We start from the raw sequence: 54949 nt of genomic DNA, 5'->3' as shown, positions 1-54949 counted from the left end.
CCACCGGCGCCGCTCAACCTTATTCGCCCGGCGCGGGCATCGATCTCGGCGGCCAGACGGTGGCGGTGTCGGGCAAGCCCGCACCCGGCGACACGTTCACCGTCACGCCCGCGCCGCAGGCGGGCACCGACGTGTTCGCGACGCTCGACACGGCGATCGCCGTGCTGAAGGCGCCCGTCGGCAGCGATCCGGTCGCGTCGACCGCGCTGACGAACGCGCTCGCGACCGCGTCGACAAAGCTGACGAATACGATGACGAACGTGCTGACCGTGCAGGCGTCGGTGGGCGGCCGCGTGCAGGAGGTAAAAGCGATGCAGGCGGTGACGTCGACGAACTCGCTGCAAACCGCGAACAACCTGTCGAATCTGACCGATACGAATTTGCCGGCCGCGATCAGCCAGTTCCTGCAAGTGCAGAACGCGCTGTCTGCCGCGCAGAAGACGTTTGTGCAGATGCAGAATTTATCGCTGTTCCAGTATTTGAATCCGTAAGCGGCACACGCGGCGGCGTGCCGCGCCGTCTCGTATCGCTTCTTTGGGGCCGGTCGGCTGGCGTTGCGGTATTTTTTCGCGGCGCAGGCGTTTGCGCTATCGTCCGCGCTTGCCACACGGCGGATTCGCCGCTTGCCGCACGGCAGCCGTCCCACCGTCCGGGCGGCCGTGCGCTTTATCGTCCGCGCCGCGCTCTCTTGTCATCGCGTTTGCCGCTCCGTACACTCCCGCGTGATTTTTCGCGCGGCGAGCCGTTCCCCGCGCGCCGTACCCGGACCAGAGGAGAGCCCCGCGATGCCCGATTCCTATTTTCCGCGCTGGCGGTTGCAGCCGCGCGCCGATGCGACCCAGGTCGTCGCGCCCGATGAGCGGCTGCCCTGGCCGCAAATGGCCGCGATGGGCGTGCAGCACGTCGTCGCGATGTTCGGCTCGACCGTGCTCGCTCCGCTGCTGATGGGCTTCGACCCGAACCTCTGCATCCTGATGTCCGGCGTCGGCACACTGCTGTTCTTCGTGCTCGTCGGCGGCCGCGTGCCGAGCTATCTCGGCTCGAGCTTCGCGTTCATCGGCGTTGTGATCGCGGCGACCGGCTACGGCGGCGCGGGGCCGAACGCCAACGTGCCGGTGGCGCTCGGCGGCATCATCGCGTGCGGCGTCGTCTACGCGCTGATCGGTGCGATCGTCGCGGCGATCGGCACGCGTTGGATCGAGGCGCTGATGCCGCCTGTCGTCACCGGCGCGATCGTCGCGGTGATCGGGCTGAATCTCGCGCCGGTCGCGGTAAAGAGCGTCAGCGCGTCGGCGTTCGATTCGACGCTCGCGCTCGTGACGGTGCTGTGCGTGGGTGGCGTGGCGGTGTTCGCGCGCGGGATGCTGCAGCGGCTCTTGATTCTCGTCGGCGTGCTGATTGCCTATGCGATCTACGCGGTGGCGGCCAACGGGCTCGGGCTCGGCAAGCCGATCGATTTCGCGAGCGTCGCGCATGCCGCGTGGTTCGGCGTCCCGACGTTTCGCCAGCCGGCATTCGATCCGCGCGCGCTTGCGCTGATCGCGCCCGTCGCGGTCATCCTCGTCGCGGAAAATCTTGGCCATATCAAGGCAGTGAGCGCGATGACGGGGCGCAATCTGGACCGCTACGTCGGCCGCGCGTTCATCGGCGACGCACTCGCAACGATCGTGTCGGGCAGCGCGGGCGGCACGGGTGTGACGACCTACGCGGAGAATATCGGCGTGATGGCGGTTACCCGGATCTACTCGACGCTCGTGTTCGTTGCCGCCGCGCTGATCGCGGTCGCGCTCGGCTTTTCGCCGAAATTCGGCGCGCTGATCCAGACGATTCCGCCGGCGGTGCTGGGCGGCGTGTCGATCGTCGTGTTCGGGCTGATCGCGGTGACGGGCGCGCGGATCTGGGTGGTCAACCGCGTCGACTTCTCGGACAACCGCAATCTGATTGTCGCCGCAGTCACGCTCGTGCTGGGCGCGGGCGATTTTTCGGTCAAATTCGGCGGCTTCGCGCTCGGTGGAATCGGCACCGCGACCTTTGGCGCGATCGTTCTTTACGCGCTGTTGCGCAAGGAGAAGGAGCCGGGGCCGGTGGTTTGAGCGTCCGCGCGCTGGCGTGCACGCATGCTTCACGCTGCGGCGGCGCATCAAGCAATGCGTCTTCCGCTCGTCGCTTCGCGCCGCCGGCCGCCGACGCAATCCGGCCTGCGGCGCTTGGCCGGGCGCCAGATCGCCGTCGCGCCCGGCGTTCAGCCGGCATCGGCCTGCGCTTCGAGCCATGCGCAAAACCGGTTGACGAGCGCTTCACCGGCCGTCTCGCGCGGCGCGATCCACCAGTAGCTGCGCGCCGCGATCCTCGGGCCCGGCAGCGGCGTCACCAGCCGGCCGTTCGCGAGTTCGTCGGCCATCAGCGGCAGCGGCCCGAGCGCGACGCCGAGGCCGTCCACGGCTGCTTGCAGCGCCAGATAGAAATGGTCGAACGACTGTTTCTTGCGGTTTTTCATCGGTACGCCCGCCGCGGCGAACCATTCGCGCCATGCGCCGGGGCGCGTGTCCGAATGCAGCAGCACGTGGCGCGCGAGATCGTCCGCGCTTGCGATCGGCGCACGCTTGAGCAGCGCCGGGCTGCAGACGGGAATCAAGCTTTCGTCGAGAAACCGGCCGCTTGCGCAATTCGGCCAGCGGCCGGGCCCGCGGCGGATTGCGACGTCAAAACCGTCTAGCGCGCCAAGTGGCGTATTCGATGTCGATAATTTGAGTTCGACGTTCGGTGTGTCGCGCTGGAACCGCGACAGACGCGGCAGCAACCATTTCATCGCGAAAGTAGGCAGCGCATCGATGCGCAGCACGCGCGCCGCACCGGTGTGGCGCAGTTGCTCGGTCGCAAGCGCGATGCTGTCGAATGCCGCCTCGACTGTCACGAGATAGCGGCGCCCTTCGTCGGTGAGCTTCACGCGTTTGCCGTGCCGGTGAAATACCGGCTTGCCAAGCCACGCTTCGAATGCGGCGATTTGGCGGCTGATGGCACCGTGAGTCACATGCAGTTCTTCGCCGGCGGCGCTGAAACTTTCATGTCTTGCAGCGGCTTCGAAGGCTTTCAATGCAGGAAACGGGGGGAGATCGCGTGCCATGCTTGTGATTTTAGATCACAAGAGAATGTCGGCAAAATCGTTTTGCGCCTGCGATGAACGGGCGTAATCTCGGCACATCGAAATCGCGAGGATCCCTATGCAATCTCCGCTCGAACCTGTTTCCGGCGCGCGGGCGATCAGTGTTGCCGATTTGTTCATCGGGTTTCTCGGCCTCGGGCTGATATCGTTCGGCGGCGCGCTGCCGTTTGCGCGGCGCGCGCTTGTCGAGGAGCGCCGCTGGCTTAGCGCCGACGAGTTCACCGATTTGCTCGGCTTGTGCCAATTTCTGCCGGGCGGCAACGTGATCAACCTGTCGGTGGCCGTCGGGATGCGGTTTCGCGGCGTGCCGGGCGCGCTCGCGGGCCTGATGGGCCTCGTTGCCGGGCCGACGCTCGTGGTTGTCGCGCTGGGTGTGTTGTATGCGAGGACGCAGCAGTATCCGCAGATACAGCATTTATTCGGCGGCCTGGCGGCCGCGGCGGCGGGCCTTTTGATCGCGATGGCGGGAAAGGTCGCGAAGCCGCTGCGTCATGCGCGTCAGGCGGCCTGTATTGCGGCGCTTGCGGTCGTCGCGATTGCCGGGCTGCGCATCGCGCTGCTGCCGACGATGCTGGTACTGACGCCGGTGAGCATTTGGCTTGCGTCGCGCGCGCAGCGCGGTGCGCGCGGGAGCGAAGGCGGTGCCGCCGCGAACGCAGCGAACGCCACGAACGCCACGAACGCAGCGAACGCCACGAACGCCACGAACGCCACGAACGCCACAAACGCCACAAACGCCACAAACGCCACAAACGCCACAAACGCCACCCCCCCGCGCTCGGCCGCCGACGTTGACCCCAACCCGCCGGGAGCACGCCAATGAGCACCACGCTTGCCGCACTCGCGGCGATTTTCGCCCAGCTTTCGCTGCTCGCATTCGGCGGCGGCAACACGATCCTGCCGGAGATGCAGCGCCAAGTCGTCGACGTGCATCATTGGATGAGCGCCCAGGCGTTCACCGCGCTGTTCGCACTCGCACAGGCCGCGCCGGGCCCGAACATGATGATCGTGCCGCTTGTCGGCTGGCATGTCGCGGGATGGCCGGGGCTCGCCGTGTCGTCGATCGCGAAATTCGGGCCGTCGTCGGTCGTGACCATGCTGGTGCTGCACGCATGGGAGCGCTTCAAGGACAAGCCGTGGCGCCGCTATGTTCAGCAAGGGATGATGCCGGTGACGGCCGGCCTCGTCATCGCGAGCGCGGTGTTGATTACCGAAGCCTCGAATCATTCGGCGCTGCAATGGGGGATCACCGCGGCAAGCGCGGCGCTCGCGTACCGCACGCGTGTACATCCGCTTTGGCTGCTGGCGGGCGGCGCGCTGCTGGGCGTGGCGAGCGGTTTCGTCGCTTGAGCCGCGGCGTTGCCACGATGCTGAGGTATTCAGGGCACGCTGCGCACGCTCAGCGCGCCGTATCGCGCGCATCGCGCACCCCGCCCTTCACGAGGCCGAGCAGCCGGGCGCGCTCGGCCGCGAGGCCGGCGCCGGGCGCGGACCAGTCGAGCACGTAGCCGTGGTTCAGCGAGTCGCGCACGATCGACGCATAGTCGGATTTCGTCAGCTTGCCGTCGCGCATCGCCTGTCCGACTTCATCGCGCAGATCCGGCGTGAAGCCGGGATAGGCGGCGGCGAGCGCCGCGTACTGGCGCGCATCGATCTCATCGGCTTCGCGATTGAGCGCCCACACGACGACGAGCACGATGGCGATGAACGGCACGGCGGTATAGCGCAGAAAGAATTGAACGGCAGTCATGACAAGGCAAAGCGTTGAGACGTGATGGGAGGGGCCGGGGCGGCGGGTATACTGGCGCGCATTCGACCAATCGGAAACCAGGCTGCGCCTATGAAGCCGACGCCTTTCGCGTGCCCGCCATGCGCGATGGACAACATCTGCACCGACGACGGCCATTATATTTGCGCGCACTGCGCACATGATTGGCCGGCTGCCGGCGCGTCGACTGCCGCCGATGCGGATGCGGCAACGGCAATCGTCAGGGATGCGAATGGCAACACGTTCGCCGGCGGCCGCACGGCCGCGGGGGGCGAGGCGCCGACGCTCGACGGTTTGTCCATGGCGTTCAACATGAGCCGGGCGGTGAAGCCTGTCCGGCTCGCGGGCGGTGGCCATGCAGCCATCGGCAAGATGGAGGCATGCGGGTGGTTTCGCGCGCAACGCGTGCTGCCTGAAGCAACTATGAACGGCATGCGGTCATGAACCTCGATGCCGCCAGCCGCAACCTGGGCGTTGCAGCGCTGCTCACGCTGTCGGGCGGTTTTCTCGACGCGTACACGTATGTCGGTCATGGCCGTGTGTTCGCGAATACGATGACGGGCAATGTCGCGCTGCTCGGCATCAACGTATCGGCGGGCGACTGGGCGCAGGCGCTGCATCATGTGCCGCCGCTCGGCGGATTCGTGCTCGCGGTGTTCGTCTCGCATCTGCTGGGGCTCGCCGCGCAAAAGGGCTGGGTCCGGCACACGGCATTCGTTGCGCTGTGCGTGGAGATCGTGTTTCTTGCACTCGCGTCGTGCGGCTGGCCTGAATGGTCGAGCGCATGGCTGATTCCGGGCATCTCGTTCGTCGCGACGCTGCAAACGTTGTCGTTTACTCAGTTGGAGAGCCTGTCCTATACCTCGGTGATGACGACGGGCAATCTGCGCCGCGCCGCACAATTGCTGTTCGCCGGCCTGATTCCCCGCTACGACGCACGGGTGCTGCACGACTCAGGGCTGCTTGCGATCATCAGTTTCTGTTTCCTGTTCGGCGCGGTGCTGGGCGGCCTGCTGACGCGCTTGACCGGCGGCAATGCGCTATGGGGCGCGGTGCTGCTGCTGATCGCGGCATTCGCGGAGATCATCCGGCGTGCGCGCCGCGGCACGCGCGCGCCCGCGCAGGACGGCTAACGACGCACCGTGCATGACGCCCGCGCACGGCGGCCCGCGTATCGGCTGCCGCATCTATGCATACCTGATACGCTCGGGCGTCAGCGAATCCCGACAGAGAGGGCGCCCCGATGCAATTTTCATCTGCGATTCCTGTGCTGCGAATCTTCTCCGAGCCGAAGGCGAAGGAGTTTTACGTCGATTTCCTCGGTTTCGTGCTCGAATGGGAGCATCGCTTCGCGCCCGGCTTGCCGCTTTACGCGCAGGTGCGGCGCGGCGATCTGATCCTTCATCTGAGCGAACACCACGGCGACGCGACGCCGGGCTCAACGGTCTTCGCGCCGCTCGAAGGCATCGATACGCTGCGCGACGAGCTTCACGCCAAGCACTACGCCTATGCGCGCCCGTCGGTCGAGCGCTACGACTGGGGGCGAGTGATGGAGATTGCCGATCCGTTCGGCAACCGCCTGCGCTTTTGCGAGCGCGACGCCCAGCGCGGCTGACTACCTGCGCGCCCGAGCGCCGGCCGAACGCCGCGGCGAAGCGCCGGCAACCGCCCACCGTTGCGCAATGACGACAACGCCGCCCATGCGGCATGGTCTTTTTTTGGCCGGAGCCGACATCGTCATATGATTTGCGGCTCGTCGCGCGTGACGGCGAAGCCTGCTGCGGCCATGGCCGAGTGCGGGAGACGGAGACAATTCATACAGGACAATCAATGAAACCAATGACTAAAATCGCGGGGGTTGCAGCAGGAACGATGCTGGCGATCGCGAGCCAGCAAGCCATCGCGCAAAGCTCGGTGACGCTTTGGGGCGTGGCGGATGTCAGCGTGCGTTATCTGACCAATTCGAACGCCAATAACGACGGCCGCGTGTTCATGACGAACGGCGCGATCACGAACAGCCGCATCGGCCTGCGCGGCAACGAGGATCTCGGCGGCGGCCTGAAGGCGATCTTCAATCTCGAAAGCGGCATGAACTTGCAGGACGGATCGTTCTCGGACCGCCATCGGATGTTCAACCGCGCCGCCTATGTCGGCCTGTCGAGCCAGTACGGCACGCTCACGCTCGGGCGCCAGAAAACGGTGTTGTTCGATCTGCTGAGCGATACATACGATCCGTTGACGGTCGGCAACTATCTCGAGAACGCGTGGCTGCCGGTCGCGCTCGGCGCGGGGCTCTATGCGGATAATTCGATCAAGTATCGCGGCACGTTCGGCGGCCTGACGCTCGGCGCGATCTACTCGTTCGGCACCGATTCGACGTCGACGGGCACGGGCGGCTTCTCCGGACAGATTCCGGGCCACCTGGGCGCGGGCAATATGTACGGCTTCTCGCTGTCGTATGTGGCGGGGCCGATCAGCATCGCGGCGGGCGTTCAGCAGAACAGCGACAATTCGAGCCGCAAGCAGACGATCTATCACGCGAACGTCGTCTACGCGTTCAGCACCGTGAAGCTTTACGCGGGCTATTTGCGCTCGAAGGACGATACGGGTTTTGTCGACGGCTTGCTCGTGCAGCAGCAGGGGCTGTTCGCAAACGGCGCGCCGAAGGGCACGGGCCGGATCGACGACGGCCCGTTCGCCGGCGTGAGCTGGCAGGCCACGCCTGCGCTTACGCTGACGGGCGCGTTCTACTATGACCACATGCGCAATGCGACGAACGCGAGCGGCCAGCTCGCGAGCGGCAACCGCTATACGGGCGTTGCGCTGGCCGAATATGCGTTGTCGAAGCGCACCGAAATTTACGGCACGGTCGATTTCAGCAAGGTGACCGGCGCGGCGACGGTCGAGCTGCCGGGACGCAACAACCAGACCGGCGTGTCGATCGGACTGCGCAACATCTTCTGATGGCGGCGCGGCATCTCGTTTGATTCGAGCGGCAAAAAAACGGCCCGCGCAAGTGAACTGCACCCAACGGTTGGATTTGCCTCCAATTTGGGGAGGGCAGTTCAAAGCGGGCCGTTTGGCTTCGCGTCTTTTCGTTTCAGCTTTGCTTCAGTTTCGCTTCAGCGCGCGGCGAGCGCCGAGCTGTTCGCTTGTTGCGATACCTGCGTGAGAATCTGCTTGGCTGCCGCGAACGACTGGTTCATATAGATTTTCACGAACGAGTGGCCGAGCGGGTCAGTGAACAGATGCGGGCCCAGCGAGAAATTCGCGGGCATGACCGTCTGCACGATGCCGAGGCTGCCGATCACCGTATCGGAGGTGGAGGTCAGATAGCTCGAACCCGGCAGCAGATAGCGCGCCGCATTGCCGACGTTGACCGTCGTGATCTTGCCCTGCGCCTGTTCCGGCCCGGTGATCAGGAGGTTCGTCTCGAAGTTCGCATACAGCGAACCCTGCGAATGGCCAACCAGCACGACCTTGCGGTTTTGCTGCAAGTACGTGCGATATTGATTCAGATGATCCGGCAATTCGGGGATTTCGTTTTGCGTCAGGATCGAGACGTATTTCTGCTCGAGCGCGGCGTCCATGCCGCTCGACGGGATGCTGCCGCCGTCGATCGCCCGCCAGAAGTCCGCCGGGCTGGACCCTTCGACCGACTTTTGTTTGAACACCTGATAAAGATCGCTGAAGGTGCCTTGCGTTGCGTTGTAGGCGTTGCCATACACGTAGGTGTTGCCCGCATCGCGCGTGTTCAGTTCATTTTTCAATACTTGCAGGCTCGCGAGCGCATCGTCGAATGTGTTGTTGATGCCGTTGACGAACACGATTGCCGAACCGGGCGCGGCCGTGGCGGCCCGCGCCGCGTTCAGCAGCGGCACATACGGCAGCGCGAGCAGCGAGCCGGCGATCATCAGCGTTGCTAACTTTTTCATCGGAAAGCGCCTCCTGGGTAGGGGAAAACATCAGGGCGGTAAATTCAATTCGGCAGCGACGCCGGATTGAAACTGCATGACGCGGGGCCTGGATCGTTGAAATACTGGCCGCCCGCGAGCGATTGGAAGCGAATATAGGCAAGCGTGTCGGCTTCGGTGTCGAGCATGATCGCGCGCGTGCTCTTGATCCGATCGAGCATCGTTTGCGGATCGACACCCGCCTTCGTCAGCACGCCCGGGCTGAGCGCGCACGCGATGCCCTGGGCGATCGCGTCGCCCGCGACCTTGGCGTCGGCGGGACTGTGGACGTTGTTGACTGCCTGGCTCCAGCCACGGGCGATTTGCGTGAGTGCCTCGCGCGTGCTGACGGAGTTCGCGTATTCGCGTGCGATGTATTCGGTCACGCGCGGGGGAAGCGGTGGCGGCGGTGCGCCGCGCGACGCGGCCGCCGAGGCGGCGGAGAATGCATTGGCCACTTGCGCGGGGGAGGCCGGCTGCGGATGCGCGGCGGGTCCGGTGGAAGACGCCGCGTCGGTCGACGCGATGCGCACGCCCGTCCATATGAGCGCGGCGATCGCGAGCGCGGCGGCGGGATATTGCCAACGCATGCCCTCTCTCCTGGTTATCTCGAATTTTCTTGTTCGTCTGCCGGTAGTAAGCCGTGGCCGGCCGTGACCGCTGCATCGGCTGCCGCGCCGGGCAGCGGCTTGGCAACCTTACTTGAATTCGGTGCGAACGGAAAGGGGGCGACGCGCAGCGCGTATGTCAGGCCAGCCATGCGGCTGCGCGAGTTTCGCGGCTCGGCGCGCATGCCGGTCTTAAGCCGCCTGTCGCAAAACAGTACGCATTGCCGATCAAATATGGCCAAGCCCGATCATGCGCGCCTAAATTGAAGATCGCGTGACGCGCGTGCATTTGCTTGGCCACACGCGGGGATGACACTCAGGATTGGCGTGCCGTGACCGCCGCCTCGGCGAATTGCCATGCGAAGAGCCCGGGTACGAAGATCAGCAGGTCGCGGATGCGCCGCGCCCCCGCGAGCCCGAGACAGGTTGCCGGATCGAGCCCGAGCGCGCCGCCGATCAGCACGAAGCCGCCTTCCTGCACGCCGAGTCCGCCCGGCACGAAGAACGCGGCGCTGCTGACCGCCTGGATCAATGCCTCGATCGCAAGCGCATCGACGAGCGACGGATGGGCGCCGAGAAAATGCAGCGCGAGCCAGATTTCGAGCGACGTCGCCAAATGCTGTAGCGGTTGCCAGACGAACAGATAGCGCAGTACCACGCCGCGCTGTCGCCAAATCGCCTTGAGCGCGTCGTCGACCTGAGCGGAGCGTTCGACGAGCGACGTGAGTTGGCCGCCCGCGACGCGATTGAGCGCCTGCATCGCGCGCTCGAATGGCTTCGCATGCTGGACGAGCGCGAACAGAATCACGAGCGGCGCGAGCGCGGCGAGCCCCCACGCGAACATACCGGCGACGTGCAGCGTGCTCGACGCCGTGCGCGTCAGCAGATAGCCGACGCCCGCGAGCGCGAACAGCGCCTGGCTGATCAGCGTGAGCTGGATATCGGCGACCAGGCTTGCCGCCGATGCCGGCGCGCTGATGCCGCGCGCGCGCAGCAGGCGGAACGACACGAGTTCGCCGCCGATCCGCGCAACAGGCAGCAGCCCGTTGATCGATTCGCGAATCCACACGAGCCGCAGCATCGCGGCGAGCCCCGGCCGGCTGGCCGGGGCGAACAGCGTTTGCCAATCCTTGGCATTGGCGAGCATCGGCAGCAGATGCGCAGCGGCGGCGATGACGAGCCCGGCGCCCGCGGCGCGCATCAACGCAAGCACGGCAGCGGGGTTGTCGCGCGCGACGAGCCAGAGCGAGAGCGCGAGGCCGGCGAGCGCCGCGATACGCCCGGCGTGCTTGAGCGCACGCCGGCGCGGCGCGTGCGGCTGTATCGGTTTTTGTTGCGGAATCGATTCGTTTGGCATGACGAAGTAATGCGACGGGCCGGCGGCGCTATGCGTTCGAACGTTTTTCGGGGGCGGGGCACAAGCGGCCGTCGCGATCGACATCGAAACTCAAGCCGCGCCAGATCACGCGTGACGACGAGAAACTCGTGACGAAGACGCCGAATGCGACCAGATCGGCAAGCGGCAGCAGCCACAGGTCGCGCACCGGCTGCCGCACGGCGCGATCGGTTGCGTATTTGGCAGCCAGGCGTGCGGCAAGCGCGATCGGCACGAGCGGCCAGGACCACCACGCACCGTCGGACAGCACGGCGCTCAACAGGGCGAGCGCGAACGGATGCGTGACGATCAGGCCGAGATGGCCGCGCGGATCGACGGCGCGAATCGTGCGGCTCCAGCGCAGTTCGTGCGTGGCGAGCCGTCTCGCGCTCGTTTCGACGCAGCCGTGCTCGATGACGAACGGCGGCACCGATACGCGCTCGCCGTGCGCGCGCACCGCTTCACCGATCGCATGATCCTCCGCGAGATGGTGTGCGAATTGCGTGAGACCGCCAATTGCATCGAGCGTGGCGCGGCGCATCGCGATGGTCTGCCCAAAGCACGGGCGCGCGAGCTTGAGCGCGAGGCCCGTGACGACGCCGGGCAGGAAATGATGATTGGTCACGAGCGACTCGATGCGCGGCCAGAAGCCCGGATCGGGCCGTCCACGGTACGCGCAGGTCACGAGCCCGACGCCGGGCTGTTCGAGTTCACCGACGACGTGGCGCACGTAATCGGGGCCGACGCTCACGTCGCTGTCCGCGAAGATCAGCAGATCGTGCATGGCGGCGGGCAGCATGTTGACGAGGTTGGCGATCTTGCGGTTCGGGCCGTATAGGCGCGCGTCGGCGATCGTCGTCACGCGCGCGTGCGGAAAGGCGCGGCATAGCGCTTCGACGGTGCGCAGCGCGGGGTCGTTGCGGTCGTGCACGCCGAACAGGAACTGGATCGGACCGTCATAGCGCTGCTCGCAGAAGCTCGCGAGATTCGCGAACAGCGCTTGCTCGGTGCCATGCAGCGGCTTGACGATCGTCACCGGTGGACAATGCCGTGGCTCGTGTGGCGCGCGCGCAAAGAAGCGCCGCGTGAGCGCACTCGCCAGCAACGTGTAGACGCAGCCGAGCAGCGCGCAGAGCGCCGCGAGCGTCGCCGCGAGCTGCGAGGCGATGCTCGTGGCGGTGTGCCGGATATCGCCGAACGAGAACAACTCAACCGCAAGCAGCGCGGCAATTGCAACGGTGAGCCAAGCGCGCGTCTTCATCGTGCAATCCCCCGTGCGAATGGGCGCGCGTGGGCAGTGGCATGCGTGTCTGGGCGGCTGGAACGGCGAACGGCGAGGGCGACGAGGACCAAGCTGATAGCTCCGCGTGAATGCGACTCTCATCGGCAGGGGCCGGGCAGAACGGCCGAGCGTATCGAGCGTTCGTCCCAGCATGCCGTATCCGGCCATGCGAGGCAAGGGCGACGTCTCGCTGCGATGGCGCGCTTCGTTTGCACGAGGCCGAAGGGGCCACGATAAAGCGCGAAACCGACTTTCCGATGACGCGTGAATGACAAATTGCTTCGGATTGCCTGACAAATCGTCGATGGCGTGCTGCGTTGGCCGCGCTTGTTCATGCTGCGGCGTGGCGAGTTTGCCGGCATGCCGAGGGGCAGTTCGGCGGATTGGCGCGCATAGGAGAGGGTCAGCCGGGGACCAGCGTCAGGCCGCATGTCTCATCTTCCGATCGCGACAAACGGTGGCCTGCCGTGACATACGCGACGCGCGCGGACCCACGTGGCTGCCGCAGTCGAACAGTTTGCCGTTTTACTTCGCTTGCAAAGTTCTTTTTCGGAACCTACGATATCTACCATGTCATTGAAGAATGATTCGTTTTTCGATGGTTTTGTCGATTTAACCGGAGAATCGCAACATGTCAGATCCCGACCCGAATATGAGCGCGGTCCTGTCACAGCCGCTCACGTTGCCCAACGGCACGGTGTTGAAAAATCGTCTCGCGAAATCGGCGCTCACCGAGACGCTCGCCAATGCCGACGGCTGCGTGACGCCGGAGTTGATCACGCTGTATCGGCGCTGGTCGTCTTCGGGAGCGGGGATGTTGCTGACCGGCAACGTGATGATCGACCGCCGTGCGCTCGGCGAGCCGGGCAACGTCGTGATCGAGGACGAGCGTGATCTGCCGCGCCTGCGCGAGTGGGCGGCGGCCGGCACCGCGCATGGCAGCGAATTGTGGATGCAGCTCAATCACCCCGGCAAGCAGGCGATGCGCGGGCTCAACCGCGAAACTGTCGCGCCTTCGGCGATCGGTTTCGGACCGAAGCTCGCGCCGTACTTCCCGGTGCCGCGCGCGCTGACGGCCGCGCAGATCGACGACATCATCACGCGCTTCGGCACGACCGCCGCGATCGCCAAGCAGGCGGGCTTTACCGGCGTGCAACTGCACGGCGCGCATGGCTATCTGGTCAGCCAGTTTTTGTCGCCGCATCACAATCAGCGCGATGACGATTGGGGCGGCAACGCCGAGAAGCGCCGCCGCTTCGTGCTTGCCGTGTATCACGAAGTGCGCCGCCGCGTCGGCCCGGATTTTCCGGTCTCGATCAAGCTGAATTCGGCCGATTTCCAGCGCGGCGGGTTCACCGAGGAAGAGTCGCTCGACGTGATCCGCGCGCTCGCGCAGGCCGGTATCGATCTCGTGGAAATCTCCGGCGGCACTTATGAGGAACCGGTGATGCAGGTCGGCCAACGCAAGGCGTCGACGCTCGCGCGCGAAGCGTATTTTTTGGAGTTCGCGGAGAAGGTGCGCGCCGAGGTTCGCGTGCCGCTGATGGTCACGGGTGGATTTCGCAGCCTTGCCGGGATGACGGCGCCATTGCGCGCCGGCGCGCTCGATTTGATCGGCCTCGGCCGTATTTTCACGATCGAGCCCGACGCGCCGGCGCGGCTGCTGCGCGGCGAGGAAACGCTTCATCGCATCAAGCCGCTCACCACGGGCATCAAATATTTCGACAGTCTCGGCTCGCTCGAAGTCACGTGGTATTCGCGACAGATGCATCGGATTGCCAAAGGCCGCCGTCCGATTCCGGACGAAAGCGGATTGAAGTCGTTTCTGATCGAGCTTGCGGCGAGGGGGTTCCAGATCTGGAAGACGCAGCGGTTGCGCGCGTCGTCGGAGGGGGGCGGCGTAAAAGGGCTGTGTAAAGGAGCGGCGTAAAAGGGCGACGTAAAAGGGCGCGGGCACGGTGGCCGTGCCCAGCGTGTGCGGTGCGCTGATTGTCGAGGCAGGCTCAAGCGCACGCCGCTCGAGTGCAAGGTGCGCGGCCATTCGGGCAAATGACCGGCCGCGCGGTTTGACCTACGCCCGGCTTGACGCGTCGAGGTGAAGGGCGGCCCGGCGCGGCTTGTGCGTCCGCTGCGCGCGTTGGCCGAGGCCAGGTTTGCGCGGGGTTGGCGGCGGTGCTACCCGCTTACGCTGTTGATCCGGCGTCGGTGCGGAGTTTCGCCCTCGGTCAAGCCATCGTCGTCAACCGGAACCGGCGCTGCGTCCCCGCTGTGCATACCCAACCGCTCCACGGCGAGCGTCCCGCCGTCGGATCAGAACACAATCGTCGTGCGCAGCCCGACGATTGCCTCGTTGCCGATCCGCGCGCCCGGCTCGTTCGGATTCGGGATGCCGCCGCCCGGCCGGAATACATACTGAAAGTCCGCCTGCAATTGCCACCACGGCGTTACCTGATATTGGTAAGTCGCTTCGAGCAGGGTCTCGGCGCGGCGCACGGGATAGCCGGGCGTCGTGTAGACGCCGGTATCGCCGTCGAATCCGCGTGCGCGCGAGCCGAGCTTCGCGTAGCCGATCGCAACGCCGGCCGTGTCGTTGTCGCGGCCCGCGAACGGCGCCTTCAGCGTGACGCCGGCATTGAACGCGAAATCGACCTGATTGCGATCGCCCGGCGCGCCCATGACGCGCGCGAACACGTTCAGCGAGCGTGGGCTGTCCGCGCTCGGCCGCCACACCATCTGATCGGCGAGTGCATAGAAACCGTAATTGCCGCGATGCGTCGCGGGCGCGCCGTTGCTTGCCGGACTCGCGAGCGGCACGCCGTTCGTGTCGTAGCGCGGATCGTCGAAACGCTCGGTGTTGTACCAGAAGCCGAGCTTGTACATGCCGGGCAGACCGGCGGGCGGCGGCGCTTTCGAGTCGGCGGGCGGCGCGTTGAGCGCGTACTGCAATTCGCCGATGAAGAGCGCGCCATTGCCCAGATTGAAGTTCGTGCCGTGGCGGTTGAGTTGCTGGGGATCGCCCGGACCGCCTGCCGGATTGCCGTCGAACACGCCCGCCATCACCGTCCATGCATCAGACGGCCTCACGCGCAGCCGCACGCCGAGCGACGACAGCGGATAGGCGGGGCCGCCCGCCGGCATGTCGGTGGACGGCAGCACCGGCCAGCCGAAGGTCGCGTTGATGAAGGTGCTGGCGTACTGGCTCACCATGAATTCCTGGTCGAGACTCTGCTGGCCGATCTTCACGTCCGCGCGGCCGCCCGCGAACGCTTGCTGATACCACAGCTCCCAGAGGCGCGTCGTCGATTCCGCCTCGATGCCGGTTGCTGTCTGCAGCAATTGCAAGTTGCGCTGCGTCAGGTTTGTGCCATGGATCTGCAGCGCGGAGACGTTGAACGTGCCGCCCGGCAGGCCGAATGCCTTGTCGGTATCGACGCTGAAACCGAATTGCGTAAGGCCGTCGTAGGCGCCGCCGCGTTTGGTGCCGCCCGACAGGTTGTTCAGATATTCGCTGGTTTCCTGCAAGTTGAGCGTGATGCCGTGATCGCCGAGCTTACTGCGCAGGCCGCCCATATCGCCGAGTAGATTCGAGCGTTCCCAGAAGCCGGTTGGCGCAGGCGCTTCGGCGGGCGGATCGCCCGGCGCGGGGGCGGGGTGCGCATCGGGCGCGGCTTGCGCGCTTTGCGCGGCGGATGAGCCGTCAGCGGCCCCGGCCGTTGCAGCCTGAGCCTGGTCCGCTGCGGCCGGCGCAGGCGCGGCGTGGCCGGCTGATGCCGGCGCGGCGTTGTCGGGCGTTGCCGGCGTGGCGTTTGCTGTTTGCGCGAGCGCCGGTTGCGCGACGCCGAGCGATAGCAGCAACGGCAGGCCGGTGACGACGCCGGATTTTGCGAGCAGGTGATGAATGGTTTTCTTCATGACGAATCGTTGCTTGTTGAACTGAAGCGCCCGGGCATGGCGGCCGCCTGCCGCTCGGAGAAGCCCGCCGGCCGCGGCAAACCGGCGGCTGGCTGGCGGCCTAGGAGAACCACCAGCTTATGCGAATCGATTGATGCAGGCCGATGCGAAAGCTTGCTTGAATCAACAGCGCCGCGAACGCGATTGCGAATGCGGCGGCCGCGACGATTGCCCACGCCGCGGGCCACGCGCGATGATCGGCGCGTTGCGGCAAGTCGTGGTCTGCGGGTTGCGCAAGCGGCGGGATGGCCGAAATGCCGCGCCGGCGGATAGGCGGATCGGCATATCGCCTGAGTTTGGCGATAACGAATGGAACAAGCATGACTGCGCTCCCGTGCGCAGCGGCGCACGTTGGACGATACGCGACGTCGCCCGCCCGCCTGGCGGGACGGCTGACGACGACGAAACAGAGCAAGCGTGCTGCGTGCGGCCGGACAGGCGAAAGCCGTCGGCGATGAGCGCGCTAACCCGACTGGTGCGAGTTAGCGGCGAAGGAAACCCAAGCGGCTATCTCGCGATGACGCGGCCGGCATGAGCCGGCTTCAGATTTTCACTACTAGGGCACGTGTCCACGTGGGACGCTCCTTCGGTAAAGAATTGCGGCGGATTGTATGCGGCCTATCGATACGCATGCAAGTAAAAAAACGAATAAAAATGCCGAGCCGGCCGGCATACGTTCGCGGTGCCGGCGTTTTTGGCCGGGTTTGCATGCGACACGGCGCGCGCGGCATTGAAAGCATCGGGCTCGATTTCATTGCCTCAAAACTTACAGCCGGCGCGCGGCGCGAAATTTTTTTTGCGATACCAATCATTGGCGATTGACTTTCGATCTGCCGCCTACCTAGAATCCGGCCATCTCCACAGATGGGGCCGATGCCTTGGACACTTGCAGTAGTCGACCTTCGAGCAATTTCTCCGCCTGAACGGCAAGACGTCCGCGCCTTCTTTCCGCCGCCGTCCTGCCGATCACGCAGACGGTGCGCGCCGTAGTACTCCAGTTTCCCTCGTCCGTGCACCCTTGATTCGCGCCGCATGAGCGCTGCGCTTTCGCACGCGCGCATTCGGCAACGCCGCGAGCCGCTGGCTGGCGGCGCGCGTTCGCTCGACGCCGCTCACGCCGCGTCGGGCGTCGTGCATGCGCGCGGCTGGCGTATTCGCATCGCGCGTATGCGCTCGACGATGACCTTTTGAATACAAGGAGCCGATATGCCGGACAGTGACAGCTATCCCATACGCCCCATCCTGAATCGTTTCGATTTCGATCATTAAGGGAAGCGCGTGGGGCTCGACCGATCGCGCATCGCGCATGCGCCGGGCGCCTGGCTTCCCTCGACGCGAGAACACTCGCCCGGAGCCTCGTCATGCAATTCGGTCTGCTTCTGTCGCCACTGCCGCACGTTGAAGAATCGCGCCTTCACTACGACGCGATGCTGTCGCTCGATGCCGCGGGCAAGCCGGCACACGCCACATTCTGGCAGCGCCTGAAAACATTGATTTTCTGAACCCGCTGCGCGTTTCGACATAGGCAAGCGATGCCGTCCGGCGGCGCGCGTTTGCCTATGCCGGCTCAATGCGCCGCTTAACGACTACACGCTTATCGGAGTAACAGCATGTCCACGCCAACCGATCTCTCTCCACCGATTGCGCGGGAGCGCAGCGCCGTTCTCGATCACGCGCATCTGGGCGACATCAAGGGCGCGCTCGGCACGATCGCGCACCACGACACCGCGCCGCGCAACGGCTGGTGGGCGCGTTTTCGCACGCTGCTCGCCATTCTCGGGCCGGGTCTCATCGTGATGGTTGGCGATAACGACGCCGGCGCGTTCGGCACTTATACGCAGGCGGGCCAGAACTACGGCACGTCGCTGCTCTGGACGCTGCTGCTGCTCGTGCCCGTGCTGTTCGTCAATCAGGAAATGGTGCTGCGTCTTGGCGCAGTCACGGGCGTCGGCCACGCGCGGTTGATTTTCGAGCGCTTCGGCAAGTTCTGGGGCGCGTTCAGCGTGATCGACCTGTTCATCCTGAACGCGCTGACGATCGTTACCGAATTCATCGGCATTACGTTCGTGCTCGATTTCTTCGGCGTATCGAAGATCGCAGGCGTGTGCATCGCGGCGGCGCTTACGATGGCGGCCGTCAGCACCGGCGATTTCCGCCGGTTCGAGCGCTTCGCGATCGGGCTGTGCGTGGCGAGCCTGCTGCTCGTGCCCGTGCTCGTCACGATCCATCCGCCCGTGCATCAAATCGCGCGCGATCTGGCCGTGCCGAGCTGGCCCGCGCACGCGAAACTTTCCGACGTAATGTTGCTGGTGATCGGCATCGTCGGCACGACGATCGCGCCGTGGCAGCTCTTCTTTCAGCAGAGCTACGTGATCGACAAGCGGATCACGCCGCGCTTCATGAAATACGAGAAGGCGGACTTGTGGATCGGCATCGTATTCGTGATGATCGGCGCGATCGCGATGATCTCGTTTTGCGCGGCGCTTTACGCGGGCAAGCCGGAATACGGTAACTTCAGCGATGCAGGCGGCGTGATCGCGGGCCTGGCGAAGTACGCCGGCCACACGAGCGCGACGTTGTTCGCGATCGCGCTGCTCGACGCGTCGATCATCGGCGCCGCGGCAGTCTCGCTCGCCACGGCCTATGCGATCGGTGACGTGTTCAAGATTCGTCATTCGTTGCATCGCAGCGTGTCGGATGCGAAGGGGTTCTATTTCGTCTATTTCGGCATCGTTGCCGCGGCGGCCGCGCTCGTGCTGATTCCAGGCAGCCCGCTCGGCCTGCTGACCGAGGCGGTGCAGACGCTCGCGGGCGTGCTGCTGCCGAGCGCGACCGTGTTCCTGCTGCTGTTGTGCAACGATCGCGCGGTGCTCGGGCCGTGGGTCAACTCGACGAGGTTGAACCTGTTCACCGGCGCGGTGATCTGGGTGCTCGTGATGCTGTCGATCATTTTGACGGCATCGGTGCTGTATCCGGACATCAGCGGCGAGACGATGCTCGAAGTGCTCGCGCTCGGCACGCTGCTCGCGGTGCTCGGCTATGGCGCGACGCTCGCGCTGCGCAAGCGCGGCGGCGCGCAGCAGGCCGTACCCATGGAGCGCAGCCTGCGCGACACGTGGCGAATGCCGCCGCTCGACACGTTGCCCGCGCCGCGGATCACGCTGTCGACGCGCATCTGGATGGGCGTGCTGCGCGGCTATCTGGTGCTTGCGGTCGGGCTCGTGATCGTCAAGGTCGTGCAGATGACGTTCTTCAAATAACGTATCGGCTGTATGCCGATGCCGTTTCGACGGCGCCTTTCGAAGGGAGTGACGCAATGAAGCGATACGCATGCGCCGCAGCGGCGATCACCGCGCTGCTGCTATCCGGATGCACGAAGCCGGACGACGACGATGCCGTGAGCAGCAACGCAAGCCATCCGGCATCCGCGCCGGCGTCCGCGTCCGGCGGCGGTGTGGCGGCAAGCGCGGCGGCGCCTGCGTCCGGCGCGAGTGAGTGACCGGCGTGCCGCTAACCGTCCGTGCCTGACCGTCCGTGCCTGACCGGCCGTGCCCATCGTGCCAAACGCGCGAATGCAGAGGATGCCTGTCGAGTGAAAGCCCGTCGAAAAGTATTCGACATAGTTTGACAGTCATGCGGCGGCGAGTGGACTAAGCTTGGCTCGCGGCATCGTGATCGTCGTCGATCGCGCGCCGGCTCGCGGGAGGTCGTGCCGGACGTAACGGGCGCTACCGAATGTTACAACCGTGGCGTGGCATCGATGCCGGTGCAATCATGCGCGTTCACGTTCAACCATAAACGGTGATGGCGATGGGAATCTTGAATACGGTGGGTGAGATTGCGGGTGCGGTTGCGGCGGTCGAGGCGGCCGAGAAGGTCGATCCGGATGCCGGTTTGCTGACGAAGGCCGCGGCTGCGGTCGCGGGTTTCAAGGGCGCCGAGGCGCTTGAGAATCTCGTCGAGAAGAAGGAAGGCGAAGCGGCCGAAGGGGGCGACAATACGGCCGCGCCGGACAGCGGCGCATCGCAGGCGTAACGCGCGGCAGACGGGCATGGCGGGCGCGCGGCGCGCCCGCACGACGCGGGAGGCAAGCGAAAGCTTGGCCTCCCGTTTTCTTTGCGCGCGGGCCGTGTGCCGATCGGCCGTGCGCGCGCTCCGCAAGAAAGTCGAAATCTTGCTATCGTCCGGTCATCCGGACTTCGATGGAGCGATGCGATGGAATTCGACTACGACCTGTTTGTGATCGGCGCGGGCTCGGGCGGGGTGCGCCTTGCGCGGATCGCCGCATCGTATGGCGTGCGCGTCGGCATCGCCGAGTCGGAGCAGATTGGCGGTACCTGCGTGCTGCGCGGCTGTATTCCGAAGAAACTGCTCGTCTACGCGTCGCATTACAGCCACGAAGTCGAGGACGCGGCCGGCTTCGGCTGGACCTTCGATCGCGGCGCGTTCTCGTGGCCCGCGCTCATTGCCGCGAAGGATCGCGAGATCGCGCGGCTGAGCCGCATTTATGTCGATCTGCTGACGAAAGCCGGCGTCGATATTCACGAAGGGCGCGCGACGCTTGCCGACGCCCACACGGTCGAACTCGCCGGGCGCCGCCTCACCGCGCGGCACATCGGCATCGCGACGGGCTCGCGGCCGACGCTGCCGGCGATTCCCGGCATCGAGCACGCGATCACGTCGCGCGAGGCGTTGAGCCTGCCTGAGCTGCCCGGCCGGATCGCGATTGTCGGCGGCGGTTATATCGCGGTCGAGTTCGCGGGCATTTTCAACGGGCTGGGGGCGCACGTCGAGCTGTTTTATCGCGGCGACGAAATCCTGCGCGGCTTCGACGACGACGTGCGGCGTTTTCTGCACGACGAAATGGCCAAACAGGGCATCGCGATTCATACGCGCGCGAGCATCGGCGCGATCGAGCGCGGCGCGCACGGCGAACTGACGCTGCAGCTTGCGCACGGCGCGAGCGGCCCTTACGACGCCGTGCTGTATGCGACAGGCCGCGCCGCGAACTGCGATGGGCTCGGCCTGGAAGCGCTCGGCGTCACACGCGATGCGAACGGGGCGATCGAGGTCGATGCGTATTCGGCAACGCGCGTGCCGTCGATCCACGCGATCGGCGACGTTACCGCCCGGCCGCAACTGACGCCTGTCGCGACGCGCGACGGCGCGCTGCTTGCGGCGAATCTGTTCGGCGGCAAGCGGATCGCGGCCGATCATCACTACATTCCGTCCGCCGTGTTCAGCCAGCCCGAGGTGGCGACGGTCGGGCTGACCGAGGCGCGCGCCCGCGCCGAGCACGGCGGGATCGACATCTACAAGACTGCGTTCAAGGCGCTGCGGCATACGCTGTCCGGACGCGACGAAAGGACGTTCATGAAACTCGTCGTCGCGCGCGACAGCCAACGTGTCGTGGGCGCGCACATGGTGGGGCGCGATGCGGCGGAGATCATTCAGGGCGTCGCGATCGCGATCCGCGCCGGCGCGACGAAGGCGCAGTTCGACGAGACGATCGGCATTCATCCGACCGCGGCCGAGGAGTTCGTCACGCTGCGGCAAAAGGAGCCGGACGGCGCGTGAAAGAGAAGCGGCGCTCGATTCGAACCCGCGCGGCCTGTGGCCGAAATTTCGTTTAAAGAGGCCTGCCCGATATACTCTTGAATTCCGCGAAATTCCCTGTCCACTTGATTGAACGGTTTTCCTCATGACCACGATTCTTGAAAGTCTCCCGGCCGGCCAGAAGGTCGGCATCGCGTTCTCCGGCGGTCTCGATACGAGCGCTGCGCTGCACTGGATGCGTATCAAGGGGGCCGTTCCTTATGCGTACACGGCGAACCTCGGTCAGCCCGACGAAGACGATTACGATTCGATCCCCAAGCGCGCGATCCAATACGGCGCCGAAGGCGCACGCCTGATCGATTGCCGCGCGCAGCTCGTCGCGGAGGGCATCGCGGCGCTCCAATGCGGCGCGTTCCATATCTCGACGGCTGGCGTCACCTATTTCAATACGACCCCGATTGGCCGCGCCGTGACGGGCACGATGCTCGTCTCCGCGATGAAGGAAGACGGCGTGAACATCTGGGGCGACGGCAGCACGTACAAGGGCAACGACATCGAGCGTTTCTACCGCTACGGCCTGCTCGTGAATCCGGATCTGAAGATCTACAAGCCTTGGCTCGATCAGCGCTTCATCGACGAGCTGGGCGGGCGCGCGGAAATGTCCGAATTCATGCGCAAGTCGGGCTTCGAGTACAAGATGTCGGCGGAGAAGGCCTATTCGACCGATTCGAATCTGCTCGGCGCGACGCATGAGGCCAAGGATCTGGAGAGCCTGGAAAGCGGCATCCGGATCGTGAATCCGATCATGGGCGTCGCGTTCTGGCGCGACGACGTGAAGATCGATCGGGAAGAAGTGACGGTGCGCTTCGACGAAGGCCGCCCGGTCGCGCTCAACGGCGTCGAGTTCAAGGACCAGGTCGAGCTGCTGCTCGAGGCGAACCGGATCGGCGGGCGTCACGGCCTTGGAATGAGCGATCAGATCGAGAACCGGATCATCGAGGCGAAGAGCCGCGGCATTTACGAAGCACCGGGGCTCGCGCTGCTGTATATCGCATACGAGCGGCTCGTCACCGGCATTCACAACGAGGATACGATCGAGCAGTACCGCGAGAACGGCCGCCGTCTCGGCCGCCTGCTGTATCAGGGCCGCTGGTTCGACCCGCAGGCGATCATGCTGCGCGAGACCGCGCAACGCTGGGTCGCGCGCGCGATCACGGGCGAAGTGACGATCGAGCTGCGGCGCGGCAACGATTATTCGATCGTTCGCACGCGCTCGCCGAACCTCACGTATCAGCCGGAGCGGCTGTCGATGGAGAAGGTTGCATCGACGTTCTCGCCGCGCGACCGGATCGGGCAGTTGACGATGCGCAATCTCGACATCACCGATACGCGCGACAAGCTGCGGGTTTATTCGCAAGTCGGCCTGTTGACGCCGGCCGACGCGTCGGCGCTGCCGCAACTGAAGGACGAGAAGAACGGCGGCGAGTAACGCAAGCCGGCCGGAGATCCGGCCGCACTCGCGCGGCGGGCCGCTCGCGCGCCGCCGCGCCTGCCGCACCGGCCGCCGCAACGGCGCTTTTCGGGAGGCGCCGTCTTACGCATCAATCGTCGCGGGCCGCATCCGCGCCATCGTAGAATCGATAACAAGAATGGAGATTGATATGTTCGAGATGCTGCCGCCGATGGGGTTCGTTCGGCGCTTGTCGGTGTGGTGGTCCTGTTTTTGGCGCCAAATGGCGGCCACGCTGCCGATATGGCTGATCGACATCGCCGCGTCGGTTTTCTGGATGACTCGGATGCACTCGGCCGCCGGCCATCCACCGCTCGGGCTGACGATCGCATTCGGCTTGCTGGTGATCGTCAGTACCCTTTTATATTTGCCGATCAGCGGGTATATGACTCGCAAGGGTTTCGCGGCGCACGCGCTGAGCGTGCCGGCCGCGCAGACGCTCAAGCAGGCGACGATGCTCGCGTTGACCAGCACCGGCTGGGGGCTGCTGGTGTCGGTGCTGATCAGCATCGCCGTGCAATGGCCGTTGCGGTATGCCGGCCATCCGGTGCTTGGCCAGGCGCTCGGATTGGCGTTGAATGTTATCGGCGCACTGTACGTCGTGTTGCCGCGGCAGGCGCGGCGCTTGAGGCTGCAGGCGCAGGCGGCGGCCTGAGGGCGGCGGCGCGTGCGTCGCACGGCACTTCGCGTTTTCCCATTTCCACTCCCACTTTCCCATACCGCGACGCAGCGACGAGGGCATATGAGCTTCGGAATCCGGATGATCCGCGCGGCGGCCGCCGCGAGTTTGTCGGTGGGCGTATGCGTGAGCGTGGCCGCCCCGGCTATCGAGCCGGGCCAATATGTGTATGTCGAGGGTGGCAGCGCGCACGGCGTGCTGAGCATCCATGCGAACCGCTTCACGCTGGAGACGATCGGCGGCAATTGCCACACCTGCTCGCTGAGCGGCACCGTCGACGGGCACACGGCCGTCGCGACGGATAGCGGCGGCGTGTGCCGCATCGCGCTGTCCGGTGACGGCCGGCGCGTGCTCAAGCTCGATTCGGCGGGTGCCGACGCTTGCCGTGACAATTGCGGCGCACGCGCCGGTTTCGACGGCGAGTATCGCCGCCCGCCGGCTGCCTGCACCGATCGGCAGCGCTCGGCGCGCATCGAGCAATCGCACCGGCAATACGCGGCGAAGGATTACGACGCCGCGCGCGCGACGCTGACCGCGGTGCTGTCGCAATGCGCGGCGTTCATGGATTGGATCGAGCGCGACAAGGCGAAGAGCGATCTCGCGCTGGCCGAGTATCACCGCGGCGACCGCGCGCGGTGTGCGGCGGTGCTGGCCGATACGGTCGCCGTACAACGGCAGAAGGACGATGCGTTCGGCTTGCCGCCGTGCGATGCCGAAAATTACCAATCGACCGGCAAGGCCATACTGCACAATCTCGCTTTGTGCCAGGCGGCCGCGAAGCCTTGATGGTGCCCCGTCATGCCGGACCTCAAGCGGGCGCGGCACGGCGATTGACGCGTTCATCCGCGTGATTGCCGCGTATTGCGCCGGGTATCGTGGGCATCGTCCGTATGCGTATCGCCGCAACGGAATCGAAAATCTGCTTGACCTTCCCATCGTGGGAAGATGCACGCTTCAGTCACGTTCACACACTCGGACAGGAGAAAGCAGATGAAACTCGAAGTGAAAGACATGTCGTGCGGCGGTTGCGCGAACGCGATCAAACAGGCGATCACGGCTGCGGACCCGGCCGCGACCGTCGCGGCGGACGTCGAATCGAAAATCGTCAGCGTCGGCTCGACGCTGGGTGCCGAGCGCGTGGTCGAGGTGGTCGAGGCGGCGGGGTTTCATCCGGTCGTCGTCGCGTCGTAAGCGCGAGCGTTTGCCGCCCGACTGGAACAGAACCGCATAATTTCACCGTCGTCTTTTTCTTGGAAAAGGGGCTTGACTGGACTTCGGCTGGCTTTGTTCTCCGGAGCGCAGATCATTTCGCGCGCTGCGCTTATTTTTAGCTGGCCTTCATCCGGCAAGCCGCATTTCTAGCTTCAATTCGACTAGGTGGACGCCGCCACGTTCTACCATGATGGATTTAATGGGTTGGGAGAGAAACCCTCTTGTGTGATAGAAGCGCATAGCGGGTTCATTTCGCTCAAGAACCCATACTGTAACTCTCGATGTTCCCACCGTAACCAGTTCAGCGACAATGTATTCAAGGAGCCGGCTGCCGATGCCTTTGCCGATGTGTTCCGGATCAACATACATCGCCTGAATTTCAGCGGTAGTCACCACGTCGGGCTCTTCGCGGTCCGGTCCAGTTGCGGCCCATCCCAGGATGTTTCCCGCATCGTCAACGTAGACGAAAACAGCGAGATTATTCGTCGCGAGCACCTCTTTCCAGTACGTCAGTCTGGTCTGATGCGTGATTCGTTCGATGTAGTCACGAGGAATAATTTCTCGATATGCTTTTTTCCATGAATCAACGTGGATGGAGGCGACCCGGAACGCATCTTCGAGAGTGGCTCTGCGAATGTTCATGCTTCCCCCTAGGCGATCTTGGGATGTCTTGCCCTGACAGATCGAGAGCGGGCTTGCCCGTATCCAGCGCGAGGTCATCGCGCGGCGTATTTACCACCACCAGAGACCTCGATCAAAAGCAACGGACTAGACGCCGCCGCCTATTCCACCGTCACCGATTTCGCCAGATTCCGCGGCTTGTCCACATCGGTGCCTCGCGCGCATGCCGTGTGATACGCGAGCAATTGCAGCGGCACGACGTGCAGGATCGGCGACAGCAGCCCGTAGTGCTCCGGCATCCGGATCACGTGCAGCCCTTCGCCATTGACGATATGCGTGTCCGCATCGGCGAATACGTACAGCTCGCCGCCGCGCGCACGCACTTCCTGCATGTTCGATTTCAGCTTCTCGAGCAGCGTATCGTTCGGCGCGACGGTCACCACCGGCATCGCTTCGGTCACGAGCGCGAGCGGCCCGTGCTTGAGTTCGCCCGCCGGGTACGCTTCCGCGTGGATGTACGAGATTTCCTTGAGCTTCAGCGCACCTTCGAGCGAAATCGGGTAATGCAGCCCGCGGCCGAGGAACAGCGCGTTTTCCTTGCGCGCGAACTCTTCGGACCACGCGATGATCTGCGGCTCGAGCGCGAGCACGCTGTTGAGCGCGGCGGGCAGATGGCGCAGTTGCTTCAGGTAGTCGGCTTCGCGTGCGGCGTCGACATGCCCGCGTAGCTTGCCGAGCGTGGCCGCGAGCACGAAGAGCGCGACCAGCTGCGTGGTGAACGCCTTGGTCGACGCGACGCCGATCTCGGTGCCCGCGTGCGTCAGGAATTGCAGCCCGGTTTGCCGCACCATCGCACTCGTCGCGACATTGCAGATCGCGAGCGTGTGCGGGTGGCCGAGCGCCTGCGCGTGCTTGAGCGCGGCGAGCGTGTCCGCCGTCTCGCCCGATTGCGAGATGACGACGACCAGCGCACGCGGATTCGGCACCGATTCGCGGTAGCGGTACTCGCTCGCGATTTCGACTTGCGTCGGAATTTTCGCGATCGATTCGAGCCAGTATTTCGCGGTCAGCCCCGAGTAGTAGCTCGTGCCGCACGCGAGGATCAGCAGGCTGTCGATGTCGGCAAACACGCCGGCCGCGTGCTCGCCGAACAGTGACGGGCCGAACGCGTCGGTTTGCGGGATCGTGTCGGAGATCGCGCGCGGCTGCTCGAAGATCTCCTTTTGCATGAAGTGCCGGTACGGCCCAAGCTCGACCGCGCCGCCGTAGGCGGCCACCACGCGCACGTCGCGCTCGGCGCGCGCGCCGTCGCGATCGGCGATGCGCACACCGTCGAGCGTCAGCTCGCACACGTCGCCTTCCTCGAGGAACGTGAAGCGATCGGTGCTGCCCGCGAGCGCGAGCGCGTCGGACGCGAGAAAGTTCTCGCGCTCGCCGAAGCCGACCACGAGCGGCGAGCCCTGCCGCGCGCCCACCACGGTATGCGGTTCGTCACGGTGGATCACCGCGATCGCGTAGGCGCCGTGCAGTTGCCTGACGGCCTGCTGCACCGCGTCGAACAGGTTGCCTTGATAGAGGCTGTGGATCAGATGCGCGACGACTTCGGTGTCGGTCTGCGACACGAACTCGTAGCCCTTCGCACGCAACGCGTCGCGCAGCGGCTCGAAGTTTTCGATGATGCCGTTGTGCACGAGCGCGAGCGCGTTGGACGAGAAGATCGGATGCGCGTTTTGCGTGATGGGCGCGCCGTGCGTCGCCCAGCGCGTGTGCGCGATGCCCGTCACGCCCTCGAGGCGCGACTCGCGCACTTGGGCATCGAGATCGGCCACGCGCTCGACGCTGCGCGCGCGCTTCGGGGCACCCGGCGTAGGGGCGCCCGCGCCGGCTTCGAGCACCGCGACGCCGCACGAGTCGTAGCCGCGATATTCCAGACGGCGCAACCCCTCGATCAGCACCGGAACGATATTACGTTGCGCAACCGCGCCCACAATTCCGCACATGATTCTTGTCCTAAAAATGATGCGGGCGCATTCGGCGCGCCCGCGAAGCCCCGTTCTTCAACGCCCGTTTTCTAGCTCTTTTTCTTGACCGGCCGCACGTAGCCGCTCTTTTGCGTCTGCGTTTTGTCGTTCAGCGCGAGCATGCCTTCGGCGACATCCTTCCAGATCGTCGTGCCGGCCGCGATCGTCACGCCGCGGCCGACGCGCACCGGCGCGACGAGCTGCGTATCGGAGCCGACGAACACGTCGTCCTCGATGATCGTGCGGAATTTGTTCGCGCCATCGTAATTGCAGGTGATCGTGCCCGCGCCGATGTTCACGCGCGCGCCGATGTCGGCATCGCCGATGTACGTGAGGTGGTTGGCCTTCGAGCCGTGGCCGATCACCGCGTTCTTCACCTCGACGAAGTTGCCGACGTGCGCGTCGTCGGCGAGCGCCGCGCCCGGCCGCAGCCGCGCATACGGGCCGACCACCGCATGCGCGCCGATCGCCGCGCCGTCGACGTGCGAGAACGCGTCGATGCGCGCGCCCGCGCCGATCGTCGCGTTGCGGATCACGCAGTGCGCGCCGATCGTCACGTCATCGGCGATCGTCACGTCGCCCTCGAACACGCAGTTCACGTCGATCGACACGTCGCGGCCGCACGCGAGCCTGCCGCGCACGTCGATGCGGGCGGGATCGGCGAGCGTGACGCCGTCGGCGAGCAGCGCATCGGCAAGCTGGCGCTGATGGATGCGTTCAAGCTCGGCAAGCTGCGCCTTGCTGTTGACGCCGAGCGTTTCCCATTCGTCGTCGGGCTGCGTCGTGACGATCTCGAAGCCCGCCTCGATCGCCTGCTCGACAACGTCGGTCAGGTAGTACTCGCCCTGCGCGTTGTCGTTGCCGAGCGCGCCGAGCCACATCGCGAGCTGCGCGGTTGGCGCGACGACGATGCCGGTGTTGATCTCGGCGATCTTCAGCTCGTCGGCGCTCGCGTCCTTCTGCTCGACGATGCGCACCACGCAGCCGGCCTGGTCGCGCACGATGCGCCCGTAGCCGGTGGGATCGTCGAGCGTGACGGTGAGCACGCCGTAGCGCGCATCGGTTGCGGCATCGACGAGGCGCTTGAGCGTGGCGGTGCGCGTGAGCGGCACGTCGCCGTACAGCACGAGCGTCGGTTGCGCGGGGTCGAGCAGCGGCAGCGCCTGACGCACCGCATGGCCGGTGCCCAGCTGCTGCTCCTGCAGCGCGAACTGGACGTCCGGCGCGGCAACGGCGGCGCGCACCTGATCCGCGCCGTGGCCGATCACGACGACGAGCCGCGACGGCGCAAGCGCGCGGGCGGTATCGATCACGTGGGAGAGAAGCGGCCTGCCGGCCAGAGGATGAAGCACTTTAGGCAGCGCCGAACGCATGCGCTTGCCGGTGCCTGCCGCCAAAATCACGATATTCATGGCGCCAGCGTCGTAGGGAGAGTTCGAAGCTGGCCATTTTAGCATGCAGGCCCTTGCCGACGCGTGTGCGCGGCAGGGTCAAACCGGCGGTGCGGCGGGGTTGCGCCGTGCCGGGCAGCGGTTTGCGGCGTGCGGTTTGATGCATTCGGTTTGCGGCGGCGCCGGGCGAGCCGGCGGTTCGTCGAGGCGCACGGCACACTGCGGTCTCGAGCCTCGCCGGCTAGCGGCCGGCGCTCGCGTGCGCTGCCTGCGGCCGGCTCGCACGGGCGCCGCATGCTCGCGCGCGGGCCGTTCGGCGGCCCGTCACGCGGCGCTTTCGCCGCTCGACGCGCACGGCTATGCCGATTCGGGCGGCACCGGCATCACGAGATTGGCATCGCGCGCGAGCCGCCAGCGGCCGTCGGCCTCTTTGCGCAGGATCGTCAGCGTGCGGCCTTGCCGGCGCACCGGCGCCGCGCCGCCGGGGGCGCGTATCGTCATGTCGATGCGATTGCGCAGATAGGCCCAGTCGCCGAGCACGCAAATCTCCTCGATTTCGCTGCCGCCTTCGATATCGAGCCCGGCGCCTTTCATCGCGCCGGCCGATGCCTCGAATTCACGTTTGCCGAACGGCACCTGGCCGGGGACCAGGAAAACCACGTCGTCCGTCATCAGGCTTAGCACCGTCGCGATATCGCCGCTTTGGCTGGCCGATATCCAAGTGTCGACCAGCTCGCGAATCGCCCGTTCGTCTTCGGTCATGCCGTTCTCCGTTTCGATCATGCGATCGATTCTGGCGCGTATGCGCCGCGTCATCATGAAACCGCCCGATCCGCTTGCGCTGCGTGTGGCCGGGCGAGGCCGAAGCGAGCCGCGCGGCGGCGCCACGTGTATCGGGCGGCGCCCGCCGCCGGATCGCCGCGCGCGGCGGCCATTTGCGGCCCGCGTTTTACAGGTCGTCGAACTGAACGATCGAGATCGGCTTGAGCGCGCCACCCGACGGCGCGTCCGTATCGGCGCCGCACGGTTGCTCGTCGAACGCGATGTCGCCGCCGGGGTCGGCGCGGCCCGTCGCGCGCAGTCCGGCGAACGGGAACAGCGTCGCGTCCATCAAGTGCGACGGCACGACATTGGCGAGCGCGTTGAACATATTGTCGACGCGCCCTGGGAAGCGCTTGTCCCATTCGCGGATCAGCGCCTTCATCTCGGCGCGCTTCAGGTTCGGCTGGCTGCCGCACAGGTTGCACGGAATGATCGGGAATTCGCGCAGCTGCGCGTACTGTTCCAGATCGGTTTCCTTCACATACGCAAGCGGCCGGATCACGATGTTCCTGCCGTCGTCCGATTGCAGCTTCGGCGGCATGCCCTTCAGCTTGCCGCCATAGAACAGGTTCAGCAGCAGCGTTTGCAGAATGTCGTCGCGGTGGTGGCCGAGCGCGATCTTGGTCGCGCCGAGTTCGCCCGCGACGCGGTACAGAATGCCGCGGCGCAGCCGCGAGCACAGCGAGCAGGTGGTCTTGCCCTCGGGCACGAGGCGCTTGACGATGCTGTAGGTATCCTGGTTTTCGATATGGAACGGCACGCCGATTCGCGTCAGGTATTCGGGCAGCACGTGCTCGGGAAAACCCGGCTGCTTCTGGTCGAGGTTGACCGCGACGATGTCGAAATCGATCGGCGCGCGCTCGCGCAGCCGCAGCAGGATATCGAGCAGCGCGTAGCTGTCCTTGCCGCCCGACAGGCAGACCATCACCTTGTCGCCATGCTCGATCATGTTGTAATCGCCGATTGCCTGGCCGACCTGGCGCACGAGCCGCTTGAACAGCTTGTTGTTCTCGTAGGCCTCTTTTTGCTCGCGGCGCGTCAGTGCGCGGCGGCTCGGTTCGGCCACCGCGGCTTCGACGCCGGCGGCCGCGCCGGCCTCGTCCGGCGTGCCGGGGTGGGGCGTACCCGACGGGTACGTGCTTTGGCGCGCATTCATGCTCGCTCCTCGTCCTTGATACGGAAAACCTCGACGCCGACGGCGTCGCAATCGGAATAAGCGTCCGGTTTTTCGGTGCAGACGCGCACCGCGCGCACGGCGCCGTGCGCGAGCAGATTCGCGGCGATCGCGTCGCACAGCGTTTCCTGCAAATGAATGTGGCCGCGCGCGACGCATTGCGCGACGCTTTGCTTCAGCAGGTCGTAATCGACCACTTCGCGCAGCCGGTCTTCGACGGGCGTCGTCAACGCGAGCGGCACGAACACGTCGACATTGATGACGACACGCTGCTCGCCGCGCTTCTCGTGCTCGAACGCGCCGATATTGATATACACCTCGTAGTTGCGCAGATACAGCCGGCGGCAATCGGCGAGCCTGGGGTGCAGGAGGGCGGCAAACATGGTCGATCCAGTCACAAAGGGTGATGCACGTAAAGCGGCGCGGCCGCACGCGGCGTCGGAATGCCCGCGCGCGGCCGCGCCCGTCAATTTTTGCCGCCGGCCGTCGGCTCGAGATGCTCGCCGCCGTCGACGGTCAGCGTCGCGCCGGTCACGCCGGACGCCTCGGCAAGATAGCAGGCCGCATCGGCGATTTCGTCCACGCGCGGCGCGCGCCCGCGCACGAGGCCGACCACGCGCACCTTAGGCGCGAGCGCGAGCGCCTGCGCGGCGGTCGCGCGGTGCAGCGCGGCTTGCGCGAGCGAGTGCGACAAGCGCTCGGGCGCCGGATGGAACACGGTCTCGTCCAGCAGGTGAATCACGACGGCGCGTTCGCGCTCGTCGTCGCGCGCGGCCTCGGGCGTCGCGGCGGCGAGCGCGCGCGCGAGCACGAGCGGCGCGGCGACTTCGCGGGCGATCGTCTCGGCAAGCGATGCATAGCCGATGTCGCACGCGTTGTCCGCGCGGCCTGCCGCCTGGACGATCACGCAGCTCGGGCGGCCAAGCGCCGCGCCGCACGCGTCGACGAGCCGCGCGACGTCGTGCTCGGCGGCGAAGTCGGCCGCCAGCGCCGCTGCGCGGCGGCCGAGCGACTCGACTTCGGCGGCGATCGACGCGGCCGCGCGGGCAGCGCCGTGCGCATCCGCGTTCGCGCCCGGCTCCGTGCTTGCGGCGATCGCCACATCCCAGCCGCGCTGCGCGAAGCCGAGCGCGAGCGCGCGGCCGATCGCGCCCGCATCGTCGGGCATGGTGAGCGCGATCAGCACGGCCCGCGTGCGTTGCGCCACGCGGACATCGGCGGAAGCGTCCCGGAGGTCGGCGGAAACGGTCATTTACAATGCCGGGATGAACCCGAAAGCTCACGAACCCGCTAGTTTACCCGTTCCCAGCCCGGACGCGCTCGCGCAGTCCGAATCGCTCGCAGCCGCGCTGCGCGCGCAGATCGCGTCGGCGGGCGGCTGGATTCCATTCTCGCGCTATATGGAGCACGCGCTGTACGCGCCGGGGGCCGGTTATTACAGCGGCGGCGCGCGCAAGTTCGGCCGGCGCGCGGACGACGGCAGCGATTTCGTCACCGCGCCCGAACTGTCGCCGCTTTTCGCGCGCACGCTCGCGCGCCCGATCGCGCAGGCGCTCGAGCTGAGCGGCACGCGGCGCGTGATGGAGTTCGGCGCGGGCACGGGCAGGCTGGCCGCGGACCTGTTGAGCGCGCTCGCGGCGCTTGGCGTCGAGCTTGACGAATACGCGATCGTCGATTTGTCCGGCGAATTGCGTGCGCGCCAGCGCGAGACGCTCGAGGCCAGCGCGCGCGCGCTGGCCGCGCGCGTGCGCTGGCTCGACGCGCTGCCCGAGCGCTTCGACGGCGTGGTGATCGGCAACGAGGTGCTCGATGCGATGCCGGTGCGGCTTTTCGTCAAGCGCGCGCACGGCTGGTGCGAGCGCGGCGTCGCGGTGAGCGGCGCGGGCGCGTTCGTGTTCGCCGAGCAGCCGCTCGCGCAGGCCGGCGATACCGCGCGTCTTGCCGGAATCGACGCCGATGACGGCTACGTGACGGAGACGCACGACGCGGCCGCGGCATTCGTCCGCACGGTCTGCACGATGCTCGCGCGCGGCGCGGCGTTTTTCATCGACTACGGCTTTCCGTTTCACGAGTACTACCACCGGCAGCGTGCGCAGGGTACGCTGATGTGCCATTACCGGCACCACGCGCACGACGATCCGTTCGTCTATCCGGGGTTGCAGGACATTACCGCGCACGTCGAGTTCAGCGCGATCTACGAGGCAGGCGTCGGCGCCGGTGCGGATCTGCTCGGCTACACGTCGCAGGCGCGCTTTCTGCTGAACGCGGGAATTACCGACGTGCTCGCCGAAATCGATCCGTCCGACGCGCAGCGTTTCCTGCCCGCCGCGAATGCGGTGCACAAGCTGATTTCGGAGGCGGAGATGGGCGAGCTTTTCAAGGTGATCGCGTTTTCGCGCGGCATCGACGGCACGCTCGAGGCGTTTGCGCGCGGCGACCGCTCACATACGCTGTAAGCGCCGACAAGGGGAATTGCGATGCTGCGCTGGCTGCTCACCACGTTCATCGCCGTGATGGTGCTCGCGCGCGCGTGGCCGTGGCTGTCGAAACTCGGCGTCGGGCGCTTGCCCGGCGACGTGACGCTCAAGCTCGGCTCGCGCGTTTATCCGTTTCCATTCATGTCGACGCTCGTGATCATGGCGATCGTGTCGGTGATTGCGCGGCTTTGGTGAGCATGACGCCCGCGCGGCACGCCGCGCCGCGCGCCGTCACAGCGCCAGTTCGCCGAGAATCCGGTGGGCGAGCGCCTTCGCTTCGTCGAACGCTTCCGATTCGCTGACGCTCGTTGCGCCGACTTCGTAGACGGTATTGTCAGGCGTTTCGCCATCGTCCCGGGAGAGGATCACGTATCCCTGATAGCGCCCGTCGTCCGTCTTGTGGGTGTGCGCCTTGGCCGTGTAGATGCCCTTCGTGTAGGTATTGCCGCCGTCCATGATGCTTCTCCCGTGTTGGCCGCAGAAGTGCACGAGCACTTACTTCGGTTCGATGCAAAGCAGAAACGACGCTTCATCCTAACATCCCGATGCCGCGCTTTCAGCAGCTGCGCGACGATGTCGCGGCGGCAAAGTTGCGGCGCTGACGCGAGCCGGCCGGGTGTATCGTGCGGGCCGTGGCTTACGGCGCGACGAGCGCGAGCACCTCGTCGAGCGTCGGCGCGTGCGCGCCGGTGTGCTGGCAGGCCGCCGCGCCTGCCGCCAGCGCGAATGCGAGATGTTCGCGCCAGCCGCGGCTTTCCATCGTCATCAGGCTGAACAGTAAGCCGCCGATCGTCGCGTCGCCGGCGCCGACCGTATCCATCACGTCGACGCGCGGCGGTTGCGCGTCGAACGTCCGGCCGTCGGCGTGGAGCGTCGCCGTGTGCGCGCCGCGCGTGACCAGCAGCGCCGCATGCGGATTGAGCGCGCGCAGCCGCGCGATCGCGCGCGGTTCGTCGTCGTCCGCGAACAGATGCCGCAGGTCTTCGTCGGAGACTTTGATCACGTCGGCGAGCTTCGCCATCGTCTCGAGCGTCGGCTTGAAGCTGTCCGTCATCAGATTGCGGTAGTTCGGATCGAAGCTGATCGACACGCCCGCTTCGCGCAACTCGGCCGCGAGCGTGACGAGCGTCGACGCGAGCGGCTCGCGCACGAGGCTGATGCAGCCGAAATGCGCCCATTTCACATGCTGGCGCCAGCCCTGCGGCAGGCTTGCCGGATCGAAGGCGAGATCGGCGCTGTTTTCGCCGATGAAGAAGTACGCGGGCGGATGCGTTTGATGAACAACCGCGAGAAGCGGCGCGCGCTCGACGCGCTGCAGGAAGCGCAGGTCGAGCCCCGCCGCTTCGCTTTCGCGCCAGAGTTCGTCGGAGAAACAGTCGCGGCCGAGCGCGCCCGCGCATGCGCTCGCCACCCCGAGCTTCGCGACCGCGCGTGCGACGTTCCAGCCGGCGCCGCCCGGACGCGACGCCCAGTTCGCGCTGTCGGTGCGGACCAGGTCGGTGAGGATGTCGCCGGCAGAGACGAATTGCGGAAACGTCGCGCTCATCGCAGGGTGCCTCCGTTGTGGCGGGTCGGCGCGCCGGCGGGGCTGCCGTGGCCGGCATGTTGCGCGTGCGTGCCGTTGCCTTGCGCAGGCGGCGCCGCGCGATCGGCCGCGGCGCCGTCGTTGCCGCCATCCGCTGTGTGCGGTGCCGGCAATGCGTTCAGGACTTCGTAGCAGGCGCCCATCGTGTGGTAGTCGGTTTTGCCGGCCGGGCTCTTCTCGTCGCTGTACTTGCGGTTGTCGCAGGTGAGGATTCGGTACCAGGCGCCGTAATGGTGATCGACGAAATGCGTCCAGCTATAGCGCCAGATCTCGTCGTACCAGTCCCAGAAGCGTTCGCTGCCGGTGCGCTGGCCGAGCAGCGCGGCGGCGGCGAGGCTTTCGGCTTGCACCCAGAAATACTTGTCGTGGTCGCACACTTTGTAGTCGGGGTCGAAGCCGTAGCAGAGGCCGCCGTGATCGGCGTCCCACGCGTGCGCGAGCGCCGCGTCGAATAGCGCGATCGCGCGCGGCAGCAGCCAGTCGAGCGGGCGGTGCCGTTCGAGAATCAGCAGCAGCTTCGCCCATTCGGTCTGATGGCCCGGCTGGAACCCCCACGGGCGGAAGATGTTCGAGCTGTCTTCCTTGTTGTATTCCCAGTCGACAGACCAATCGGCCCGGAAATGCTCCCACACGAGATCGTTCGACAGCGCGGCCTGGCGCTGGACGATATGCGTGGCGACCTTTTCCGCGCGGTCGAGATATGTCAGATGGCCGGTCGCCTCGTAGGCGGCGAGGAGCGCCTCGGTCGCGTGCATGTTCGCGTTTTGGCCGCGATAGCTGGAGACGCTCCAGTCGGGCGTGGCGTCGTCCGCGTAGAGGCCCGCCGCGGCGTCCCAGAAACGATGCTCCATCAGCTCGAAGGTCTGGGCGATCAGTGGCTTGGCTTCGTCGATGCCCGCCATCGCCGCGTGCGCGGCCGCAAGCAGAACGAACGCGAGCCCGTAGCAGTGGCGCGTGCCGTCGCGCGTCGCGCGTTTTACGCCGTCGCGCCACTCGATTTCCCAGTCGTAGCCTTCGTGCGCCGCGTCCCAGTGCGCATCGCGCAGAAAGCGCAGCCCATGGCGTGCGTAATCGAGATCGCGCGGATTGCCGAAGTGGCGGTATGCCATCGCGTAGTTGAAGACGAAGCGGCAACTGCTGACGAGGTGGCGTGTCGTGCGGTCGTAGACGGTGCCGTCGTCGCGGAAGAAGTGGTAGAAGCCGCCCGACGGATCGAGCACGTTCGGCGCGTAAAAGCGCAGCGTGTGCTGCACGTGCGACAGCAGGAACTGCCGGTCACGGAAGCTTTCGACGCGCGGCACGGCAGGCTCGCCGCATCCGGCGTGCGCGCCGGATGCGGGGGAGGGCGGCCTGCTTGCTTGCGGTGCGCCGATGGCCGTGTGGGGCGCGGGCGTGGCTGAAGTCGTCATGATCCAAGTACCGAGGTGAGAGAGTGCGGCGCGTGCGTCGCGCCTGCGCTGCTGGCCCGCGCGACCAACTGCACGGGAACGCTGAGTTCGGTTTGCTCGGGCGCGTCCGCGAGCAGCAATTCGATGCCTTGCCGGCCGAGCGTTTCCTTGTCGATGGCCAATGTCGTCAGCGGCGGGCTCGCGTGGGCGGCGGCGGGGATGTCGTCGAAGCCGACGAACGCGATGTCGTCCGGCACCCGCACGCCGCGCGCCAGGCACTCGCGCATCGCGGCGAGCGCGGCCGCATCGTTGTAGGCAAACACCGCGTCGGGGAGCGGCCCGCCCGCATCGAGCAATTGCCGCATGGCTTTGGCCGCGCCGACGTCGGGCCCGAGGTTCGGGTCGATCGACAGTTCGAGCGACGGGTCGAACAGCATTCCGGCATCGAAGAACGCGCGCCGATAGCCCAACGCCCGCTGCGCGATGCTGTAGTGCGCGAGCGAGCCGCCGATGAACGCGATGCGCCGGCGGCCGGTGTCGAACAGATGCCGCATCGCGAGTGCGGCGCCGCCGGCATTGTCGACGTTGATCGAGCGCAGTCCCGGCGCGCGGATATCGATGAGCACGAGCGGGCGGCCTGTCGCGGCGAGTGCTTCGAGCGTCTCCGGCTCCATGAAGCCCGCGACCGCGATCGCGTCGGGCGCGTGAGGGCGCATCTGGCGGAGCACGTCGTCGTTCGGCCCGGTCGTCAGCAGCGACGGCACGATGCCGCGCGCGCGGCACGCGTCCTCGACGCCGTGCAGCACGTGCGAGAAAAACGGCGTGGAGGCGAAGTGATTGTGCTGGCGGTGCAGCAGGAACGTGAGCCGCCTGATTCGCGGGCGTAGCTGCGCCGGGTCGTAATTCATCTGGCGCGCGATCTCGACCACGCGCGCGCGGGTGGCTTCGGACAGGCCGGGTTGATTCTTCAGCGCGCGGGACACCGTGCCGATCGACACGTTGGCAGCCTGCGCAACATCGCGAATGGTGGTGCTCATCGTTGGGCGTGACAGGTGTTTAGTGTGATTGTGATTTTATGGCATGATTTTTAGTAAAACGCTCAGGGATTATGCTAATGGCGCTTGATTTTTCTTGATTTAATTGGGATGGGTGACGATTATTTGTTTACTAAAAATAGTAAACTCGGCTCGAAATGCCGATGCTGCCCCCTGACTGATCACCACATCACGCCGCCACCCGGAAAATCGCCGCCGCTGCGCGCAACGCGGCCGCTTCGTCGGCGAGCGCGCCCGCCGCGCCGGCCGCCTTCTGCACGAGCAACGCGTTGTGCTGAGTCATCTGATCCATTTGCGCGACCGCGCGGTTGATCTGGTCGATCCCAGAATGCTGCTCGTCGCACGCATGCGAAATCTCGTCGACGAGCGTTGCAACCTGGCGCACCGACGCAAGCATATCGACGATCGTGCCGCCCGCGGCCTTCACGGTGTCCGTGCCGCGTTCGACTTCGTCCGTCACGCTGGCGATCAGCGCCGAAATTTCCTTGGCCGCCTGCGCGCTGCGATGCGCGAGGCCGCGCACCTCCTGGGCGACTACCGCGAAGCCTCGGCCGGCGGGGCCCGCGCGCGCCGCCTCGACGGCCGCGTTGAGCGCGAGCAGGTTGGTCTGGAATGCAATGCCTTCGATCGTCGACGAAATGCTGCGGATTTGCTGCGAACGCACCGATAACGCTTCCATTCGCGTCATCGCGTCGCGCGCCGCCGCGCCACCGTGCTCGGCTTGCGCCGACGCCGCCGAGGCGAGCGAACTGGCCTGACGTGCATGGTCGGCGTTGGCGCGTAGGGTCGCGGCGAGCTGCTCCATGCTGCTGGCCGTCTGCTGAAGGCCGGCTGCGTGCTCGTCGGTGCGGCGCGACAGGTCGTGGTTGCCGTGCGCGATATCGGCCGTCGTGTGCGCAATCGCGTCGGCCGCGCGTTGCAGCGTGCCGATCGTCGCGGCAAGGCGTGCGCGCATCGTGTGCATCGCATGTAGCACGCTGCCGGGCGCGGCGTCGGCGGCGTGCACGCCGAGCGCGAGATTGCCGGCCGCTATGCCGCTGGCGACAGCGGCTGCGTCATGCGGTTCGCCGCCGAGCTGCCGCGCAAGCACGCGCGCCATCGTCGCGCACAGCGCGGCGACGAGCGCGACGCCCGCCAATACGCAGCCTGCGACCGCCCATTGGACGAGCCGAGCCATGCCCCGCGCGCGGTCGTATGCGCGTTGCGCCGCGTCGAGCTGGACTTGCCGCAATTGCGCGCTCTCGGTCTTGACGCGCTGCGCGGCCGGCTCGAGCGTCTGCGTGACCACCCATTGCGCTTCGGACAGATTGTTCGCCTTCAGCAGGGCGATCACCGGCCGGATGCCCTGGTCGCGCAGCGTCGTCCAATCGGCGGCAAGACGCTCGGCCTGCGCGCGCTCGGCGTCGGCGAGCGGCATTGCGCGATGCTCGGCGAGCAGGCGGTCGATCGCCGTGACGTCGCGCGCCGACGCGCTGGTGAGCGCATCGGTTTTGGCGGCGGACGGATCGAGCACGGCGTCGCCGATCGCGTAGCGGGTTTGCGTGACGATCTCGTCGAGCGACGAGATCCGCTGCAGGGCCTTCACGCGATCCTCGAAGACATGCGCGAGCGCGTCGCCGATGCGGGCAACGCCTGCCAGGCCGATGCCGCCAACTGCGGCAAGTACCAGGACGACGAGCGCGACAAGCAGGCGCAGCCGGGTTTTGACGGTGAGGCGGGTGGTGTTCATCGGGCGTGCTTTCCGAGGGCGGCGCGTCGCGCTCGTGACGTGGAGCGCAGTGACGAGAAGCAGGCTTAACGGCGCCGGTACGGGCAGATTGAATGAATTTTTTGTGAAGCGATGCCCGTTTTGGGCGCATCGGGCATTCCGCCTCGGGCGGGGGCGGCGATGGTGGAGGCGGGAAGCGGAAGATGCGGAGATGGGAAATGCGCAGACCCGGGCAAAACCGCCGGGCGGCACCTGCACGGGGCGAGGGCGGGCGACGAGCAAGACGCGCGCAAGCGTTCGGGCGCGGGGCGGAAAACGGCGCTGGGTAAGGCACGTCCGACAGACGCCCGATGCCGGGACGGGGGGCGTCCGTGCCGAGGTAAAGACGCGGGTGTCCGCCCGTATCCGGGATTTCGCGTTTGGAACGGAAAAAGCGGATTAAAAAGCAAAAAAATGGGCTAAAAAAGATTAACCCGCAGCTTTGCCTTTGCCGGTTGAGCCCGCAGCTTCATCGGCCGAGCCGCGCGGCGCAACCAACGCGAACGCGTCCTGGCGACGGCCTATTCCGCGGCCGGCGGCTTATTCGACAGAAGATCCGCAGCGGGCGTCATTTCATCGACGCGGCGGCTCACAGTCGGCCTGCCGATTCAATTGCTCCGGATAAAACAGCGCCCCTGCGTCGCCGGGTGTTTTCCTTCGTGGCGGCAGCCGTGCGACTCGGCAATGAAGCGGTCCAGCGCCAGCGCTGGACCGCCTCGAGCGGCCTGGCCGCGCGGGACGCGCCCGTGCGGGAGCCGCTCGGCATTCAGCGAAATTCGACGAAACTCAACGCTTCGCGGCGATGCCCGCCTTCGCCGCGCCCATTGCGTCGTCGCGCGCGGCGGTTTGCCGCTCGCGGCTGGTGTCGCGAGCGCCCCAGCGCTGCGCGAGCGCCGCGCAGGTCATCAACTGGATCTGATGGAACAGCATCAGCGGCAGCACGACTGCTCCAACCGCATGCGCCGCGAAGATCACCTTCGCCATCGGCACGCCGGCCGCGAGGCTTTTTTTCGAGCCGCAAAAGATGATCGTGATCTGGTCCGCGCGATTGAAGCCGAGCCGCTTGCTCGTGAACGCGGTGATGCCGAGCGCGATCGCGAGCAGCACGACGTTGACGACGACGAGACCGCCGAGCGCGGTGGGTGGAATCTGATGCCAGAGCCCTTGATTGACCGCTTCGCTGAACGCGACGTAGACCACGAGCAGGATCGAACCCTGATCGACGAAGCGCAGCACGCCGCGATGGCGCTCGATCCAGGCGCCGATCACGGGCCGCAGCAGTTGACCGGCGACGAACGGCACGAGCAACTGCATGACGATCGCGCCGATCGTGCTCCACGGCGACGCGGCCGCGCCGGTTCCGTGCGATGTGATCAACAGGCCGACGAGCGCGGGCGTGACGAAGATGCCGATGAGGCTCGATGCGGATGCCGAGCAGACAGCCGCCGGCACGTTGCCCTTCGCGATCGACGTGAACGCGATCGACGATTGCACGGTCGACGGCAGCGTGCAGAGGAACAGCACGCCCGCATAAAGCGCGGGGGTGACGAGCGGCGTGAGCACGGGCTTGAGCGCGAGGCCGACGAGCGGAAACAGCGCGAACGTGCTGACGAGCACGACCAAGTGCAGCCGCCAATGCGTCACACCGGCGATGATGGCCTCGCGCGAGAGCTTCGCGCCGTGCAGGAAGAACAGCAGCCCGACCGCGATGTCGGTGGCCCAGTTGAACGCGTGCGCGGCGCCGCCGCGGCAGGGCAGCACGCTTGCGAGCACGACGGTGCCGACAAGCGCGAGGGTGAAATTGTCGGGGATGAAGCGTGAACGCGCCATTTCGGATCTCGATTGAATGCAGGGTGAGCGGCACGGCGCTCAACGCGGACGCCGGCCGTTGTCGGTCCGGCTATTGTCACGGCTGACTATTGAATAGGCAAATTCATTCAGAGAATCGATTGATGATTCGGGCGCATTTCAACGAGTCATCGATTGGCCATTCGATGGTTTTTAATCCGGTTATCGAAATGTTAAAAATCAGTCTGACAAAATGGGCGGAATAGGTGAAAAACCTAGCAGTAACATGGTGTTACACCGATGCCTGAGGTCTAACACTTTTTGGCTCGACACGCTTTCGCGGCACCCATAAATTACTGTTGAAAGTCTCGGGCGATATACGTTTCGCGCGAACTTGAATGGACAAGGCATGTAGTGGGCCAGTGATGAAGACGGAACGGGTAAAACGGATGATCGGGCAATGGGCTGTGAGCGCGTTCGGTGCGCTTGCGGCTTCGCTCGTCTTCGCGCAGCCGCCGCACGGCGGCGGGCCCGGATTCGGCGGCGGCCCGCGCGGCGGCGCGCCGTCAGCCTACGCCGCGGAAGATAGCGGCGGCTGGCGCGGCGGCGCCGGCTATCTGCAAGCGGCGCCGCCGCATGGCCGGGATGCCAGGATCGGCGTCAGCGGTTACGGCCCCCGCTGGGGCTTGCGCCCGACGCCGTCCTACGGGCGCTACGCGGCGCAAAGCCCATACCGGCCGATCAGTGCCGATGCGCGGCAGGTGCCGCACGCGCCCGGCTCGGTCAACCTGCCAATGCGCGCGGGCTCGATCCGTGCCGATGTCGCGCGCTACAACGAGGAACGCGGCGGGCGGACCGCTCCCGCGCCGCGCGGGCAAAACGGCGCGGCGCGCGAACCGTTTCTCGCGCCTTTTTCCCGCAACTGACACATTCGTCTAATGCGGCGGCACACGCCGCGTGCTGATGCAAATTCGCCACACTCGCGCGAAATCCCGCCGCGCATCTCATTGATTACGCTATCTTTCGCGCCTCATCGCGAGCGACGCGCGCGGCCGGGCGCGATGCATCGCGCCGGGAGCCGGCCTTTGGCCGCGGACGCCCGACAAATCGCCGGGAAATTAATGCAGACGGTATATCTGCAATAAGTCTCTTCTTTTTTGACCATAAAAATGGCCTTGGAAGATGGACCGCGCTCGAGCGCCCGCATTCCGTTGCCGCGCTCGTGTGCGATGTGCGCCGCATCATTTCCCAAGACCGTTCGTCAAGACCGACAGATAGACAATTTGGAGATCTTATGAAATCAACCGCCAGCCGTGCGTTGAAAACCACTTGTATGTGCGCCGCCGCCGTGGCGCTCGCCGGGGGCGCGACGCTTGCCCGGGCGCAATCGAGCGTTCAACTGTACGGCCAGGTCGACGAGTGGATCGGCGCGCAGAAATTTCCCGGCGGCCAGCGGGCGTGGGGCGTGCAGGGCGGCGGGATGTCGACGTCTTACTGGGGGATTCGCGGCACCGAGGATCTCGGCGGCGGGTATCAGGCAATCTTCACGCTGGAGGATTTTTTCCGCGCGCAGACCGGCCGCTACGGCCGCTTCGACGGCGATACGTTCTTCGGGCGCAACGCGTATGTCGGGCTCGCGACGCCATACGGCACGGTGACGGCCGGGCGTCTGACGACCCATCTGTTCGTCTCGACGATCCTCTTCAACCCGTTCATCGATTCATACGTGTTCTCGCCGATGGTCTACCACGTGTTCCTCGGCCTCGGCACATTCCCGACGTATACGACCGATCAGGGCGTCGTCGGCGATTCGGGCTGGAATAACGCGGTCGGTTATACGAGCCCGTCGTTCGGCGGATTAAGCGGGGGGGTAATGTATGCGTTCGGCAATTCGGCGGGGGAAAACCGCTCAAAAAAATGGAGCGGACAACTGAATTATGCAAACGGCCCGTTTGCAGCAACAGCGGTTTATCAGTACGTGAACTTCAATAACGATCCGGGCGATCTCGGCGCGCTCGTGTCGAGAATGAAGAGCCAGGGTGTCGCGCAAGTCGGCCTGTCCTACGACTTCAAACTCGTCAAGCTCTACGGACAATATATGTATACGCACAACGAGCAGGATGCCGGAAGCTGGCACGTGAATACCGTGCAAGGCGGCGTGGCGGTGCCGCTTGGCGCGGGCAGAGCGCTTGCATCGTATGCGTACTCGCACGGATCGGGCGGTCTCGAGCAGACCCACCGTACTTGGGCGGTCGGCTACGACTATCCGCTGTCCAAGCGCACGGATTTGTATGCCGCCTACATGAACGACCGTTTTTCGGGGATGGGCAGCGGCGATACGTTCGGCGCGGGAATTCGGGCGAAATTCTGACGGCGGCGCGTTGGTGCGGGCCATCCGTGTGTCGCGTATATGGATAGCTGCGATATGAATATGGATAGCGGCCGGTCCGGCGAGGCGGCGCGGCTGCATTCGGGGTGGGCGTTTTGCATGGGTTTGCGGCCCGTCAGCCGGCTGCGCCGGCCGTGTAAACGCTTCGGATCACGATGAAAAAGTGCGCTGGAACCCGCACTACCCGGCCGATCCCTTGAGATAAGTTAGCGGCGTTACATTACTCGCTGTCATTTTTCCTTTCTTGACGTTTCGGGCTCATTAGCTTTGTTACAGTTGCTTGCGACTAGACAAATTTTTAACAGTTGCGAGCACTATTTCGATGGACACCCTCGTCAGCATGAATGTGTTCCGGTACGTCGTCGAAGTCGGCAGCTTCGTCGGCGCGGCGGAACGCATGGAGATGTCGGCGGCGATGGCGAGCAAGCACGTGATGCATCTCGAGCATCAGCTCGGAGCACGGCTTTTGCATCGCACGACGCGCCGCGTCGCGCCGACGGAGGCGGGGCGCGAATATTACGAACGGCTGGTGCAGGCGCTGACCGAACTCGACGAAGCCGGTCAGGCAGTCGGCGCGTCGAGCGTCGTGCCGCAAGGGCGTCTGCGCCTGACGTCGCTGTCGGCGTTCGGGTTGCGGTACGTGATGGATGCTGCGTCGTCGTATGCCGAGCGCTACCCCGATGTGACGGTCGAGATTACGTTGTCCGACCGGGTCGTCGAGTTGATCGACGAAGGGTACGACGTCGCGGTTCGCGCCGCGGCCACGGGCATGAAGTCGTCGTCGCTCGTCGCGCGGCAGATCGCCACTGCGCACATCGTGCTCGTCGCGTCGCCTGAATATCTCGAAAAGCGCGGCACGCCGACAACGGTTGCCGATCTCCAGCATCACAATTACATCCGCCGCGAGTCGAACGACACATTGTTCGACGCCGCGCTGACCGACGTCGCCACCGCTTCGCGCGCGCCGCTGTCGGGCAACATGATCGTCAACCACCTCGAAGGGTTGCGCGTCGCGGTGCTGGGCGGCGCGGGCATTGCGCTGCTCGGCACCGAAGTGGTCGGCGAGGACATCGAGGCCGGGCGTCTTGTGCCGCTGCTGCTCGACGTGCTGCCGCCGCGGGAGTTGCCGATCTACGCGGTGTACGCGAGCCGACGGCACGTGTCGGCGAAGGTGCGCACGTTCGTCGACTTCGTTGCCGATCGCTTCTCCGGGCAATCGCTGTGTCCGTCGATCGACGAGCGGCTGCGGCAGTATTCGATGCCGCGGATGAAGCGGCTCGGTTGACGGCGTGGCTTGCCGGTTCGGCGTGGCGGATGATTAGGCGTGCGCTGCGCGGTGGCGAGCGGGCCGCGCGTGCCGCCGCGGCTTCGGTGCGCCGCGCTCGAGCGCGACGCCGTTCGCGCGCCATGCTGCGCGGCGTTCGCTACGGCGCGCCGTATGGCGCAGCCGTGAATCTTCCGTCAGCGCGTTAAGCGCGAATTCCCAGGCGGGCTTTCGCTTCGTCGTACTCGCGCTTCAGGCGCCCGACCAGTTCCGCGACGCTCGGCACGTCGTCCATCAGGCCGACGCCTTGCCCCGCACCCCAGATGTCCTTCCACGCCTTCGACTTGTCGTTGCCGAAATTCATCTTCGATTTGTCGGCGACCGGCAGCGCTTCCGGATCGAGGCCCGCGTTCACGATGCTCTCGCGAATGTAGTTGCCGTGTACGCCGGTGAAGAGATTCGTGTAGATGATGTCGGCGGATTTCGCATCGACGATTGCGCGCTTGTAGTCGTCCACCGCGTGCGCTTCCTGCGTCGCGATGAAGCGCGTGCCTATGTACGCGAGATCGGCGCCCATTGCCTGTGCGGCGAGGATCGAGCCGCCGTTGGCGATCGAGCCGGATAGCACGATCGGGCCGTCGAAGATCTTGCGCACTTCGCCGACGAGCGCGAACGGCGACGTCGTGCCCGCATGGCCGCCCGCGCCTGCCGCGACGAGGATGAGGCCGTCGACTCCCGCTTCGAGCGCTTTTTGGGCATGCCTCAGATTGATGACGTCGTGCAGCACGATGCCGCCGTAGCTGTGGACGGCGTCGACGATTTCGCGTGCGGGTGCGCGCAGGCTGGTGATGAAGATCGGCACCTTATGATCGACGCAGACGCGGATATCGTGCTCGAGCCGCACGTTCGACTGGTGGACGATCTGGTTGACGGCGATCGGCCCGATCACTGCGTCGGGGTGCGCGGCTTTGTGCTCGGCGAGCTGCGCTTGCAATTGCGTGAGCCATTCGTCGAGCAATTCGGCGGGCCGTGCGTTGAGGGCGGGAAACGAGCCGACGATGCCCGCCTTGCATTGTGCCAGCACGAGTTCAGGATAGCTGACGATGAACATCGGCGAAGCGATCACGGGCAGCGCGAGTTGTTGCAGAACGGCAGGCAGGGCCATATATGTCTCCGGTGTCGACCAGAGTTAGCGCTTTAGCGCTTACTCTGGTCCCATGCCGCGGATAGCGAGAGTAGGCGCTTCAGCGCCTTACACCCGCCTCGCGGCGGTCGACCAGAGTTAGCGCTTTAGCGTTGACTCCGGCTCCATGCCGCGAATAGCGGGAGTAGGCGCTTTAGCGCCTTACACCCGCCCCGCGGCGGTCGACCAGAGTTAGCGCTTTAGCATTGACTCTGGTCCCATGCCGCGAATAGCGGGAGTAGGCGCTTTAGCGCCTTACACCCGTCCCGCAGCGGTCGACCAGAGTTAGCGCTTTAGCGTTGACTCTGGCTCCATGCCGCGAGCCGAAGGTAGCGCTTCGGCACTTACCTCAGGCCCCCGGCGGCAGTTGTTGCGCGTGCGATGGCAAAGCGCGTCGTATCGTCGTGACGCACGGGCATTCCGGCAGGATCGGACGGATCGAATGCGGTCGGGCCGGATACGCATTAGCGGCGAATTAACACGAACGGTCGTGCCATTATAGGCATGCTTAACAAAATGCGCTGCGGCCGGGGCCCTGTCGAATGAGTGCTCAGTTTCTATGTTTTGCGCACCGGCGCGCGCGATGCGCGACAACCGCACTTCTACAATATCAAGCACAACGATTCTAGAGAACAAGACCATGTCGTTTGAGGCGTTCGCACCGTTTCGCGTGACGGTGCAAGATGTCGATATTTTCGGCGTCAAAGGAGGCACGGGGCCGCCCCTTTTGTTGCTTCACGGGCACCCGCAGACGCACATGATTTGGCATCGTGTCGCCGTGACGCTCGCCAGGCATTTCACCGTGATCGCCACGGATCTGCGCGGCTACGGCGCCTCGAGTAAGCCGGCGGGCGATGCGCGGCATGCGTGTTACTCGAAGCGCACGATGGCGGCCGATCAGGTGGCCGTGATGCGTCACTTCGGCTTTCCCCGCTTCTACGTGTGCGCGCACGATCGCGGCGCGCGCGTTGCGCACCGGATGGCGCTCGATCATCGCGATGCGGTCGAGCGCATGCTGCTGCTCGACATCGCGCCGACGTTGGCGATGTACGAGCGCACCGATCGCGCGTTTGCGACCGCTTATTTTCACTGGTTCTTCCTGATACAGCCCGAGCCGTTGCCCGAGACGCTGATCGGCGGTCATACCGATGCGTATATCGACGCGGTGATGGCGCATCGCTCGGCCGGGCTCGCGCCGTTCTCGCCGCAGGCGCTGCAGGCGTATCGCGACGCATTGCGCCAGCCGGGCGCGGTGCATGCGATGTGCGAGGACTACCGGGCGTCCGCGACGATCGATCTCGAGCACGACCGCGCGGATCTCGAGCGCGGCAACAAGCTTGTATGCCCGCTGCGCGTGCTGTGGGGCGAGGAAGGCGTAGTCGGACGCTTGTTCGATCCGCTCGACGAATGGCGGCGCGTGGCGCGTGACGTGAGCGGCCGCGCGATCGCATGCGGCCACTACATTCCGGAAGAAGCGCCCGTCGCGTTGATCGACGAGGCGTTGGCGTTCTTCGAGGCAAGCGAGCCCGTGTGACGGGGCGCGGCAAACGTCAGTCGCCGTCGGTCGACAGCGGCGGCAGACGCCGCGCAACGGGTGTCGACTTGACGATCGCGGTGCTCGTTTCCGCCCGCTCGGTCACCTTCGCGAGTATTTCGTCGAGCTGCTCGATCGAGCGCAGATAGAGACGGCAGACGAAGCAGTCGTCGCCCGTGACCTTGTCGCATTCGACGAACTCGGGAATGCGGCGCAGCAATTCCTCGACCAGATGAAGCTGGCCGGGCAGCGGTTTGACGCGCACGATCGCTTGCAGCGTGTAGCCGAGCGCGCGCGGATCGAGTTCGACCGTGAAGCGCGTGATCACCCCTTGCGCGTCGAGCCGGCGCAGACGTTCGGCCGTGCTCGGCGCGGACAGCCCGATGCGCCGTGCAAGCTCGCTGACGCTCAGGCGCGCATCGTCGGCGAGTGCACGCAGCAACTCGCGGTCGAGCGCGTCGAGCGGGCTCGCCGGATGCGTGGGCGATGAAAGGCGTTTTTGCATATTGACCTTCGTTTCAAAGGTGCAGTGGCGTTTTTTTCTCAGTTTAGCGATAGAGATGCGCGATGCAAGTCTCTAAAATCGAAGCCAGACCTTTGCATTGGGTGAATTTAAATGGCTTCGAACGAAATGCGCCGCGGTGCGCTGGAGATGGTGCTTGCGATGCTGATGTCCGGGACGATCGGCTGGCTGGTCGTGTCGTCGCAGCAGCATTTGATGAACGTGGTGTTTTTCCGTTGCCTGTTCGGCGGGGCGACGATGCTCGTCGTCTGCGCGGCGCTGGGTCTGTTGCGCCGCGAGCTGTTTCGCGCGCGCACGGTCGCGCTCGCTGCGCTCAGCAGCGTCACGATTGTCGCGAACTGGGTGCTGTTGTTCGCCGCGTATTCGCGCGCGTCCATTTCGATGGCTACGGCGGTCTATAACACGCAGCCGTTCATGCTCGTCGCGCTCGGCGCGCTGATCTTCCGCGAGCGTCTCACCGTATCGACCATCGCGTGGCTTGCGATCGCATTTGCGGGCCTGGTGTGCGTCGTGCGGGTCGAGCCCGCGGTGCTCGCGCTGCCCGGCCAGTATCTGGAAGGCGTTGCGCTCGCGCTCGGCGCGGCGTTTCTCTACGCGGTGTCGTCGATCGTCACGAAGCGTCTGAAGGGCACGCCGCCGCATCTGCTCGCGCTGTTCCAGACGGGTGTCGGCATGCTGCTGCTCGCGCCGTTCGCTCACTTCGACGCGTTGCCCGCGACGCCGATGCAATGGTTCGATCTCGCCGTGCTCGGCGTCGTCAACACGGGTGTGATGTACATACTGCTGTACGGCGCGATTCAGAAGCTGCCGACCGCTACGATCGGCGCGCTGTCGTTCGTCTATCCGGTTGTCGCGATCGTCGTCGATCGGTTCGCATTCGGGCAGACGCTCGCGTGGAGCCAGGTATTCGGCGCGGTGTTGATCCTGCTCGCGGCGGCCGGCGTGAATCTCGGATGGCGCATCGTGCCGGCGCGGCGTGTTGCGGTGCGCAACTGACCGTGCGGCAGGGAGCGGGGCAGCGAAGCGCAAGCCGTGTGGGACGGCGCAAGAAAATTGTAGGGAAACTCCTGATGCGGTGCAGCGAGTGGGCGTCGTATCATGGAGCATGACGTTGATCACGTCGACAGAATTCTCTTATGCACGCCGTTCGCCTGTTGGGGCGAACGGCTTTTTTTTCGAATGCCGATGCATGCGCCGTCATGTCGACGTACGGTGCCTGCTCGCGTGCCGCCCGCGCGGCCATTGCGTCCGGATCGGCCGCCGGCCGATTACCGGCGCGCGGCGAGCCGGGCCAGCACCGCGCGTTTCGCGTCGTCGTCGAAGCTGCGCCAGCCGGCAATCTCGTCGCGCGTGCGGCGGCAGCCGGCGCACCAGCCGGTCAGCTCGTCGAGCCTGCATACGTTCGTGCACGGCGACGGCACGCCGGCATTGACCGCATGCGCCTGCGGGCCGGCGCGGCGTTGTGTCGTCGTTTCGCTCATGCCGGGTCGCGCACGGCGATTTCGGCGATGGGCGCGCCCGTCAGCGCGACGAGTTCCTGCGGCGACAAATTGAACACCGCATGCGGATGGCCGGCCGCCGCCCACAGGCTGTCGAGTTCGAGCAGATCGCGATCGATCAGCGTGACGGGCTCGACGAGATGGCCGACCGGGCACACGCCGCCGATCGCGTAGCCGGTGTGGTCGCGGACGAACTTCGCATCGGCGCGGCCGATGTCGCCAACATGCGCGGCGACCTTCTTCTCGTCGACGCGGTTCGCGCCGCTCGCGACGACGAGCACCGGCGCGCTGTCGGCACGACGGCGAAACAGAATCGATTTCGCGATCTGCGCGACCGAGCAGCCGAGGCCTGCGGCTGCTTCGGCCGAGGTCTTGCCGGTTTCCTCGAGCATGACGATGTCCTTCGCATGGCCGCGCTCACGCAGCAAAAGCGCGACGCGGCGCGCGGAATCAGGAAGCTGGTCGAGGGGAGCTGGATGTGGCATGACGATGGCTTTGCTGGGTTTGAGTGATTGGAGTGGTTCGATCGATCCGAATAACGGGGCGGCGGCGCGTCATGCGCACGCGGGCGGCTCGTCGGCGCTCGCGCGTTGCTTGGCGAGCAGCGCGCGGCCCGCGCGCGACACGTTCGCCCGGCCGATTGCGTTCGAGATGAAATCGCCGGTGGCGACCACCGCGTCGAGATCGACGCCGGTCTCGATGCCCAGGCCGCGCATCAGGTACAGCACGTCTTCCGTCGCGACGTTGCCGGTCGCACCCTTCGCATATGGGCAGCCGCCGAGGCCCGCGACCGACGCGTGGAAGATCGTGATGCCTTCGAGAAGCGCCGCGTAGATATTGGCGAGCGCTTGCCCATAGGTGTCGTGGAAGTGGCCCGACAGCCGCTCGCGCGGGAATACCTTCGCAACCGCGTCGAGCACGGCGCGCGTGTGTGCCGGCGTGCCGACGCCTATCGTGTCGGCGATGTCGATCTCGTCGCAGCCGAGCGCGGCGAGCCGCTCGACGACGTCGACGACCGCCGCGACCGGCACGTCGCCCTGGTACGGGCAGCCGAGCGCGCACGATACGCTCGCGCGCAGCCGCACGCCCGCTTCCTTCGCCGCGCGCGCGACGGGCTCGAAGCGCGCGATGCTCTCGGCGATGCTGCAGTTGATATTGCGCTGCGAGAACGCCTCGCTTGCCGCGCCGAAGATCACCACTTCGTCGGCGCGCGCGGCGAGCGCGTTCTCGAAGCCTTTCAGGTTCGGGGTCAGCGCCGAGTAGATCGTGGCCGCGCGGCGTTCGATGCCGGCCATCACGTCGGCGCCGTCGGCCATCTGCGGCACCCATTTCGGCGATACGAACGACGCCGCCTCGACATTGCGAAAGCCGGCGCGCGAGAGCCGGTTCACGAGTTCGATCTTGACGTCGGTGGGGACGAACGCCTTTTCGTTTTGCAGCCCGTCGCGCGGGCCGACTTCGACGATCTTGACGGAAGAGGGCAGCGTCATGCGAGTCTCCTGAGGTGGGGGCGCCTCGGCATCGAGATGGGCGAGGGCGGGGCTTTCGCGGTGGTGTGCATAGCGTGATCGGGCTCGTGCGGCTGCGCGCTCAGTAGCCGCGCGCGCGATCGACCACGCCGCTGATCGGCTCGCCGCGTTCGAGCGCGGCGATCTTCTCGGCGATTTGCCGCACGGCGTCGGCGCGCAGCGTTTGCGCGGCGCAATGCGGCGTGATGGTGATGCGCGGCTCGCGCCAGAACGGATGGTGCTGCGGCAGCGGCTCGTCGGCGAAGACGTCGAGCGTCGCGGCGGCGACGCGGCCGCTCGCGAGCGCGTCGAGCAAGTCCGCTTCGACGAGATGCGCGCCGCGCGCGGCGTTGACGAGGTAGGCGCCGCGCGCGAGCTTCGAGAACGTGTGCGCGTTCAGGAGGCCGGCGGTATCGGCCGTGCTCGGCAACAGGTTCACGAGCAGTTTCACGCCGTCGGCGAATGCGTCGAACTGCGTGCGGCCGGCGAATGTCGCGATGCCGTCGAGCGTTTTCGCCGTGCGGCTGTAGCCGCGCACCGGCAGGCCGAGCGCGGCGAGCGCGTGCGCGACCTGCCGGCCCAGCGCGCCGAGGCCGAGCACGCCGACGACGAACGTGTCGCGCGGATGCGGTTCGAGCACCTGCCAGCGGCGCTCGCGCTGCAGCAACGCGTATTTGTCGAAGCGGCACAGATAGCGCAGCGCCGCATGCGCGACGTAGTCGATCATCTGCCGCGCCATGCCGGCGTCTTCGAGGCGCACGAGCGGCACGCCGCTCGGCAGCGTGCCCGGATGATCGCGTTCGAGCGCGAGCACCGCATCGACGCCCGCGCCCAAATTGAAGATCGCCTTCAGGCCCGCGCGCGGCGCGAAGAACGCGCGCGGCGCGCGCCAGACGAGCGCATAATCGGCGGGCGCGTCGTCGCCCGGCTGCCATGCGCGCGGCTGCGCGCCGGGCAGTGCGCGCTCGATATCGCGTTGCCAGTCGCCCGCGTCGTCGTTCGGCGTATGGAGCAGGATGCGCATGCGGCTATTTCGCGAAGAGCTGGCCGATGTCGGCGAATGCCTTGAACTCGAGCGCGTTGCCGCATGCATCCGTGAAGAACATCGTTGCTTGCTCGCCGGCTTCGCCCTTGAAGCGGATATGCGGCTCGATCAAGAAATGCGTACCGGCCGCCTTGAGCTTGTCGGCAAGCGCATGCCATTCGTCCATCGACAGCACGACGCCGAAATGGCGCACCGGAACCTCGTCGCCGTCAACCGGATTGACGGCCGAATCGCCCGCCTCGCCGGGCGCGAGATGCGCGACGAGCTGGTGGCCGAAGAAATCGAAGTCGACCCAATGCTCGGAACTGCGGCCTTCCGGGCAGCCGAGCAACTCGCCGTAGAAGCGGCGCGCCCGCTCGAGGCTCGTGACCGGAAAGGCGAGATGGAACGGGCGCAACGCGCCAGATCGCGTAGCGGACATGTGGTGTCTCCTCATCGGAAGCTGACATTCTACGGTTTTGTCGCGCCGCGCGTCGCGGGCCGTCGAAATGCAAAGCACAAAAAATTGGTTCGCCGCGCGCGTGGCGCGCGTGAGAATCGTCTCCAAGCTCCTAGTTTGGCGAGGGACACATGCGCTCATGCAGCAAATCGACTTGGCCGCCGCGCCTCGTCACGGTGCCCGGCCTGCACGGCAGCGAAGGCGCGCACTGGCAGACCTGGCTCGAGCGGCAGTTCGCACGCGCGTTGCGCGTCGAACAGGACGACTGGGACGCGCCGCATCTCGCGCGCTGGGCGCAAAAGGTCCGCGATCTGCTCGCGCGCGAGCGCGGCCCGTTCGTGCTGGCCGCGCACAGTTTCGGCTGCCTGGCGGCCGCGCATGCGCTCGTGCAGTCTGCATCGGCTGCCGAGATGCCAACGGCGGATGTGATCGGCGTGCTGTTCGTGGCGCCGGCCAATCCGCGCAAATTCGCGTTCGCGGGCGAGTTCGACGCGTACCGGCTCGCCGTGCCGTCGATTCTGATCGGCAGCGAGACCGACCCATGGATGACGCTCGCGGACGCGCGCGAGCTTGCGCACCGGCTCGGCAGCGCGTTCGTCAATCTCGGCGACGCCGGGCATATCAATACCGCCGCCGGCTACGGGCCGTGGCCGCGCGCGAAATATCTGGTCGATACGCTCGTGCATTGCGCGGCGCCGCTCAGATTTCAGAATGACGATGACAATGACGAGCGCGCCGCCGGCACGTTCGGGCGGAATTCGCTCGCCACGGTTTGAGCCGTCGAAACGGCGGCGGTGCGTGCGCGATGACGCGGCTGGCAGGTGGCGCGTTCGTGGCGGCCGGGGTTTGTCGATGCGGCTTGCGTCATCAACGCGCCGGGTCGCGCGCGCGTTGCGGTGCTTGCCGGTGCGCGTGAACGGTGCGGACGCGGTTGAGGGGTAACGGCGGCTCGCTGTTGTCGTGCTGGCGCCTTTCCCATCCTTTGCCTGCGTGAGTCCATCGAGACGCCGTGGGCGCCGCGCCGCGTGGCGTGCACTGCGCCATCCCGTGTTTTTCTTTTCGATTGATTTCCTCCTTTGGGCGTGCCGTTTACCTGCCGTATCGGCTAGGCTGCTCGCGCGGCCTGCGTCGGCACATGCACGGGCGCGTCGTGGTGCGATGCCACGCCGATCGGCCAGGGTTGCGGTAAAGTCGTGCCCGGCAACGCGGCCGCGCACGACTCCGCCAGCACAGGTGCCGGCCCGGCACGCTGCCCGTACCGAGGACCGGCGTGTCGGCGGCACGCTTATCGGCGCGTGCCGCGCTGGTTGGCTGTCCCTTCCTCTGCCGATGCGCTCGCTGAGGCGCATCAATCGGCCCATCGTCCGCATGGCGCTGAAACGTTTTGAACGGAGTCTCCATCAAGTGAACGCGCTGACCCTGTTGTTCGATCTGGACGGCACGCTCGTCGATACCGATGCGCTGCATCTGCATGCATACAACGCGCTGCTTGCGCGTTGGAATCGGTCGATCGACGTCGGCTACTACAAAGCCCATGTGATGGGCTTTCCCGACCACATGATTTTCGGCGGCCTGTTCCCGGGTATGCCGAAAGAGGAGTACACGGCGCTGGCCGCGCAGAAGGAGCAGTTGTTTCGCGCGCAGCTTGGCGCGAAGCTCGAGCCCACGGCGGGAACGGACGACATCCTGGGATATGCGCAGCGCATCGGCGCGAAAACGGCCGTCGTGACGAACGCGCCGCGCGACAATGCGGTGATGATGCTCGACGCGCTGGGGCTTGCCGGACGATTCGACGCGCTGGTGATCGGCGGCGAACTGGAGCATGGCAAGCCGCATCCGCTGCCTTATCTGACCGCGTTGGACGAACTGGGCGGCACGGCGCAAAAAGCCGTCGCGTTCGAGGATTCGGCCTCGGGCGTGAAGTCGGCGAGTTCGGCGGGCATCCATACATTCGGCATGCTGACGGCGCTGAGCCGGGAGCAGCTCGGCGAGGCCGGCGCGCACGAATTCATCCGGGATTTTTCGGATCGGGTGCTGTGGGATTATCTGGCGCGCGTGAATGCGGCGTGACGGGGTGCCCAGGCGGAACGCCGCCGATTACCGTTGAGCGGCGCGTCGCCCGCCTCCGGCAGGATCGCGACTCAAGCGGCGAGCCGCCTGCGTCGCGCCGCCGCCTGAGCGGCTGCGGTTGCGCGCGCCGCCCGGAGGCTGATCAAGCCGTAACGGGCGCGAGCGCCGCCGGATCGGAATAGCTCGGCTTGCCGGTTTCGATATGGCCTGCGAAGCGGCGCACGAACTTGCCCGTTGCGCCGTCCGACACTGTCACGTCATACCAGTGATGGCTCGATGCAAGCGGCCACTGCTCGATGCGCTCGTCGCCGCCGCGCAGTGTCAGCTGGCGCGCAGGCGCGCCGTATGCGTTGTCCGACAGGCTCAGCT

General features: G+C 65.9%; 56 protein-coding genes and 1 pseudogene (2 of these 57 only partly in view). 29 read left to right on the top strand and 28 right to left on the bottom strand.

The window, feature by feature from the left end:
• Positions 1-491 carry the 3' end of a flagellar hook-associated protein FlgL gene (flgL, locus tag AQ611_RS00530; RefSeq protein WP_069233461.1) on the top strand. Its footprint begins 742 nt before the window's first position, so the window shows 491 of its 1233 coding nt (coding positions 743-1233); its start codon lies off the left edge, out of view; the stop codon is at positions 489-491.
• A 294-nt stretch (positions 492-785) separates the two neighbouring features.
• Entirely contained in the window at positions 786-2093 is a 1308-nt protein-coding gene (locus AQ611_RS00525; RefSeq protein ID WP_069235068.1) for a solute carrier family 23 protein, read from the top strand.
• A 149-nt stretch (positions 2094-2242) separates the two neighbouring features.
• On the opposite strand, the gene AQ611_RS00520 is transcribed toward AQ611_RS00525, so the two are convergent.
• Positions 2243-3124 carry a transcriptional regulator GcvA gene (locus AQ611_RS00520; RefSeq protein ID WP_069233460.1) on the bottom strand — a complete coding sequence of 294 codons (882 nt, stop codon included), beginning with the start codon at positions 3122-3124 and terminating at the stop codon, positions 2243-2245.
• Between the two features lie 97 nt (positions 3125-3221).
• On the opposite strand from AQ611_RS00520, the pseudogene AQ611_RS00515 reads away from it, so the two are divergent.
• Both AQ611_RS00515 and AQ611_RS00510 read left to right on the top strand, forming a co-directional pair.
• Positions 3222-3803, top strand: a pseudogene (locus AQ611_RS00515) (chromate transporter); the annotation flags it as partial.
• A 179-nt stretch (positions 3804-3982) separates the two neighbouring features.
• Positions 3983-4513 (top strand): chromate transporter, encoded by a 531-nt coding sequence (locus AQ611_RS00510; RefSeq protein WP_069233459.1) that lies wholly within the window; start codon positions 3983-3985, stop codon positions 4511-4513.
• A 49-nt stretch (positions 4514-4562) separates the two neighbouring features.
• On the opposite strand, the gene AQ611_RS00505 is transcribed toward AQ611_RS00510, so the two are convergent.
• Positions 4563-4913: a hypothetical protein gene (locus AQ611_RS00505; protein ID WP_069233458.1), complete on the bottom strand. Its 351-nt coding sequence runs from the start codon at positions 4911-4913 to the stop codon at positions 4563-4565.
• Positions 4914-5003: 90 nt separating this feature from the next.
• Here AQ611_RS00505 and AQ611_RS00500 point away from each other — a divergent pair, with 90 nt between their 5' ends.
• The 4 genes from AQ611_RS00500 to AQ611_RS00485 all read left to right on the top strand — a co-directional run bounded on the left by AQ611_RS00500 (position 5004) and on the right by AQ611_RS00485 (position 7895).
• Positions 5004-5375 carry a hypothetical protein gene (locus tag AQ611_RS00500; protein ID WP_083237190.1) on the top strand — a complete coding sequence of 124 codons (372 nt, stop codon included), beginning with the start codon at positions 5004-5006 and terminating at the stop codon, positions 5373-5375.
• Positions 5372-6064, top strand: coding sequence for a YoaK family protein (locus AQ611_RS00495; protein ID WP_059517413.1), 693 nt, complete (start codon positions 5372-5374; stop codon positions 6062-6064). The genes AQ611_RS00500 and AQ611_RS00495 overlap by 4 nt, the downstream gene beginning before the upstream one ends.
• A gap of 110 nt (positions 6065-6174) precedes the next feature.
• A complete protein-coding gene (locus AQ611_RS00490) occupies positions 6175-6546 on the top strand; it encodes a glyoxalase superfamily protein (protein WP_059517415.1) in 372 nt (123 codons plus the stop codon).
• Between the two features lie 215 nt (positions 6547-6761).
• A complete protein-coding gene (locus AQ611_RS00485) occupies positions 6762-7895 on the top strand; it encodes a porin (RefSeq protein WP_069233457.1) in 1134 nt (377 codons plus the stop codon).
• 158 nt (positions 7896-8053) lie between these two features.
• On the opposite strand, the gene AQ611_RS00480 is transcribed toward AQ611_RS00485, so the two are convergent.
• From AQ611_RS00480 to hpnI, 4 genes are all read right to left on the bottom strand, one after another.
• A complete protein-coding gene (locus AQ611_RS00480) occupies positions 8054-8866 on the bottom strand; it encodes a hypothetical protein (protein WP_059517418.1) in 813 nt (270 codons plus the stop codon).
• Between the two features lie 44 nt (positions 8867-8910).
• Entirely contained in the window at positions 8911-9474 is a 564-nt protein-coding gene (locus AQ611_RS00475) for a hypothetical protein (RefSeq protein ID WP_059517420.1), read from the bottom strand.
• Positions 9475-9808: 334 nt separating this feature from the next.
• On the bottom strand, positions 9809-10849 hold the full coding sequence (locus tag AQ611_RS00470) for a lysylphosphatidylglycerol synthase domain-containing protein (RefSeq protein WP_069233456.1): 1041 nt from the start codon (positions 10847-10849) through the stop codon (positions 9809-9811).
• 28 nt (positions 10850-10877) lie between these two features.
• A complete protein-coding gene (hpnI, locus tag AQ611_RS00465; protein WP_069233455.1) occupies positions 10878-12128 on the bottom strand; it encodes a bacteriohopanetetrol glucosamine biosynthesis glycosyltransferase HpnI in 1251 nt (416 codons plus the stop codon).
• A gap of 652 nt (positions 12129-12780) precedes the next feature.
• Between hpnI and AQ611_RS00460 the strand changes: the two genes are divergently transcribed.
• The gene (locus AQ611_RS00460) at positions 12781-14079 is read left to right on the top strand and encodes an NADH:flavin oxidoreductase/NADH oxidase family protein (protein WP_069233454.1); all 1299 of its coding nucleotides are present in this window, start codon (positions 12781-12783) and stop codon (positions 14077-14079) included.
• 380 nt (positions 14080-14459) lie between these two features.
• Here the strand turns inward: AQ611_RS00460 and AQ611_RS00455 are convergent, their stop codons facing one another.
• A complete protein-coding gene (locus tag AQ611_RS00455) occupies positions 14460-16061 on the bottom strand; it encodes a carbohydrate porin (protein ID WP_069233453.1) in 1602 nt (533 codons plus the stop codon).
• A 669-nt stretch (positions 16062-16730) separates the two neighbouring features.
• Between AQ611_RS00455 and AQ611_RS26240 the strand changes: the two genes are divergently transcribed.
• The 11 genes from AQ611_RS26240 to AQ611_RS00405 all read left to right on the top strand — a co-directional run bounded on the left by AQ611_RS26240 (position 16731) and on the right by AQ611_RS00405 (position 25036).
• On the top strand, positions 16731-16922 hold the full coding sequence (locus AQ611_RS26240; RefSeq protein ID WP_125910465.1) for a hypothetical protein: 192 nt from the start codon (positions 16731-16733) through the stop codon (positions 16920-16922).
• Positions 16923-17132: 210 nt separating this feature from the next.
• On the top strand, positions 17133-17291 hold the full coding sequence (locus AQ611_RS25270) for a hypothetical protein (RefSeq protein ID WP_156789202.1): 159 nt from the start codon (positions 17133-17135) through the stop codon (positions 17289-17291).
• Positions 17292-17461: 170 nt separating this feature from the next.
• Positions 17462-17602 carry a hypothetical protein gene (locus tag AQ611_RS26000; protein WP_069233451.1) on the top strand — a complete coding sequence of 47 codons (141 nt, stop codon included), beginning with the start codon at positions 17462-17464 and terminating at the stop codon, positions 17600-17602.
• A gap of 108 nt (positions 17603-17710) precedes the next feature.
• Positions 17711-19360 carry an NRAMP family divalent metal transporter gene (locus AQ611_RS00440; RefSeq protein ID WP_069233450.1) on the top strand — a complete coding sequence of 550 codons (1650 nt, stop codon included), beginning with the start codon at positions 17711-17713 and terminating at the stop codon, positions 19358-19360.
• A 56-nt stretch (positions 19361-19416) separates the two neighbouring features.
• On the top strand, positions 19417-19599 hold the full coding sequence (locus AQ611_RS00435; protein WP_059517435.1) for a hypothetical protein: 183 nt from the start codon (positions 19417-19419) through the stop codon (positions 19597-19599).
• 311 nt (positions 19600-19910) lie between these two features.
• Positions 19911-20135 (top strand): hypothetical protein, encoded by a 225-nt coding sequence (locus AQ611_RS00430; RefSeq protein WP_059517974.1) that lies wholly within the window; start codon positions 19911-19913, stop codon positions 20133-20135.
• Between the two features lie 180 nt (positions 20136-20315).
• Complete coding sequence (gor, locus tag AQ611_RS00425; protein ID WP_069233449.1) at positions 20316-21677, top strand: glutathione-disulfide reductase; 1362 nt, start codon at positions 20316-20318, stop codon at positions 21675-21677.
• A gap of 124 nt (positions 21678-21801) precedes the next feature.
• A complete protein-coding gene (argG, locus tag AQ611_RS00420; RefSeq protein ID WP_069233448.1) occupies positions 21802-23145 on the top strand; it encodes an argininosuccinate synthase in 1344 nt (447 codons plus the stop codon).
• A 172-nt stretch (positions 23146-23317) separates the two neighbouring features.
• Positions 23318-23821: a hypothetical protein gene (locus AQ611_RS00415; protein ID WP_069235067.1), complete on the top strand. Its 504-nt coding sequence runs from the start codon at positions 23318-23320 to the stop codon at positions 23819-23821.
• A 105-nt stretch (positions 23822-23926) separates the two neighbouring features.
• Complete coding sequence (locus AQ611_RS00410) at positions 23927-24631, top strand: hypothetical protein (protein ID WP_069235066.1); 705 nt, start codon at positions 23927-23929, stop codon at positions 24629-24631.
• Positions 24632-24835: 204 nt separating this feature from the next.
• Positions 24836-25036, top strand: coding sequence for a heavy-metal-associated domain-containing protein (locus AQ611_RS00405; RefSeq protein ID WP_059517443.1), 201 nt, complete (start codon positions 24836-24838; stop codon positions 25034-25036).
• 147 nt (positions 25037-25183) lie between these two features.
• Here the strand turns inward: AQ611_RS00405 and AQ611_RS00400 are convergent, their stop codons facing one another.
• The 7 genes from AQ611_RS00400 to AQ611_RS00370 form a co-directional block, all read right to left on the bottom strand.
• A complete protein-coding gene (locus AQ611_RS00400) occupies positions 25184-25699 on the bottom strand; it encodes a GNAT family N-acetyltransferase (protein ID WP_069235065.1) in 516 nt (171 codons plus the stop codon).
• A 140-nt stretch (positions 25700-25839) separates the two neighbouring features.
• On the bottom strand, positions 25840-27678 hold the full coding sequence (gene glmS, locus AQ611_RS00395) for a glutamine--fructose-6-phosphate transaminase (isomerizing) (protein WP_069233447.1): 1839 nt from the start codon (positions 27676-27678) through the stop codon (positions 25840-25842).
• Between the two features lie 71 nt (positions 27679-27749).
• Positions 27750-29111: a bifunctional UDP-N-acetylglucosamine diphosphorylase/glucosamine-1-phosphate N-acetyltransferase GlmU gene (gene glmU / locus AQ611_RS00390; protein ID WP_059517447.1), complete on the bottom strand. Its 1362-nt coding sequence runs from the start codon at positions 29109-29111 to the stop codon at positions 27750-27752.
• Positions 29112-29447: 336 nt separating this feature from the next.
• The gene (locus AQ611_RS00385) at positions 29448-29852 is read right to left on the bottom strand and encodes a YybH family protein (protein WP_069235064.1); all 405 of its coding nucleotides are present in this window, start codon (positions 29850-29852) and stop codon (positions 29448-29450) included.
• A gap of 187 nt (positions 29853-30039) precedes the next feature.
• Positions 30040-31068, bottom strand: a complete 1029-nt coding sequence (gene ttcA, locus AQ611_RS00380) for a tRNA 2-thiocytidine(32) synthetase TtcA (protein ID WP_069233446.1) — start codon at positions 31066-31068, stop codon at positions 30040-30042.
• Complete coding sequence (locus tag AQ611_RS00375) at positions 31065-31469, bottom strand: dihydroneopterin aldolase (protein ID WP_069233445.1); 405 nt, start codon at positions 31467-31469, stop codon at positions 31065-31067. Before AQ611_RS00375 ends, ttcA begins: the two co-directional genes overlap by 4 nt.
• 83 nt (positions 31470-31552) lie before the next feature.
• Entirely contained in the window at positions 31553-32338 is a 786-nt protein-coding gene (locus AQ611_RS00370) for an SDR family NAD(P)-dependent oxidoreductase (RefSeq protein WP_069233444.1), read from the bottom strand.
• 13 nt (positions 32339-32351) lie between these two features.
• Here AQ611_RS00370 and AQ611_RS00365 point away from each other — a divergent pair, with 13 nt between their 5' ends.
• Positions 32352-33542, top strand: a complete 1191-nt coding sequence (locus AQ611_RS00365) for a class I SAM-dependent methyltransferase (protein ID WP_069233443.1) — start codon at positions 32352-32354, stop codon at positions 33540-33542.
• Positions 33543-33563: 21 nt separating this feature from the next.
• Complete coding sequence (locus AQ611_RS00360; RefSeq protein WP_059517457.1) at positions 33564-33758, top strand: DUF2905 domain-containing protein; 195 nt, start codon at positions 33564-33566, stop codon at positions 33756-33758.
• Positions 33759-33794: 36 nt separating this feature from the next.
• Here AQ611_RS00360 and AQ611_RS00355 read toward each other — a convergent pair whose 3' ends face one another.
• From AQ611_RS00355 to AQ611_RS00330, 6 genes are all read right to left on the bottom strand, one after another.
• The gene (locus AQ611_RS00355) at positions 33795-34019 is read right to left on the bottom strand and encodes a hypothetical protein (protein ID WP_059517459.1); all 225 of its coding nucleotides are present in this window, start codon (positions 34017-34019) and stop codon (positions 33795-33797) included.
• 181 nt (positions 34020-34200) lie between these two features.
• The gene (locus AQ611_RS00350) at positions 34201-35109 is read right to left on the bottom strand and encodes a carbohydrate kinase family protein (protein WP_069233442.1); all 909 of its coding nucleotides are present in this window, start codon (positions 35107-35109) and stop codon (positions 34201-34203) included.
• Positions 35106-36557 (bottom strand): AGE family epimerase/isomerase, encoded by a 1452-nt coding sequence (locus AQ611_RS00345; protein WP_069233441.1) that lies wholly within the window; start codon positions 36555-36557, stop codon positions 35106-35108. The genes AQ611_RS00350 and AQ611_RS00345 overlap by 4 nt, the downstream gene beginning before the upstream one ends.
• The gene (locus tag AQ611_RS00340) at positions 36554-37573 is read right to left on the bottom strand and encodes a LacI family DNA-binding transcriptional regulator (protein WP_069233440.1); all 1020 of its coding nucleotides are present in this window, start codon (positions 37571-37573) and stop codon (positions 36554-36556) included. Before AQ611_RS00340 ends, AQ611_RS00345 begins: the two co-directional genes overlap by 4 nt.
• Before the next feature lie 187 nt (positions 37574-37760).
• Entirely contained in the window at positions 37761-39320 is a 1560-nt protein-coding gene (locus tag AQ611_RS00335) for a methyl-accepting chemotaxis protein (RefSeq protein ID WP_069233439.1), read from the bottom strand.
• A gap of 804 nt (positions 39321-40124) precedes the next feature.
• Positions 40125-41168: a bile acid:sodium symporter family protein gene (locus AQ611_RS00330; RefSeq protein WP_069233438.1), complete on the bottom strand. Its 1044-nt coding sequence runs from the start codon at positions 41166-41168 to the stop codon at positions 40125-40127.
• 383 nt (positions 41169-41551) lie between these two features.
• On the opposite strand from AQ611_RS00330, the gene AQ611_RS00325 reads away from it, so the two are divergent.
• The 3 genes from AQ611_RS00325 (at position 41552) to AQ611_RS00310 (ending at position 44800) form a co-directional block, all read left to right on the top strand.
• Entirely contained in the window at positions 41552-42052 is a 501-nt protein-coding gene (locus tag AQ611_RS00325) for a peptide-binding protein (protein WP_069235063.1), read from the top strand.
• A gap of 368 nt (positions 42053-42420) precedes the next feature.
• Positions 42421-43497, top strand: coding sequence for a porin (locus tag AQ611_RS00315; protein WP_059517476.1), 1077 nt, complete (start codon positions 42421-42423; stop codon positions 43495-43497).
• A 340-nt stretch (positions 43498-43837) separates the two neighbouring features.
• Positions 43838-44800: a LysR family transcriptional regulator gene (locus AQ611_RS00310; protein WP_059517487.1), complete on the top strand. Its 963-nt coding sequence runs from the start codon at positions 43838-43840 to the stop codon at positions 44798-44800.
• A gap of 184 nt (positions 44801-44984) precedes the next feature.
• Here the strand turns inward: AQ611_RS00310 and AQ611_RS00300 are convergent, their stop codons facing one another.
• On the bottom strand, positions 44985-45944 hold the full coding sequence (locus AQ611_RS00300) for an NAD(P)H-dependent flavin oxidoreductase (RefSeq protein ID WP_069233435.1): 960 nt from the start codon (positions 45942-45944) through the stop codon (positions 44985-44987).
• A 658-nt stretch (positions 45945-46602) separates the two neighbouring features.
• Here AQ611_RS00300 and AQ611_RS00295 point away from each other — a divergent pair.
• Positions 46603-47496 carry an alpha/beta fold hydrolase gene (locus tag AQ611_RS00295; protein WP_059517491.1) on the top strand — a complete coding sequence of 298 codons (894 nt, stop codon included), beginning with the start codon at positions 46603-46605 and terminating at the stop codon, positions 47494-47496.
• A gap of 16 nt (positions 47497-47512) precedes the next feature.
• Here the strand turns inward: AQ611_RS00295 and AQ611_RS00290 are convergent, their stop codons facing one another.
• Entirely contained in the window at positions 47513-48001 is a 489-nt protein-coding gene (locus tag AQ611_RS00290) for an Lrp/AsnC family transcriptional regulator (RefSeq protein WP_059517493.1), read from the bottom strand.
• Between the two features lie 111 nt (positions 48002-48112).
• Here AQ611_RS00290 and AQ611_RS00285 point away from each other — a divergent pair, with 111 nt between their 5' ends.
• Complete coding sequence (locus tag AQ611_RS00285; protein ID WP_069233434.1) at positions 48113-49015, top strand: DMT family transporter; 903 nt, start codon at positions 48113-48115, stop codon at positions 49013-49015.
• Positions 49016-49287: 272 nt separating this feature from the next.
• Here AQ611_RS00285 and AQ611_RS00280 read toward each other — a convergent pair whose 3' ends face one another.
• From AQ611_RS00280 to AQ611_RS00260, 5 genes are all read right to left on the bottom strand, one after another.
• Entirely contained in the window at positions 49288-49605 is a 318-nt protein-coding gene (locus AQ611_RS00280; protein ID WP_374755089.1) for a DUF1289 domain-containing protein, read from the bottom strand.
• Entirely contained in the window at positions 49497-50003 is a 507-nt protein-coding gene (locus tag AQ611_RS00275; protein WP_059517502.1) for a YbaK/EbsC family protein, read from the bottom strand. Before AQ611_RS00275 ends, AQ611_RS00280 begins: the two co-directional genes overlap by 109 nt.
• Before the next feature lie 69 nt (positions 50004-50072).
• Complete coding sequence (locus tag AQ611_RS00270; protein ID WP_069233432.1) at positions 50073-51008, bottom strand: hydroxymethylglutaryl-CoA lyase; 936 nt, start codon at positions 51006-51008, stop codon at positions 50073-50075.
• 100 nt (positions 51009-51108) lie between these two features.
• Positions 51109-52050 (bottom strand): 2-hydroxyacid dehydrogenase, encoded by a 942-nt coding sequence (locus AQ611_RS00265; RefSeq protein WP_069233431.1) that lies wholly within the window; start codon positions 52048-52050, stop codon positions 51109-51111.
• A gap of 4 nt (positions 52051-52054) precedes the next feature.
• Positions 52055-52492, bottom strand: a complete 438-nt coding sequence (locus AQ611_RS00260) for a VOC family protein (protein ID WP_059517982.1) — start codon at positions 52490-52492, stop codon at positions 52055-52057.
• A 149-nt stretch (positions 52493-52641) separates the two neighbouring features.
• On the opposite strand from AQ611_RS00260, the gene AQ611_RS00255 reads away from it, so the two are divergent.
• Together AQ611_RS00255 and AQ611_RS00250 are read left to right on the top strand one after the other, a co-directional pair.
• Positions 52642-53286, top strand: a complete 645-nt coding sequence (locus AQ611_RS00255; protein ID WP_069233430.1) for an RBBP9/YdeN family alpha/beta hydrolase — start codon at positions 52642-52644, stop codon at positions 53284-53286.
• A 628-nt stretch (positions 53287-53914) separates the two neighbouring features.
• A complete protein-coding gene (locus AQ611_RS00250; RefSeq protein ID WP_069235062.1) occupies positions 53915-54580 on the top strand; it encodes an HAD family hydrolase in 666 nt (221 codons plus the stop codon).
• Positions 54581-54722: 142 nt separating this feature from the next.
• Here the strand turns inward: AQ611_RS00250 and AQ611_RS00245 are convergent, their stop codons facing one another.
• Positions 54723-54949 carry the final stretch of a phosphocholine-specific phospholipase C gene (locus AQ611_RS00245; RefSeq protein ID WP_069233429.1) on the bottom strand. Its footprint extends 1891 nt past the window's final position, so 227 of the gene's 2118 nt are visible here — the last part of the coding sequence; its start codon lies off the right edge, out of view; its stop codon occupies positions 54723-54725.

It is taken from the genome of Burkholderia singularis, from assembly GCF_001718875.1.
GTDB lineage: Bacteria > Pseudomonadota > Gammaproteobacteria > Burkholderiales > Burkholderiaceae > Burkholderia > Burkholderia singularis.
Note: the sequence above shows the minus strand (reverse complement) of the source record. Positions and strands in the feature narration are given on the sequence as shown.

Excerpts from the sequence above, each read along its gene's own strand:
- AQ611_RS00295 (WP_059517491.1), top strand. The coding sequence starts at position 46,603 with ATGTCGTTTGAGGCGTTCGCACCGTTTCGCGTGACGGTGCAAGATGTC.
- glmU (WP_059517447.1), bottom strand. The coding sequence starts at position 29,111 with ATGAATATCGTGATTTTGGCGGCAGGCACCGGCAAGCGCATGCGTTCG.
- AQ611_RS00285 (WP_069233434.1), top strand. The coding sequence starts at position 48,113 with ATGGCTTCGAACGAAATGCGCCGCGGTGCGCTGGAGATGGTGCTTGCG.
- AQ611_RS00300 (WP_069233435.1), bottom strand. The coding sequence starts at position 45,944 with ATGGCCCTGCCTGCCGTTCTGCAACAACTCGCGCTGCCCGTGATCGCT.
- AQ611_RS00525 (WP_069235068.1), top strand. The coding sequence starts at position 786 with ATGCCCGATTCCTATTTTCCGCGCTGGCGGTTGCAGCCGCGCGCCGAT.
- AQ611_RS00375 (WP_069233445.1), bottom strand. The coding sequence starts at position 31,469 with ATGTTTGCCGCCCTCCTGCACCCCAGGCTCGCCGATTGCCGCCGGCTG.
- AQ611_RS00520 (WP_069233460.1), bottom strand. The coding sequence starts at position 3,124 with ATGGCACGCGATCTCCCCCCGTTTCCTGCATTGAAAGCCTTCGAAGCC.
- AQ611_RS00270 (WP_069233432.1), bottom strand. The coding sequence starts at position 51,008 with ATGACGCTGCCCTCTTCCGTCAAGATCGTCGAAGTCGGCCCGCGCGAC.
- AQ611_RS00290 (WP_059517493.1), bottom strand. The coding sequence starts at position 48,001 with ATGCAAAAACGCCTTTCATCGCCCACGCATCCGGCGAGCCCGCTCGAC.
- gor (WP_069233449.1), top strand. The coding sequence starts at position 20,316 with ATGGAATTCGACTACGACCTGTTTGTGATCGGCGCGGGCTCGGGCGGG.
- AQ611_RS00485 (WP_069233457.1), top strand. The coding sequence starts at position 6,762 with ATGAAACCAATGACTAAAATCGCGGGGGTTGCAGCAGGAACGATGCTG.
- AQ611_RS00405 (WP_059517443.1), top strand. The coding sequence starts at position 24,836 with ATGAAACTCGAAGTGAAAGACATGTCGTGCGGCGGTTGCGCGAACGCG.
- AQ611_RS00370 (WP_069233444.1), bottom strand. The coding sequence starts at position 32,338 with ATGACCGTTTCCGCCGACCTCCGGGACGCTTCCGCCGATGTCCGCGTG.
- AQ611_RS00385 (WP_069235064.1), bottom strand. The coding sequence starts at position 29,852 with ATGACCGAAGACGAACGGGCGATTCGCGAGCTGGTCGACACTTGGATA.
- AQ611_RS00315 (WP_059517476.1), top strand. The coding sequence starts at position 42,421 with ATGAAATCAACCGCCAGCCGTGCGTTGAAAACCACTTGTATGTGCGCC.
- AQ611_RS00505 (WP_069233458.1), bottom strand. The coding sequence starts at position 4,913 with ATGACTGCCGTTCAATTCTTTCTGCGCTATACCGCCGTGCCGTTCATC.
- AQ611_RS00345 (WP_069233441.1), bottom strand. The coding sequence starts at position 36,557 with ATGACGACTTCAGCCACGCCCGCGCCCCACACGGCCATCGGCGCACCG.
- AQ611_RS00410 (WP_069235066.1), top strand. The coding sequence starts at position 23,927 with ATGATCCGCGCGGCGGCCGCCGCGAGTTTGTCGGTGGGCGTATGCGTG.
- glmS (WP_069233447.1), bottom strand. The coding sequence starts at position 27,678 with ATGTGCGGAATTGTGGGCGCGGTTGCGCAACGTAATATCGTTCCGGTG.
- AQ611_RS00415 (WP_069235067.1), top strand. The coding sequence starts at position 23,318 with ATGTTCGAGATGCTGCCGCCGATGGGGTTCGTTCGGCGCTTGTCGGTG.
- AQ611_RS00500 (WP_083237190.1), top strand. The coding sequence starts at position 5,004 with ATGAAGCCGACGCCTTTCGCGTGCCCGCCATGCGCGATGGACAACATC.
- AQ611_RS00400 (WP_069235065.1), bottom strand. The coding sequence starts at position 25,699 with ATGAACATTCGCAGAGCCACTCTCGAAGATGCGTTCCGGGTCGCCTCC.
- AQ611_RS00480 (WP_059517418.1), bottom strand. The coding sequence starts at position 8,866 with ATGAAAAAGTTAGCAACGCTGATGATCGCCGGCTCGCTGCTCGCGCTG.
- AQ611_RS00335 (WP_069233439.1), bottom strand. The coding sequence starts at position 39,320 with ATGAACACCACCCGCCTCACCGTCAAAACCCGGCTGCGCCTGCTTGTC.
- AQ611_RS00360 (WP_059517457.1), top strand. The coding sequence starts at position 33,564 with ATGCTGCGCTGGCTGCTCACCACGTTCATCGCCGTGATGGTGCTCGCG.
- AQ611_RS00435 (WP_059517435.1), top strand. The coding sequence starts at position 19,417 with ATGAAGCGATACGCATGCGCCGCAGCGGCGATCACCGCGCTGCTGCTA.
- AQ611_RS00470 (WP_069233456.1), bottom strand. The coding sequence starts at position 10,849 with ATGCCAAACGAATCGATTCCGCAACAAAAACCGATACAGCCGCACGCG.
- AQ611_RS00440 (WP_069233450.1), top strand. The coding sequence starts at position 17,711 with ATGTCCACGCCAACCGATCTCTCTCCACCGATTGCGCGGGAGCGCAGC.
- AQ611_RS00260 (WP_059517982.1), bottom strand. The coding sequence starts at position 52,492 with ATGTCCGCTACGCGATCTGGCGCGTTGCGCCCGTTCCATCTCGCCTTT.
- AQ611_RS00275 (WP_059517502.1), bottom strand. The coding sequence starts at position 50,003 with ATGCCACATCCAGCTCCCCTCGACCAGCTTCCTGATTCCGCGCGCCGC.
- AQ611_RS00340 (WP_069233440.1), bottom strand. The coding sequence starts at position 37,573 with ATGAGCACCACCATTCGCGATGTTGCGCAGGCTGCCAACGTGTCGATC.
- AQ611_RS00475 (WP_059517420.1), bottom strand. The coding sequence starts at position 9,474 with ATGCGTTGGCAATATCCCGCCGCCGCGCTCGCGATCGCCGCGCTCATA.
- AQ611_RS00430 (WP_059517974.1), top strand. The coding sequence starts at position 19,911 with ATGGGAATCTTGAATACGGTGGGTGAGATTGCGGGTGCGGTTGCGGCG.
- AQ611_RS26240 (WP_125910465.1), top strand. The coding sequence starts at position 16,731 with ATGCAAGTAAAAAAACGAATAAAAATGCCGAGCCGGCCGGCATACGTT.
- AQ611_RS00265 (WP_069233431.1), bottom strand. The coding sequence starts at position 52,050 with ATGCGCATCCTGCTCCATACGCCGAACGACGACGCGGGCGACTGGCAA.
- AQ611_RS00365 (WP_069233443.1), top strand. The coding sequence starts at position 32,352 with ATGAACCCGAAAGCTCACGAACCCGCTAGTTTACCCGTTCCCAGCCCG.
- AQ611_RS00330 (WP_069233438.1), bottom strand. The coding sequence starts at position 41,168 with ATGGCGCGTTCACGCTTCATCCCCGACAATTTCACCCTCGCGCTTGTC.
- hpnI (WP_069233455.1), bottom strand. The coding sequence starts at position 12,128 with ATGAAGACGCGCGCTTGGCTCACCGTTGCAATTGCCGCGCTGCTTGCG.
- AQ611_RS00350 (WP_069233442.1), bottom strand. The coding sequence starts at position 35,109 with ATGAGCGCGACGTTTCCGCAATTCGTCTCTGCCGGCGACATCCTCACC.
- AQ611_RS00310 (WP_059517487.1), top strand. The coding sequence starts at position 43,838 with ATGGACACCCTCGTCAGCATGAATGTGTTCCGGTACGTCGTCGAAGTC.
- AQ611_RS00355 (WP_059517459.1), bottom strand. The coding sequence starts at position 34,019 with ATGGACGGCGGCAATACCTACACGAAGGGCATCTACACGGCCAAGGCG.
- AQ611_RS00455 (WP_069233453.1), bottom strand. The coding sequence starts at position 16,061 with ATGAAGAAAACCATTCATCACCTGCTCGCAAAATCCGGCGTCGTCACC.
- AQ611_RS00510 (WP_069233459.1), top strand. The coding sequence starts at position 3,983 with ATGAGCACCACGCTTGCCGCACTCGCGGCGATTTTCGCCCAGCTTTCG.
- AQ611_RS25270 (WP_156789202.1), top strand. The coding sequence starts at position 17,133 with ATGAGCGCTGCGCTTTCGCACGCGCGCATTCGGCAACGCCGCGAGCCG.
- AQ611_RS00325 (WP_069235063.1), top strand. The coding sequence starts at position 41,552 with ATGAAGACGGAACGGGTAAAACGGATGATCGGGCAATGGGCTGTGAGC.
- AQ611_RS26000 (WP_069233451.1), top strand. The coding sequence starts at position 17,462 with ATGCAATTCGGTCTGCTTCTGTCGCCACTGCCGCACGTTGAAGAATCG.
- AQ611_RS00460 (WP_069233454.1), top strand. The coding sequence starts at position 12,781 with ATGTCAGATCCCGACCCGAATATGAGCGCGGTCCTGTCACAGCCGCTC.
- argG (WP_069233448.1), top strand. The coding sequence starts at position 21,802 with ATGACCACGATTCTTGAAAGTCTCCCGGCCGGCCAGAAGGTCGGCATC.
- AQ611_RS00255 (WP_069233430.1), top strand. The coding sequence starts at position 52,642 with ATGCGCTCATGCAGCAAATCGACTTGGCCGCCGCGCCTCGTCACGGTG.
- ttcA (WP_069233446.1), bottom strand. The coding sequence starts at position 31,068 with ATGAATGCGCGCCAAAGCACGTACCCGTCGGGTACGCCCCACCCCGGC.
- AQ611_RS00495 (WP_059517413.1), top strand. The coding sequence starts at position 5,372 with ATGAACCTCGATGCCGCCAGCCGCAACCTGGGCGTTGCAGCGCTGCTC.
- AQ611_RS00490 (WP_059517415.1), top strand. The coding sequence starts at position 6,175 with ATGCAATTTTCATCTGCGATTCCTGTGCTGCGAATCTTCTCCGAGCCG.